Annotated in this window: 47 protein-coding genes and 1 pseudogene (2 of these 48 cut by a window edge); 27 read left to right on the top strand and 21 right to left on the bottom strand. The window is 68.1% G+C overall.

The window, feature by feature from the left end; all coding sequences use genetic code 11:
• A protein-coding gene (locus ACO2RJ_RS19965) for a DsbA family protein (RefSeq protein ID WP_423269933.1) crosses the window boundary here: on the bottom strand, positions 1-185 show its beginning. It extends 454 nt beyond the left edge of the window; the window shows 185 of its 639 coding nt (coding positions 1-185); its start codon is at positions 183-185; its stop codon lies beyond the left edge, outside the window.
• Positions 186-303: 118 nt separating this feature from the next.
• On the opposite strand from ACO2RJ_RS19965, the gene ACO2RJ_RS19960 reads away from it, so the two are divergent.
• From ACO2RJ_RS19960 to ACO2RJ_RS19950, 3 genes are all read left to right on the top strand, one after another.
• A complete protein-coding gene (locus ACO2RJ_RS19960) occupies positions 304-966 on the top strand; it encodes a response regulator (protein WP_423269932.1) in 663 nt (220 codons plus the stop codon).
• On the top strand, positions 963-2,330 hold the full coding sequence (locus ACO2RJ_RS19955) for an ATP-binding protein (RefSeq protein WP_423269931.1): 1,368 nt from the start codon (positions 963-965) through the stop codon (positions 2,328-2,330). Before ACO2RJ_RS19960 ends, ACO2RJ_RS19955 begins: the two co-directional genes overlap by 4 nt.
• Before the next feature lie 208 nt (positions 2,331-2,538).
• Entirely contained in the window at positions 2,539-2,766 is a 228-nt protein-coding gene (locus tag ACO2RJ_RS19950; RefSeq protein ID WP_423269930.1) for a YgaP-like transmembrane domain, read from the top strand.
• Between the two features lie 24 nt (positions 2,767-2,790).
• Here ACO2RJ_RS19950 and ACO2RJ_RS19945 read toward each other — a convergent pair whose 3' ends face one another.
• A complete protein-coding gene (locus ACO2RJ_RS19945) occupies positions 2,791-3,135 on the bottom strand; it encodes a transposase (RefSeq protein WP_423269929.1) in 345 nt (114 codons plus the stop codon).
• A gap of 332 nt (positions 3,136-3,467) precedes the next feature.
• Between ACO2RJ_RS19945 and ACO2RJ_RS19940 the strand changes: the two genes are divergently transcribed.
• Genes ACO2RJ_RS19940 through ACO2RJ_RS19915 form a run of 6 tightly spaced genes read left to right on the top strand, consistent with a single transcriptional unit; the run spans position 3,468 to position 9,786 of the window.
• The gene (locus tag ACO2RJ_RS19940) at positions 3,468-4,706 is read left to right on the top strand and encodes a transporter substrate-binding protein (RefSeq protein WP_423269928.1); all 1,239 of its coding nucleotides are present in this window, start codon (positions 3,468-3,470) and stop codon (positions 4,704-4,706) included.
• 14 nt (positions 4,707-4,720) lie between these two features.
• Positions 4,721-6,322 (top strand): urea ABC transporter permease subunit UrtB, encoded by a 1,602-nt coding sequence (urtB, locus tag ACO2RJ_RS19935; protein ID WP_423269927.1) that lies wholly within the window; start codon positions 4,721-4,723, stop codon positions 6,320-6,322.
• Positions 6,319-7,419 (top strand): urea ABC transporter permease subunit UrtC, encoded by a 1,101-nt coding sequence (gene urtC, locus ACO2RJ_RS19930; protein WP_423269926.1) that lies wholly within the window; start codon positions 6,319-6,321, stop codon positions 7,417-7,419. Before urtB ends, urtC begins: the two co-directional genes overlap by 4 nt.
• Complete coding sequence (locus ACO2RJ_RS19925) at positions 7,416-8,126, top strand: ABC transporter ATP-binding protein (RefSeq protein WP_423269925.1); 711 nt, start codon at positions 7,416-7,418, stop codon at positions 8,124-8,126. Before urtC ends, ACO2RJ_RS19925 begins: the two co-directional genes overlap by 4 nt.
• A 5-nt stretch (positions 8,127-8,131) precedes the next feature.
• Entirely contained in the window at positions 8,132-8,824 is a 693-nt protein-coding gene (gene urtE / locus ACO2RJ_RS19920; RefSeq protein WP_423269924.1) for an urea ABC transporter ATP-binding subunit UrtE, read from the top strand.
• 23 nt (positions 8,825-8,847) lie between these two features.
• Complete coding sequence (locus ACO2RJ_RS19915) at positions 8,848-9,786, top strand: acetamidase/formamidase family protein (RefSeq protein ID WP_423269923.1); 939 nt, start codon at positions 8,848-8,850, stop codon at positions 9,784-9,786.
• A gap of 95 nt (positions 9,787-9,881) precedes the next feature.
• On the opposite strand, the gene ACO2RJ_RS19910 is transcribed toward ACO2RJ_RS19915, so the two are convergent.
• The gene (locus ACO2RJ_RS19910) at positions 9,882-10,028 is read right to left on the bottom strand and encodes a hypothetical protein (RefSeq protein WP_423269922.1); all 147 of its coding nucleotides are present in this window, start codon (positions 10,026-10,028) and stop codon (positions 9,882-9,884) included.
• Positions 10,029-11,032: 1,004 nt separating this feature from the next.
• Here ACO2RJ_RS19910 and ACO2RJ_RS19905 point away from each other — a divergent pair.
• The 8 genes from ACO2RJ_RS19905 to ACO2RJ_RS19870 all read left to right on the top strand — a co-directional run bounded on the left by ACO2RJ_RS19905 (position 11,033) and on the right by ACO2RJ_RS19870 (position 22,167).
• Positions 11,033-13,138, top strand: coding sequence for a hydantoinase/oxoprolinase family protein (locus tag ACO2RJ_RS19905; RefSeq protein WP_423269921.1), 2,106 nt, complete (start codon positions 11,033-11,035; stop codon positions 13,136-13,138).
• A 10-nt stretch (positions 13,139-13,148) separates the two neighbouring features.
• A complete protein-coding gene (locus ACO2RJ_RS19900) occupies positions 13,149-15,371 on the top strand; it encodes a hydantoinase B/oxoprolinase family protein (protein ID WP_423269920.1) in 2,223 nt (740 codons plus the stop codon).
• A 241-nt stretch (positions 15,372-15,612) separates the two neighbouring features.
• Positions 15,613-16,689 (top strand): TMAO reductase system periplasmic protein TorT, encoded by a 1,077-nt coding sequence (gene torT, locus ACO2RJ_RS19895; RefSeq protein ID WP_423269919.1) that lies wholly within the window; start codon positions 15,613-15,615, stop codon positions 16,687-16,689.
• A 155-nt stretch (positions 16,690-16,844) separates the two neighbouring features.
• Positions 16,845-18,377, top strand: a complete 1,533-nt coding sequence (locus ACO2RJ_RS19890; RefSeq protein ID WP_423269918.1) for a sugar ABC transporter ATP-binding protein — start codon at positions 16,845-16,847, stop codon at positions 18,375-18,377.
• 49 nt (positions 18,378-18,426) lie between these two features.
• Complete coding sequence (locus ACO2RJ_RS19885) at positions 18,427-19,449, top strand: ABC transporter permease (RefSeq protein WP_423269917.1); 1,023 nt, start codon at positions 18,427-18,429, stop codon at positions 19,447-19,449.
• A 136-nt stretch (positions 19,450-19,585) separates the two neighbouring features.
• The gene (locus tag ACO2RJ_RS19880) at positions 19,586-20,776 is read left to right on the top strand and encodes an MFS transporter (RefSeq protein WP_423269916.1); all 1,191 of its coding nucleotides are present in this window, start codon (positions 19,586-19,588) and stop codon (positions 20,774-20,776) included.
• A 158-nt stretch (positions 20,777-20,934) separates the two neighbouring features.
• A complete protein-coding gene (locus tag ACO2RJ_RS19875; protein WP_423269915.1) occupies positions 20,935-21,816 on the top strand; it encodes a transporter in 882 nt (293 codons plus the stop codon).
• Between the two features lie 111 nt (positions 21,817-21,927).
• On the top strand, positions 21,928-22,167 hold the full coding sequence (locus ACO2RJ_RS19870) for a helix-turn-helix transcriptional regulator (protein WP_423269914.1): 240 nt from the start codon (positions 21,928-21,930) through the stop codon (positions 22,165-22,167).
• Between the two features lie 31 nt (positions 22,168-22,198).
• Here the strand turns inward: ACO2RJ_RS19870 and ACO2RJ_RS19865 are convergent, their stop codons facing one another.
• The 3 genes from ACO2RJ_RS19865 to ACO2RJ_RS19855 are packed head-to-tail and all read right to left on the bottom strand — an operon-like array spanning position 22,199 to position 26,066.
• Positions 22,199-23,467, bottom strand: coding sequence for an ABC transporter substrate-binding protein (locus tag ACO2RJ_RS19865; RefSeq protein WP_423269913.1), 1,269 nt, complete (start codon positions 23,465-23,467; stop codon positions 22,199-22,201).
• On the bottom strand, positions 23,464-25,350 hold the full coding sequence (locus ACO2RJ_RS19860) for an ATP-binding protein (RefSeq protein ID WP_423269912.1): 1,887 nt from the start codon (positions 25,348-25,350) through the stop codon (positions 23,464-23,466). The genes ACO2RJ_RS19865 and ACO2RJ_RS19860 overlap by 4 nt, the downstream gene beginning before the upstream one ends.
• Before the next feature lie 56 nt (positions 25,351-25,406).
• Positions 25,407-26,066, bottom strand: a complete 660-nt coding sequence (locus tag ACO2RJ_RS19855) for a response regulator (protein ID WP_423269911.1) — start codon at positions 26,064-26,066, stop codon at positions 25,407-25,409.
• A 405-nt stretch (positions 26,067-26,471) separates the two neighbouring features.
• Between ACO2RJ_RS19855 and dsbD the strand changes: the two genes are divergently transcribed.
• The gene (dsbD, locus tag ACO2RJ_RS19850) at positions 26,472-28,292 is read left to right on the top strand and encodes a protein-disulfide reductase DsbD (RefSeq protein ID WP_423269910.1); all 1,821 of its coding nucleotides are present in this window, start codon (positions 26,472-26,474) and stop codon (positions 28,290-28,292) included.
• 280 nt (positions 28,293-28,572) lie between these two features.
• Here the strand turns inward: dsbD and gcvA are convergent, their stop codons facing one another.
• Complete coding sequence (gcvA, locus tag ACO2RJ_RS19845) at positions 28,573-29,460, bottom strand: transcriptional regulator GcvA (RefSeq protein WP_423269909.1); 888 nt, start codon at positions 29,458-29,460, stop codon at positions 28,573-28,575.
• A gap of 99 nt (positions 29,461-29,559) precedes the next feature.
• Here gcvA and ACO2RJ_RS19840 point away from each other — a divergent pair, with 99 nt between their 5' ends.
• A complete protein-coding gene (locus ACO2RJ_RS19840; protein ID WP_423269908.1) occupies positions 29,560-30,741 on the top strand; it encodes an MFS transporter in 1,182 nt (393 codons plus the stop codon).
• 35 nt (positions 30,742-30,776) lie between these two features.
• Positions 30,777-31,538 (top strand): SDR family oxidoreductase, encoded by a 762-nt coding sequence (locus ACO2RJ_RS19835; RefSeq protein WP_423269907.1) that lies wholly within the window; start codon positions 30,777-30,779, stop codon positions 31,536-31,538.
• A gap of 156 nt (positions 31,539-31,694) precedes the next feature.
• Here ACO2RJ_RS19835 and ACO2RJ_RS19830 read toward each other — a convergent pair whose 3' ends face one another.
• The gene (locus ACO2RJ_RS19830) at positions 31,695-32,588 is read right to left on the bottom strand and encodes a helix-turn-helix domain-containing protein (RefSeq protein WP_423269906.1); all 894 of its coding nucleotides are present in this window, start codon (positions 32,586-32,588) and stop codon (positions 31,695-31,697) included.
• Positions 32,585-33,343: an SDR family NAD(P)-dependent oxidoreductase gene (locus ACO2RJ_RS19825; protein WP_423269905.1), complete on the bottom strand. Its 759-nt coding sequence runs from the start codon at positions 33,341-33,343 to the stop codon at positions 32,585-32,587. Before ACO2RJ_RS19825 ends, ACO2RJ_RS19830 begins: the two co-directional genes overlap by 4 nt.
• A gap of 332 nt (positions 33,344-33,675) precedes the next feature.
• Here ACO2RJ_RS19825 and ACO2RJ_RS19820 point away from each other — a divergent pair.
• Positions 33,676-34,058, top strand: a pseudogene (locus ACO2RJ_RS19820) (ester cyclase).
• Positions 34,059-34,275: 217 nt separating this feature from the next.
• On the opposite strand, the gene ACO2RJ_RS19815 reads toward ACO2RJ_RS19820, so the two are convergent.
• Entirely contained in the window at positions 34,276-35,019 is a 744-nt protein-coding gene (locus ACO2RJ_RS19815; protein WP_423269904.1) for an SDR family NAD(P)-dependent oxidoreductase, read from the bottom strand.
• 129 nt (positions 35,020-35,148) lie between these two features.
• Here ACO2RJ_RS19815 and ACO2RJ_RS19810 point away from each other — a divergent pair, with 129 nt between their 5' ends.
• Entirely contained in the window at positions 35,149-35,739 is a 591-nt protein-coding gene (locus ACO2RJ_RS19810; RefSeq protein WP_423269903.1) for a TetR/AcrR family transcriptional regulator, read from the top strand.
• 85 nt (positions 35,740-35,824) lie between these two features.
• Here the strand turns inward: ACO2RJ_RS19810 and ACO2RJ_RS19805 are convergent, their stop codons facing one another.
• Entirely contained in the window at positions 35,825-36,727 is a 903-nt protein-coding gene (locus ACO2RJ_RS19805; protein ID WP_423269902.1) for an SDR family oxidoreductase, read from the bottom strand.
• An 81-nt stretch (positions 36,728-36,808) separates the two neighbouring features.
• Here ACO2RJ_RS19805 and ACO2RJ_RS19800 point away from each other — a divergent pair, with 81 nt between their 5' ends.
• On the top strand, positions 36,809-37,657 hold the full coding sequence (locus ACO2RJ_RS19800) for a helix-turn-helix transcriptional regulator (protein ID WP_423269901.1): 849 nt from the start codon (positions 36,809-36,811) through the stop codon (positions 37,655-37,657).
• Positions 37,658-37,980: 323 nt separating this feature from the next.
• Entirely contained in the window at positions 37,981-40,164 is a 2,184-nt protein-coding gene (locus ACO2RJ_RS19795) for a sensor domain-containing diguanylate cyclase (protein ID WP_423269900.1), read from the top strand.
• Between the two features lie 76 nt (positions 40,165-40,240).
• Here the strand turns inward: ACO2RJ_RS19795 and ACO2RJ_RS19790 are convergent, their stop codons facing one another.
• The 5 genes from ACO2RJ_RS19790 to ACO2RJ_RS19770 form a co-directional block, all read right to left on the bottom strand.
• On the bottom strand, positions 40,241-41,551 hold the full coding sequence (locus ACO2RJ_RS19790; protein ID WP_423269899.1) for an amidohydrolase family protein: 1,311 nt from the start codon (positions 41,549-41,551) through the stop codon (positions 40,241-40,243).
• A gap of 128 nt (positions 41,552-41,679) precedes the next feature.
• Positions 41,680-43,095 carry a purine-cytosine permease family protein gene (locus ACO2RJ_RS19785; protein WP_423269898.1) on the bottom strand — a complete coding sequence of 472 codons (1,416 nt, stop codon included), beginning with the start codon at positions 43,093-43,095 and terminating at the stop codon, positions 41,680-41,682.
• A 91-nt stretch (positions 43,096-43,186) separates the two neighbouring features.
• Positions 43,187-44,662, bottom strand: a complete 1,476-nt coding sequence (locus ACO2RJ_RS19780; protein ID WP_423269897.1) for an aldehyde dehydrogenase family protein — start codon at positions 44,660-44,662, stop codon at positions 43,187-43,189.
• Positions 44,659-46,272 carry a GMC family oxidoreductase gene (locus ACO2RJ_RS19775; protein WP_423269896.1) on the bottom strand — a complete coding sequence of 538 codons (1,614 nt, stop codon included), beginning with the start codon at positions 46,270-46,272 and terminating at the stop codon, positions 44,659-44,661. Before ACO2RJ_RS19775 ends, ACO2RJ_RS19780 begins: the two co-directional genes overlap by 4 nt.
• Before the next feature lie 232 nt (positions 46,273-46,504).
• Positions 46,505-47,260, bottom strand: coding sequence for an SDR family oxidoreductase (locus ACO2RJ_RS19770; protein WP_423269895.1), 756 nt, complete (start codon positions 47,258-47,260; stop codon positions 46,505-46,507).
• 133 nt (positions 47,261-47,393) lie between these two features.
• Here ACO2RJ_RS19770 and ACO2RJ_RS19765 point away from each other — a divergent pair, with 133 nt between their 5' ends.
• Positions 47,394-48,284: an AraC family transcriptional regulator N-terminal domain-containing protein gene (locus tag ACO2RJ_RS19765; protein ID WP_423269894.1), complete on the top strand. Its 891-nt coding sequence runs from the start codon at positions 47,394-47,396 to the stop codon at positions 48,282-48,284.
• Positions 48,285-48,314: 30 nt separating this feature from the next.
• Here ACO2RJ_RS19765 and ACO2RJ_RS19760 read toward each other — a convergent pair whose 3' ends face one another.
• The 3 genes from ACO2RJ_RS19760 to ACO2RJ_RS19750 all read right to left on the bottom strand — a co-directional run bounded on the left by ACO2RJ_RS19760 (position 48,315) and on the right by ACO2RJ_RS19750 (position 52,270).
• Positions 48,315-49,706, bottom strand: a complete 1,392-nt coding sequence (locus ACO2RJ_RS19760) for an FAD-dependent oxidoreductase (protein WP_423269893.1) — start codon at positions 49,704-49,706, stop codon at positions 48,315-48,317.
• Positions 49,707-49,741: 35 nt separating this feature from the next.
• On the bottom strand, positions 49,742-50,050 hold the full coding sequence (locus ACO2RJ_RS19755) for a 4Fe-4S dicluster domain-containing protein (protein ID WP_423269892.1): 309 nt from the start codon (positions 50,048-50,050) through the stop codon (positions 49,742-49,744).
• An 84-nt stretch (positions 50,051-50,134) separates the two neighbouring features.
• On the bottom strand, positions 50,135-52,270 hold the full coding sequence (locus tag ACO2RJ_RS19750; RefSeq protein WP_423269891.1) for a molybdopterin-containing oxidoreductase family protein: 2,136 nt from the start codon (positions 52,268-52,270) through the stop codon (positions 50,135-50,137).
• Between the two features lie 399 nt (positions 52,271-52,669).
• Between ACO2RJ_RS19750 and ACO2RJ_RS19745 the strand changes: the two genes are divergently transcribed.
• Positions 52,670-53,287, top strand: coding sequence for a TetR/AcrR family transcriptional regulator (locus tag ACO2RJ_RS19745; protein ID WP_423269890.1), 618 nt, complete (start codon positions 52,670-52,672; stop codon positions 53,285-53,287).
• A 27-nt stretch (positions 53,288-53,314) separates the two neighbouring features.
• On the opposite strand, the gene ACO2RJ_RS19740 is transcribed toward ACO2RJ_RS19745, so the two are convergent.
• Positions 53,315-54,154, bottom strand: coding sequence for an aldo/keto reductase (locus ACO2RJ_RS19740; RefSeq protein ID WP_423269889.1), 840 nt, complete (start codon positions 54,152-54,154; stop codon positions 53,315-53,317).
• A gap of 223 nt (positions 54,155-54,377) precedes the next feature.
• Here ACO2RJ_RS19740 and cytX point away from each other — a divergent pair, with 223 nt between their 5' ends.
• The gene (gene cytX / locus ACO2RJ_RS19735) at positions 54,378-55,670 is read left to right on the top strand and encodes a putative hydroxymethylpyrimidine transporter CytX (RefSeq protein ID WP_423269888.1); all 1,293 of its coding nucleotides are present in this window, start codon (positions 54,378-54,380) and stop codon (positions 55,668-55,670) included.
• Between the two features lie 26 nt (positions 55,671-55,696).
• Here the strand turns inward: cytX and ACO2RJ_RS19730 are convergent, their stop codons facing one another.
• Positions 55,697-56,663 carry the 3' portion of a putative bifunctional diguanylate cyclase/phosphodiesterase gene (locus ACO2RJ_RS19730; RefSeq protein ID WP_423269887.1) on the bottom strand. It continues 860 nt past the right edge of the window, so only the last 967 of its 1,827 coding nucleotides appear in the window; its start codon lies beyond the right edge, outside the window; the stop codon is at positions 55,697-55,699.

The raw sequence follows: 56,663 nt of genomic DNA, 5'->3' as shown, positions 1-56,663 counted from the left end.
TAGTCGAGATAGGCGACGATCGTGACGTCGCCCTTCGGATTGCCGGCCTTCGGAGCCGCCGGATCGTTGACGATCATCTCGCGGCTCATATCCGCCTCGTCGGCGAAAGCGATTGACGGCGGGATGGCCGGGAACGCGAGAACGAGCGCGAATGCAAGGCCCCTGAGGGCGGACGTGTACGGCATGAAGATCGATCTCCGGCGGTTGCTCTGAACGCCGGCGATCATCCCGCGCAGCCTTAAGCCAGCCTTAAGCGCCGGGTCGCACGGAACCCGCCGACATGAATCAAGGGGAGCGATCGCGATGAGAGTGCTGGTCGTCGAGGACGATCCCGTGCTGCTCGACGGCCTCAAGGTCGGTCTCGGCCTTGCTGGCGCGACATGCGACGTCGTCTCGACCTGCGGCGACGCCGAGGCAGCGCTCGCGACCAGCGCATTCGACGCCGTGGTGCTCGATCGGATGCTGCCGGACGGATCCGGCCTCGACGTGCTGAAGCGGCTGAGGGGGAAGGGCGATCGCACGCCGGTCCTGCTGCTCACCGCGCTCGACGAGACGTCCGATCGGATCGACGGGCTCGACGCCGGCGCAGACGACTACCTCGGCAAGCCGTTCGATCTCGAAGAACTCGCCGCCCGCATCCGGGCGATCGCACGACGCGGCGCGGGCCGAGCGACCGCGACGCTGGCCTGGCGCGACGTGACGCTCGATCCGGCGGCCATGACGGCGGCGCGGGCAGGCGAACCGTTGTCGCTGTCCCGTCGGGAGTTCGCGGTGCTTTCGGCTCTCGTCGAGCGGCGCGGAGCGATCGCGTCGCGCGCCGAGATCGAAGACCGACTGTATGGCTGGCAGGAAGAGATCGAGAGCAACGCGGTCGAGGTGCATATCCATCATCTCAGAGCGAAGCTTGGCCGCGAAGCGATCGAAACGGTCCGCGGCCTCGGCTACCGGATGCGAGGCGGATCGTGAGATCGCTGCGCCTTCGTCTGTTCGCCACGCTGATCGTCGCGACCGGCGCGCTCTGGCTGATCGCCGCCGCCTGGATCTTCGTAGGCGCCCGTCAGGAGGTCGAGCATGTGCTCGACACCCGCCTGCAGGAAGCCGCCCGCATGGTCGCCTCGCTCGTCGCGAGCGGAGACATGACAACGAAACCGGACGCAGGCGCGCCCGCGGCGCTTCCGGCTCTGGGCGGCTACGAGCGCCAATTGTCCTGCCAGATCTGGTCCTTCGACGACCGCCTGGTCGCGCGGTCGAGCGGCGCGCCCGATGAGAAGCTGACGGATGGCGGAGCCGGCTTTTCCGAGCGCGTCGTCAATGGCGAGCCATGGCGCGTCTTCGCCGTCCAAGATGAGGCCAAAGGCGTTCGCGTCCTCGTCGGCGACCGGCTCGGGCTGAGGGAAAAGCTGGTCACGGACCTCATCAAGGGGCTGCTCTGGCCGGCGGCGCTGATCCTGCCGCTGCTCGGGCTGCTGATCTGGGTGAGCGTCGGACGGGGGCTGAAGCCGCTCGGCCGCATCGCGCGCGAGCTCGGCCGGCGCGACGCCGAGGATATGAGCCCGGTCGACGCCGGCGCCGTCCCTTCGGAAATCAAACCCTTGACGACCGCGCTGAACGGCCTGTTCGACAAGGTCGAGCGGGCGCGCCGTCACGAGCGCGACGTCACGGCGTTCGCGGCCCACGAACTCCGCACGCCGCTCGCCGGCCTCAAGACGCAGGCCCAGATCGCGGCGGCGTCGAATGAGCCCGCGATCCGCGACAAGGCGCTGAAGCAGATCCTTTCAGCCGTCGACCGCACAAGCCGTCTGGTCACTCAGCTTCTTGCGCTCGCCCGGCTGGACGCCGGCGCGACGCAGCTTGCGCCCGAACCGGTCGTCGTCGGCGCTGCGATCCACGACGCGCTCGAGCTCTCGAGGGCGGCCGGCGAGGCGCGCGTCGAGATTTCGACCGAGGCCTCCTCGGCGACGCTGCGTTGTCCCCGGGAGCCTCTCATTCTCCTGTTGCGGAACCTCCTCGAAAACGCTCTCGAGCACACGCCGTCGGACGGCGTCGTCCGTTGCCGTCTTGACGCCGACGGCGCGGCGCTCGAGCTTTCGGATGAGGGGCCGGGCGCGGATGAGGGAGAACTCCCCCGCCTCACGCGACGCTTTTTTCGCGGGTCCGCCAAAGTCGCGACCGGCGAAGGCGCCGGCCTTGGCCTCGCCATTGCGGCCGCAGCCGCCGAGCGGTGCGGCGCGCAGCTCGTTTTCGAGAACCGGCGAGACCGATCGGGTCTCGTCGTGCGCATCGCCTTCGCGAGCAGCAGCCTGACGATCCCGGCCGCAACGGCCGCCTGAGCCGTCTGGCCTTTGGCTCCCGGCTCGCCGCCCTCCTCGCATGCGGCTCGGCGTACTGAACCGTCCGGCGGCGAACCACGTCGACGAGAATGTCGGTCTGTTCGGCGCCTCAGGCGGAGATCGACTATCCGCTCTTGATCTCGCTCAAGGCGTCAGCGAACGGATCGGTCAAGCTTCACTGTCGCCGATGGGCGCAGGGAGATCTGAAATGTCGGAGTTTCGAAAGGGAAACGTCGGCGGCGTCGATCGCGCGCTCCGCGCGCTCGTCGCGGTCGCGCTGGCCGCATTCGCCTACGTCCAGCTGGCCGGTCCTTACGCCTATGCGGCTTATGCGGTCGCCGCGGTCTTGGCTGCGACCGCGTTGATCGGCTCATGTCCCATGTACACGCTGCTCGGCGTCAGCACGTGCCGGTCGAAGATCGGCAGACCGACCTAACGGCTCCGTCGAGCGAAAAAGGACCTACACGAGCCTGACGGTCGCAAAGCGTCCGACGCTGACGCCGCACATCTCCCGCTGGCCGGCGTTCCGCGCCGGGCGGCGCCGGTGGGTCGCCGGAAGGCGGGCTCCGCCCGCCGGCCGTGCGGAAAGCTCGGCCAGAACCCGGCGCAGCTCGCTGTTTTCCTGACGGAGCGCCCTGAGGTGACGTACGCCCGAGGGCGTGAGGCCTTCGAATTGGCGCTTCCACCGATAAAACGTGCGGACCGAGACATGGGCGTCGACGCACACGGTCTCCATCGAGGCCCCCCTGGCGACCTCTTCCAACAAAACGGCGATCTCTTCGTCAGTCAGTCGGCGCGCAGGCATCGTGCGAACCTCTCGCTGTCCCAAGCCCACTCTTCGGGCATGCCTAAACTGAGTGCAGGCTGAGCGACCGCCCCCGGCTTGGCAATCGTGCCGAACGCCGCAGCGTCGCGGCCCTCCGGGGGCCCGGAAGGCGCAATATTCAAGGGTTCTTCCGTCTGCCGCCCGCAGCGCGAAGCCCGCGACCTCCGCAGCGCATTGTCAATAATGACATGACCCGAGAGCGAGGCCTGACGGCGCCCAAACGAGACGCTTGGCGCGCGCTTATTTGACCTTGCCCGGTTGCGGGGCGGGACGTCAGCTTCGAGGACGAAATCCTCCGAAGGTCTATGGCGATGCGCAGGTTCGACCGCAGAAGCTTCTTGAAGACCACGGCCGCCGCCGCCGCCGTTCCCCTTGCGGCCCCGCCTCTGATCCGGTCCGCTCGCGCGGCCGGCGCCGTGAAGCTCGGCTGCCTGTTCTCCTCCTCCGGCACGATGGCGAACCTCGAGGGTCGCTTGAACTTCGTGGCCAAAATGGCGGCCGAGGAGATCAACGCCGCCGGCGGCGTCAACGGGTCGACCATCGAGGTGGTGACCTCCGACCCCGCCTCCGATTGGCCGCTCTACGCGCAGGTCGGCCGCCAGATGCTCTCCGAGACCAAGGTCGCGGCGCTGTTCGGCTGCTGGACCTCGGTCTCCCGCAAATCCGTGCTTCCGGTGGTCGAACAGAACGGCGGGCTGCTGTTCTATCCGCTCCATTTCGAGGGCGACGAAAACTCCAAGAACGTCGTCTACGTGAATTCGCCCCCCGCGAGCTCCGTGCTGCCGGCGGTGGATTACCTGATGGGCCCGGACGGCGTGGACGCGAAGCGCTTCTTCATGATCGGCTCGGACTACGTCTGGCCGCGCACCATCAACAAGCAGCTCAAGGGATACTGGAAGAGCAAGGGCCTCGACGAGAGCGCGTGGAAGGAGGAGTACGTACCGTTCTCCTTCTCGAACTTCCAGACTCTGGTGAACCAGGTGCGCGCCTTCGCCGACGCGCCGGGCGGAAAGTGCGTCGTGGTGCTGACGGTCGTCGGCTCCTCGATCCCGGACTTCATGCGCGAATTCGCGAACCAGGGGATCTCTTCATCCGACGTCCCCGTTCTCGGCCTCGACATGGTGGAGGCCGACCTCGAAGGCCTCGACACCTCCAAGCTCGTCGGCCACCTCAACTGCTGGGCCTATCTTCAGGAGGCCAAGGGCGAGGCGAACAAGAAATTCCTGGCGTCCTGGGCCGACTACGTGGGCAAGGAGAAGGTCCCCTTCCGCCCCGACGTCGCGATCGATCCGATGGTCTCGACCTACGACGCGGTCCACCTCTGGGCGATGGCGGCGAAAAAGGCGGGCTCCTTCGACGTGCCCGAGGTGCAGAAGGCGTTCGGCGGGATCAGCTTCGACTGCCCTTCAGGCTACAAGATCGCGATGACGACCGAGAACAACTATGTCTCGCGCGGCGTGTTCATCGGCTCGGTCAACGAGAAGCAGGGCTTCGACGTGCTCTGGCAATCCCCGGACACGCCGAAGCCCGTCCCGATGAGCCAGTACTGACGCTCAGGGCGACATTGGCGCGCGCATGCCTCGCCGGTCTGTTCGCGGCCGTCCTGGCGGGCGTGCCGGCGGCCGCGTTCGACCGTGCGGCGATCGCGGGCGAGGCTTGCGCCGGCGCGACCGGCATGACTGAGGCGGCGAACGCCCTCGTCGTCGGGCTGCCGGCGGCCTCGAGGGAGGACGCCGCCTGGGCGGCTACGCTCACGGGCGCGGCGATCGACCGAGCCCTCAAATGCGGCGCGGGCGGCGCCGCGATCGAGACCCCGCGGGGCTCGGTGAACGCCGCGACGCTCCAGCCGGGCGCGTCCGGGGACGGCGCCGCGCCGGTGCTCAGCCTCAAGAACCGCCCGCTTTTCGAGACGGCCCGCGCGGCCGCGACGCTCCTCTCCGGAGCGACGGCGGGCGAGCGCGGCGCGGCGCTTGGCGTGCTGGAGCGCCGCGCCGGCGCTCTGCCGCCCGAACTCTTCGAACGCGCCGCGGAGACCGAGACCGACGCCGGGCTGAAGGAGCGGATCGCCGCCGTCCGCCAGGCGGCGCTGCTCAACTCGCCCGACATCGCGAAACGCGTCGCCGCCGTCGAGCGCATCGCAGCGACCGCCGACCGGCGCTCGCTGACGCAGATCGCCGGCCTCAAAGCCGATCCGGCCTACGGCAAGGATCGGGGCTTCAAGGCCGCGGTGGACGCGGGCGTCGCCTCGATCGAGCGGCGGCTCGCCCTCTCGAACGCGCTCAACACGCTCTACAACGGGCTGTCCTTCGCCTCGATCCTGTTCATGGCCTCGGCAGGGCTTGCGATCATCTTCGGCCTGATGGGGGTCATCAACCTCGCCCAGGGCGAGTTCATCATGATCGGCGCCTACGTCACCTACGCCGTGCAGGAGGCGTTGCGGGCGGCGGCGCCCGGCCTGCTCGACGCATATCTGATCGTCGCGATCCCGATCGTCTTCCTCACGACCGCCGGCGTCGGGGTCGTGCTCGAGGCGACGCTGGTCAGGCGTCTCTACACCCGCCCGCTGATGACGCTGCTCGCCACCTGGGCCGTCAGCCTGCTGATCGTGAACCTGGTGCGCGTCGGCGTCGGGACGCAGAATCTGCAATTCGTGACCCCGTCCTGGATGTCGGGCGGCCGGCTGCTGACGGGCGACTTCATCGTCACCTGGAACCGCCTGTTCGCGATCGTCTTCTCAGGCTTCACGCTCGCGCTGACATGGCTCGTGCTGAAGCGCACGCCGCTTGGGCTGAACATCCGCGCCGTCACGCAGAACCGCGCCATGGCGGGCTGCGTCGGCATCGCGACGCGGCAGGTCGACATGATGGCGTTCGGGCTGGGCTCCGGCCTCGCCGGCCTCGCCGGCCTCGCGCTCTGCCCAATTTACAGCGTGAACCCGCAGATGGGATCGAACTTCATCGTCGACAGCTTCATGGTCGTGGTGCTCGGCGGCGTCGGCACGCTCGCCGGCACGGTGATCGCCTCGCTCGGCGTCGGCCAGATCAACGTGCTGATCGAACCGCTCTACGGCGCGGTCGCCGCCAAGGTCATCGTGCTTCTGATGATCATCGCCTTCCTGCAGTGGCGTCCCGAGGGTCTCTACGCCGTGAAGGGCCGCCGCAGATGAGGGCCGAGGATTCGCTCCTTCGCCGGGCGCTGGCGGACCGCCTCTTCGTGGCCGTGGCGGCGGCCGTCGCGCTGGCGGCGCTTCTCGTCGCCGCCTGGCCGGGGCTCTCGGGCTACCGGGTCAACGCCGTCGGCCAACTCGCCTGCTTCGCGCTGCTTGCGCTCTCGCTCGACCTGATCTGGGGCTACGCCGGCATCCTCAGCCTTGGCCACGGCCTGTTCTTCGCGATCGGCGGCTACGTCGCCGGCATGCACCTGCTCGAGCATTCGGTCGCGACCACGGGCGTCACGCCCGACATCGTGCAGTTCATGGGCTGGAAGGCGCTGCCGGCCTGGTGGGCGCCGCTCGGGAGCTTTCCCGTCGCGCTGGCCGCCGCGTTCGGCGTCTCCCTGGCCGTCGCCTTTCTGTTCGGCTGGGCGTCGTTCCGCTCGCGGGTGAGCGGGGTCTATTTCGCGATCATCACCCAGGCCCTCGTCTACGTCGCCATGCTGCTGATGTTCCGCAACGACACCGGCTTCGGCGGCAACAACGGCATGACGGGATTCCAGACGATCTTCGGGGTCCCCTTCCAGGCGCCGGGCGTCGCGAAGGCGCTCGCGGTCGTCGCGCTCGTGACGCTCGCCGCCGCGTTGGTCGGCTCCCGCCTGCTGATGATCGGCCGGTTCGGACGCCTTCTGGTCGCGACGCGCGACGACGAGGTGCGGCTCCGCTCGCTCGGCTACGAGACGCTGCGGCTGAAGCTCGGCGTCTGGTGCCTGTCCGCGGCGCTCGCCGCGCTCGCGGGCCTGCTCTACGTGCCGCAGGTCGGCATCATCAATCCGCGGGTGCTGTCGCCGGAGCTCTCGCTCGAGATCGCGGTCTGGTGCGCGATCGGCGGGCGCGGCCGCCTTGTCGGCGCGGTGATCGGCGCCGTGCTCGTCAACGCGATCAAGTTCACTCTGTCCGCCAGCATGCCGGAGCTCTGGCCCTTCGTGCTGGCGGGGCTCGTCATCCTCGTCGCGCTCATCTTCCCGAACGGCCTGCTCGACCTCGGCACGCAGCGGCCGGCCCTGATCTCCCGCGCCGACGCGCTCCGCACGCGAGGCGCTACGCCATGACGGTCGCGGTGCTGGTCGAGGGGCTGACCGTCGAGTTCGGGCGCTTCCGCGCGATCGACGACCTGTCGCTTGCGATCGATTATGGCGAGGTGCGCGCCGTGATCGGCCCCAACGGGGCCGGCAAGACCACCCTGCTCGACGTCATCTCGGGCGTCAGCCGGGCCAAGTCCGGCCGCGTGCTGTTCGACGAAAAGATCGAGCTGACGCGCGCGAGCGAAGCCGCGATCGCGCGCTCGGGCGTACGCCGCAAGTTTCAGAAGCCCAGCGTCTTCGAGGCGTTGACGGTGCGCGACAATGTCGAGATCGGCCTGGGGCGGGCGCCGGACGCCGCCGACCGGGCGCGCGTCGCCGCGACGCTCGAGACGGTCGGCCTCGCGGCCGAGGCGGGCCGCCTCGCCGGCGAACTCGCCCACGGCCAGAAGCAGTGGCTCGAGATCGCGATGGTGGTGGTCTCGGAGCCGAAGGTCCTAATGCTCGACGAGCCCGTCGCGGGCCTCACCGACGAGGAGACCGAGCGCACCGTCGCGCTTGTGCGCGCGCTGAGGACGCCGGAGCGCGCCATCGTCGTCGTCGAGCACGACATGGATTTCGTCGAGACGATCGCCGACCGCGTCACCGTGCTGCATGAGGGGCGGACGCTGTTCGAGGGTTCGATGGCCCGCGCCCGCGCCGACGAGCGCGTCGTCGCCGTCTATCTCGGCCGGTGATCCCGATGAAGCTCGCCGTCCGGGATCTCGACCAGCACTACGGAAGCGCCCAGGCGCTGCGGCAGGTCGCCTTCGAGGTCCCGCCCGGCCAGTGCCTCGCCGTCCTCGGCCGCAACGGCGCGGGCAAGTCGACCCTGCTCAAATGTCTCGCCGGCGTGCTGCCGGTCACGCGCGGCTCGATCGAGCTGGACGGCGTCGACATGGCGCGCGCGCCGAACCACCGCCGCTCCCGCGCCGGCCTCGCTTACGTGCCGCAGGGCCGCGAGATCTTCGCTGAGCTTACCGTGCGCGAGAACCTCGTGGCCGCCGCCCGGCCGCACGGCCCGTCGGACGAGGCCGCCTTCGAGGAGGTCTACGGCCTTTTCCCCGTGCTGCGCGACATGGCCGGCCGGCGCGGCGGCGCGTTGTCGGGCGGCCAGCAGCAGCAGCTCGCCATCGCCCGCGCCCTGGTCACCAAGCCTTCGCTGCTGGTTCTCGACGAGCCGACGGAGGGGGTGCAGCCCTCGATCGTCCAGCTCATCGAGACCGTGCTGACCGGCCTCAAGGGCCGGCTCTCGATCCTGCTGGTCGAGCAGTATCTCGATTTCGCGACCGCGGTCGCGGACCGCTTCGTCGTTCTGTCGCGCGGCCAGGTCGTCGATCGGGGCGAGCGCGCCGAAATGAGCCGCGAGCGGCTTTCCAAATTCATGTCCGTCTGAGCAACCCGAAAACGAGCACGCCCATGGCCCGTCACCACACGATCCCGTCCACGCCCGAAAATATGGTCTGGGGCTATCTCGACTCCGCGCTGAAGCCCGTCGCGCGGATCGCCTCGGGCGACACGGTCACGCTGACCTCCTTCCCGGCCGGCGGCAAGGAATGCCTGCCGCCCGACCGCTCGCGCGTGCCGGCCGACTACATGGCGGCGCTCGACACGCTGCAGCAGGTCGGAGGCCCGCACTTCATCACCGGGCCGATCTATGTCGAGGGCGCCGAGCCCGGCGACACGCTGCAGGTCGACATCCTGGAGGCCAAGGCCACCATGGATTGGGGCTTCGTCGCGATCCTGCCTTTGCTCGGCACGCTGCCGGACGAGTTCACCGACTACGAGACGATCCATCCGAACATCGACGCCGGCAAGAACGTCTGCACGATGCCTTGGGGCGTCGACATCGAGCTCGATCCGTTCTTCGGCATCATGGGCGTGGCGCCGCCGCCGGCCTGGGGCCGTTGCGGCTCGCCGGTGCCGCGCGCCTTCGGCGGCAATATGGACAACAAGGAGCTGAAGCCCGGCGTGACGCTCTACCTGCCGGTCTTCAACGAGGGCGCCCTGTTCTTCGCGGGCGACGGCCACGGCGTGCAGGGCGACGGAGAGGTCTGCATCACCGCGCTCGAGATGGGCATCGAGGGGAGTTTCCGCCTGACCGTCCGCAAGGACATGGCGATCGACTTCCCCTTCGCCGAGAGCGAGACGCACCTGATGTCGATCGGCCTCGACGAGGATCTCGACGACGCGGCCAAGCAGGCCGTCCGCGAAATGGTGAGGCATGTCTGCCTGCGCTCGAACCTCACCCGCAACGAGGCCTACATGCTGTGCTCGCTCGCCGGAGATCTGCGCGTCACGCAGCTGGTCGACGGCAACAAGGGCATCCACATGATGCTGGCGAAATCCCGCGTGTGACGGATCGATCGGGCGCCGCCAGGGGCCCCTTCCGCCCGCCGCTTTCTCGACTGCGGGAAACGCTCGCAGTCCTCGAGGACGTCGGGGACGGCCTTTCAGGCGCAGCGCCGTTCAGAGGCAAAGCGCTTCAGGTTGTCGGCGGCGTTGTAGACTACTTGATCGAGCGGCAGGTCCATGCCGACCGCGACGATCGAGTCCGGCTTCTCGACGCGAACGCCCGGCAGCTTCTTGTTCTTGATCACGTTGACCTTGAGCTGGACGTCGCGCGCGTTTCGTCGGCGAGCACCGTGAACTCGGTGTCGCCCTGGCGCCCTACGACGCCGGCAGCTTCATGCTGCGCCTTGGTGCAAGCCTTGAGAGCGGCGGGATAGACGCGTAGTCAGCGTCGTCACAGCCTGCCCGCGTAAGCTAAACGTCTGTTTAGACCTAATCAGAAACCTCTCCCTGCCGGCTGTCGCCTGATAGCGGTTCGACCTCCGCGTTTCCGATCAACGCGGCGGCCCTAACCGGCCCACCGCTTGCGACGGCCACATTCGAACGGGTGCGCGGCCGCGCCGACCGAGAATCGCTGCAGATCCCCACCGCCCGCTGTTTCCAAGGCCCACCTTAGGTTGCAGTTCTTCGTCCGACGCCGCTTTGCGGGAGGCCCGGCCCGCTACAAGTCGCGGCCGTTTAGTATTTTGATTAGGTTATTTGGTGGCGGCGGCCTGCATCGATTATAATCACTAAGCCGACGCGAGTTTGCGCAGCATAATCGCAAGGCGCCCGGAGGTGGGCCGGGTCGAGAAAATTAGGCGGATCGCGCAGGTGGCGCCGGCCTCACGATGCAATCTCAAAATTCCGGCCTCATGGACCGTCGACGGGAACGCCGAGGCGGCCCCGACCACCCGATGATCCCTCATTTCTCAACATTCGTCACAAGGCGAGGCTTTCCGGTCGTCTGGGTCAAGGCATAGACAAACAATTGTAACTTTCGTGCAGTCGAGGCCATTCACCGCCTTGTTTGCAATGACTCTGACACGAAAAGCGGCAGCATAAAATACAAGCGCCGCCGTCGAAGGTTCGTTGTTGGAAAAAAAGTTTCCCGAGAGTACGCTTTTCCAATCGAAAACACGGCGAGGCCGCAAGGTTTATTCGTCGAGCACGTCTTCTTCAACTTCGACTGCGATGAGCGGGCGAGGATCGGGATCGCCTTGTCTTGGCGAATGTCGAGCCGAAGTCGCCTTTGCGTAGGGGGACTACACGAATGCTGCAGTTCTATGCTTCGTCCGACATCGGCGGAACGTTCACCGACACGACCGTGCTGGACGGCGCGGGAACGCTGACCCGCTACAAATCCAGCACGGTTCCGAGCGACCCGGTGAAGGGCGTGCTCGCCACGTTCGAGCTGGCGGCCGCCGAGCGCGGCATGAGCCTCGAGGACTTCCTCGGCAAGATGAGGCTGTTCTCGCACGGCACCACGATCGCGACGAATTCGGTCCTGACGCGCAACGGCGCCAAGGTCGGCGTGATCCACACGCAGGGCTTCGGCGACACCCTCTTCATCATGAAGGCCTACAAGTCGACCGGCCTCGACGAGGCCGCGCGCAAGAACTTCCGAAAGCTCATCAAGCCGAAGCCGTTCCTTGACCGGAACATGATCCGTGAGGTTCCCGAGCGGGTCGACTACAAGGGCGACGCGATTCTCAAGCTCGACGAGGTCGCCGCGCGGGCGGCGGTCAGGAGCTTGCTCGACGCCGGCGCGGAAGCGATCGCGGTGTCGCTGCTCTGGTCGTTCAAGTTCCCCGACCACGAGCGCCGCATCAAGGAGATCATCCTCGAGGAAGCGCCCGAGACGTTCGTGACGCTGTCGAGCGACATCCTTCCGCGTCTCGGCGAATACGCCCGCTCCCAGACCGCCGTGCTGAACGCCTTCCTGGGCCCCAAGGTCAAAAAGGCGATGACCTCGCTCGACGCCGCGATGCGTCAGGCCGGTCTGCCGCATGAGCCGCTGCTGATGCGCTCGAACGGCGGCGTGATGGCGGCCGGCAAGGCGGCGGACGAGGCGGTCGGCATCCTGCTGTCCGGCCCCGTCGGCGGCGTCGTCGGCGCCCAGCTGGTCGGTCAGATGGTCGGTTCAGGCAACGTGATCTCGACCGACATGGGCGGGACCAGCTTCGACGTCGGCCTGATCGTCGACGGCCGGCCGCTGATCCAGCGCGAGACCTTCATGGAGCGCCAGCCGCTCGCGGTGCCCTCCGTCACGGTCGACACGATCGGCGCCGGCGGCGGCAGCATCGCCTTCGTCGAGAACGGCCGGCTGCGCGTCGGCCCGGAGAGCGCAGGCGCGGTGCCAGGCCCGGTCTGCTACGGCGCCGGCGGCACGGAGCCGACCGTCACCGACGCCGACGTCGTGCTCGGCGTGGTGAACCCCGACAACTTCCTGGGCGGCCGCATGAAGCTGCGCGCCGATCTCGCCCGCGCCGCGATCGAGGAGAAGATCGCAAAGCCCCTCGGCATCAGCGTCGAGGAGGCGGCCTCCGGCATCAAGCGCATCGTCGACAGCCACATGGCCGACCTCGTGCGCCAGGCCACCGTCCACCGCGGCTACGACCCCCGCGACTTCGTGCTGGTCGCCTTCGGCGGCGCCGGTCCGACGCACTCCTACAGCTACGGCGCCGATCTCGGGGTGAAGAGCGTGATCGTGCCGCGCACGGCCTCGGTGCTCTCGGCGCACGGCATCCTGATCTCCGACCTCGTGGTCACCAAGGAGACCTCGCAGTCGATCATCTCGCCGCCGGGCTCGGAGGAGTTCTCCAAATTCATGAAGGCGGAGGACATCAACGCGATCTTCCAGGGGCTCCAGGACGAGGCGATGGTCGAGCTTTCGGCGCAGGGCGTGCCGGTCGAGACCGTCAAGTTCGAACGCTATGTCGACATGCGGTTCCGTCCCCAGATCTTCGACCTCTCGGTCGATCTGCAGACGTTTCCGCTGACCGCGCCGGACGTCGACGCGCTGGTCGATCACTTCATCGACTCCTACGAAGCGCGGTTCGGCACCGGCTCCAGCTTCCGGTCGGCCGGCATCGATATGTCCGCCTTCCGTCTGGTCGCGGTCTCGAAGCTCGATCGCATCGAGCAGAGCGGCGAGGTCGCCGTCGGGGACGCCATCATGGTCCCGACCGGCGTAAGGCCGCTCTACGAGGCCGGCGAGTGGCACGACGCGGCGATCTACGACGAGCGCGCGGTCAAGGCCGGCGCCCTCATCCCGGGGCCCGCGATCGTCGAGCTCGACGACACCACGATGGTCGTCGGCCCCAACCAACAGGCGACCGTCGATCGCTTCCTGAACATCATCATCAAGACGAGCTGAGGAGGCATCCATGGATGTGACCGTCAAGGCCAATCACCCGCCCTTCAACCTCAAGACCAGCAACAACCGCAAAGAGCCGGGTCCGTCCGACCCGATCGACCCGATCACCTTCGAGGTTCTCCGCCACCGCCTCTGGTCGATCAACGAGGAGGGCTCCAGCACGCTGATGCACGCCTCGGGCTCGCCCGTCGTGCACGGCTCGGACTTCAACTTCTCGATCTATACGGCGAACGGCGACATCGCGGTCTGCGGGACATTCTACATGATCCCGATGTTCACGATGACCGTGCAGATCCAGCTCGTGCTGGAGAAGTTCAAGGGCGACATCCATCCCGGCGACGTCTTCATCACCAATGATCCGTTCGTCTGCGGCGTGCATCAGAACGACTGTCTGTTCGTGGCGCCGTTCTTCTTCAAGGGCGAGCTGGTCGGCTGGACTGGCGCGCAGGCGCACGTCATCGACATCGGCGGCGCGGCGCCCGGCGGCTGGGTTCCCGACGCGACGAGCTGCTACGAGGAAGGCCTCCGCATCCCGCTGCAGCGCATGGTCGACAAGGGCGTGCTGAACCAGGGCATGTGGGACGTCATCCTCTACAATTCCCGCATCCCGTTCTTCCTCGGCTCCGACTTCAGCGCCTTCCTGTCGGCGCACCGCGTCGCGCAGGCCCGGCTGATGGAGCTCTGCGAGCAGTACGGCGCCGGCGCCTTCACCGCCGCCGCGCACCAGCTGATCAACGACACCGAAGCCAAGACGCGGGCGATGCTGAAGGAGCTGCCGGACGGGGTGTTCACCCATGTCAGCTACTTCGATCACGATGGCCACGCCAACAATCTCTACAAGATCTCCTGCGTGATGACGAAGGAGGCGGATACGCTGACCTTCGACTTCAGCGACACCGACCCGACCATCATCGGCATGGGCAACTCAACGATGACGGGCACGCTCGGCGCCGTCGGCACCGTGATGATGGGCTCCTTCGGTCAGGAGATCGGCTGGAACGCCGGCCTGATGGCGCCGGTCACCATCATCCACGGCAAGAAGACCGTGCTGAGCGCGGAGCTTCCGGCCCCGATCTCGGCGGGCTCGGTCGCGGCCAACTTCATCGCCGCCGCCTGCGCCTCGGTGTGCGTCGGCAACATGATGGCCTTCAACCCCGAGTTCGACGATTACCTCTGCGGGCCGCCCGACGGCTCGTGGCTGCTGACGATGTTCGGCGGCGTGAACCAGTACGAAGAGCCGTTCGCGATCATGTTCATGGACTCGCTCGGCTGGGGCGGTCCCGCCCACAGCTGGCGCGACGGCGTGGATTCGGGCGGCTCGCTCGTCATCGGCTCCGGCGGCTTCAACGACGTCGAGCTGCATGAGAAGACGTCCCCGATCATCTATCTCTGGCGACGTGAAGTGCCGGACTCCGGCGGCGCCGGCCGCTACCGCGGCGGCAACGGCATCGAATACGCCACAACCGGCTACGACGTGCCCGAGGTCCAAGGCAGCTTCTGCAGCCATGGCGTGTCGCTGCCCGACCTCGTCGGCATCCAGGGCGGCTATCCCGGCAATGTGTGCGGATACACGATCGCGCGCGGAAGCACCTGGCTCGAGGACATGAAAGCCGGCAAGGCCGCGCTCGACATGGTCAGCATCGGCGGCAAGCTCGAGGACCTTCCAGCCAAGAGCACCTTCATCATGAAGGCGGGCGACGTCGTGAACAACGTCGTGCAGAACCCGGGCGGCTACGGCGACCCGCTGACCCGCCCCTACGACATGATCGAGCGGGACGTGCGTGACGGCCGCTGCAAGACCGATGTCGCGAAGGCGGTCTATGGCGCAGTCTTCAACGCCGAAGCGACGATCGACGTCGCCGCCTCGGACGCGCTTCGGACGGAAATCCGCGCGTTCCGCAAGGCGACCGCCACGAAGGGCCGCGACCAGTTCGCCGCCCCGAAGAAGGCCGAGACCGGCGACCTCCAGCTCAAGTGGGGCGAGTCGATCGGCGTGACCAAGGCGGGCGCCGTCTGCTGCCTGCACTGCTCGACCGAGATCGGCGCGCTCAAGACCAACTGGCGGGAATCCGTGCCGCTTCGCAACCCGACGAGCGAGGAGCTCGGGCCGCTGCTCAAGCTCGACGAACGCTTCGTCTACGACCAGTTCATCTGTTCGGAGTGCGGAACCTCGCTCGCCGTCGACGTCCGCCGGGTCGGCGACGGTTTGACGGTGGACTTCGCCCTCGACTGACCGGCTAACCGGCGATCGCAGACATCAGGAGCCGCCCGGAAGCTCGGGCGGCTCCCCGAACCAGGCGACGGGGGCGATCTCACGCTCCCCGAGGGAGGACGCGCGTCTTCCGTATTCGTAAGTAAACGTCGCGACGATCGACATACAGCGTTCGCACAAAGACATCGACTGGCCCCGATAGGGCCGACATCTCGGTGATCTGCTCCATCCACGTGCCGCCAATCACTATCGGGAGACTATCGTGATCGCCTCCAGAACGTCCCGCCGCGCCGCCCTCGCCGCAGCGCTCACCCTCTCAGCCACCGGCGCGATCGCCGCCGACTGGTTCCCGCTCAAGGTCGACGTCTGGGATCCGCCCTTCGACATGTCGAAGCCGCCGAAGCAGGTCGAGTACACGCCTTTGATCAAGGCGGCCGCGCCGCACAAGATCTGCGTGGCGTTCCCGCATCTCAAGGACGCCTATTGGCTCGGCGTCGACTACGGCGTCATCGACGAAGCCCGGCGCATGGGCGTGAAAGTGCAACTGCTCGAAGCGGGCGGCTACACCGAGCTCAACAAGCAGATCTCGCAGATTGAGGACTGCACCTCGGGCGGCGCCAAGGCGATCATCATCGGCGGCATCTCGTCGGACGGTCTCAACAACGTCGTCGCCGACCTCAAGAAGAAGGGCATTCCGGTCGTCGACGTGATCAACGGCATCTCGTCGCCGGACATCGGCGCCAAGTCGCTGGTCTCGTTCTCCGACATGGGCGCGACCGCAGGCAAATATCTCGCCGAGAAGCACCCGGCCGGCGGCAAGCCGGCGAAGGTCGCCTGGCTTCCGGGTCCGGCCGGCGCGGGCTGGGTCGAGACCGCCAACACCGGCTTCCTCGCAGCGGTCAAGGGAACCGCCGTCGAGATCGTCGACGTCAAGTACGGCGACACGGGCAAGGAAGTTCAGGCCAAGCTCGTCGAAGACGTGATCCAGGCGCACCCGGATCTCGACTACATCGCGGGCACCGCGGTGACGGCCGAAGCCGCCGTGCCGATCCTGCGGGCGAAGAGCCTGAACGAGCAGATCAAGCTCATCGCGTTCTACTATACGCCCGGCGTGGACCAGTACATCCGGCGCGGCCAGATCATCGCGGCGCCGACCGACTCGCCGGTCATCCAGGGCCGCATCGCGCTCGACGAGGCCGTCCGGCTGGTCGAAGGCAACATCGTTCACAGGCATGTCGGCCCGATCATCCAGGTCGTCACCAAGGACAATGTCGCCGAGATCGACATGAGCACCACGCTCGCTCCGACCAGCTTCAGGCCGACCTTCTCGGTCGACTGAACTCGGGAGGCGTCGGGGCGGCGCGGTTGCGCTTCCCCCGGTTCGGACGAGCCGCCCCGACGCCGCATGCCCCTTCAAGCGCCGGAGACGGGCGACCGGCTCTCCGCAGTCCGATCCAGCATTGTTCGTCTCGCGACCTCAGGGACCTCAAGACCATGACGGATGCGCCCCCCCGCAGAACGCCCGGCGAACCGCCGCTGCTCGAGCTTCTGCGCGTCAGCAAGCAGTATCCGGGCGTGCTCGCGCTCGACGCAATGAACTTCAATCTGCGCCCGGGCGAAGTGCACGTGCTGTTCGGCGAGAACGGGGCCGGCAAGTCGACGATGATCTCGATCATCTCCGGCGCGATCCAGCCCACCTCCGGGGACGTGCTGATGCGCGGCGAGCTCATGCGCTTCGCCTCGGTCCACGAGGCGCGCTCGCGCGGCGTCACCACGGTGTTCCAGGAATTTTCGGTCGTGCCCTCGATGACGGTCGAGGAGAACCTGTTCCTCGGCTCCGAGACGCGCCGCGGCGGGTTCCTCGCCAAGAGGAAAATGCGGGAGGAGGCCCGCGCCATCCTCGCCCGCCTCGGCTTCGAGCTGAACCCCAAGGCGATCGTGTCCCGGCTCACGCGGGCCGAGCAACAGATGGTCGAGATCGCCCGGGCCTTCCGCTCCGACCTCTCGGTGCTGATCCTTGACGAGCCCACCGCAAGCCTGACCGACCGCGAGGCCGACCGGCTGTTCGCGCTGGTGGACCAGGTCAAGGCCCAGGGCGTCGGCATCATCTACATCACCCACCGGATGCGCGAGATCGAGCGTCTCGCCGACCGCATCACGGTGCTGCGCGACGGCAAGTTCGTCACCACCGTCGACGCCAAGGACGTGACGCAGGACGAACTCGTCCGGCTCATGACCGGCCGCGTCGTCGGCGGCATCTTCCCGGACATCAAGGCGAACCCCGGCCGCACCGTGTTGTCGATACGCGGCCTGACGACCGCGTCGGGTTCGGTCAAGTCAGCCGACATCGACGTCCGGGCGGGGGAGCTGGTCGGTCTCGCCGGGCTCGTCGGGTCGGGCAAATCCGAGATCATGCGGGCCGCCTTCGGGCTCGAGCGCGCGATCGCCGGGAGCGTGACGCTCGAAGGCAAGGACGTCACCAACCAGAGCCCGCGCCGTCTCCTGCGCGCCGGCTTCTCCTACATGCCGCCGGACCGCCGCGTCGAAGGGCTCGCGATGATGCGGTCCTGCACCGAGAACATGACCTTCGCGTCGCTCGACATTAAGCCGATCGCCAAAGGCTTCTTCATCAACCGGGTGAAGGAGGACGCCGAGGCCAGGCGCCTCGCCGACAAGCTGGAGCTTCACCCCAGGCGCCCCGACCGGGCCGTCCAGGCGTTCTCGGGCGGCAACCAGCAAAAGGTGCTGCTGGCGCGCAGCCTGACCCGGCCGATCAGCCTGTACGTCTTCGACGAGCCGACCGTCGGCGTCGACGTCGGCACTCGCGCCGCGATCTACCGCTTCATCGGCGGCCTGTGTGAAGCAGGCGCCGCCGTCGTCGTCGTTTCGTCCGACCTCCCCGAGATCCTCAATCTCGCCCACCGCGCCTACGTCTTCTACGACGGGCGCGTCCAGGACGAGCTGTCAAAAGCCAGGATCTCGGAAGCCAGCATCCTCCCTCTCTTCTTTGGCAAGCACGCCGCCTGACCGCCCGCGGGGCGGACTCTTGTCCTGCCGCCGATCCGAGGACCATCCGATGTCGATCACCGTCGCCACCTCTCCGTTGAAGCCCTCCGGACAGTCGCTGAAGCGTCTGTTCGTCCAGGTCGGCGTTCTGCCGATCCTGCTGGTGCTGGCCCTCATCGTCTTCAGCCTGATGTCGGACAACTTCCTGACCGTCCGAAACCTCACCAACGTCGTGCGCCAGTCGGTTTTCCTCGCGATCGTGTCGCTGGGCCAGATGATGGTGCTCCTGACCGGCGGGTTCGACCTGTCGGTCGGAACCGTCCTCGCGCTGACCTCAGTCACGACCGCGCTCTCGATGTCGGCCTTCGCCGTCGCGATGCCCGACATGCTGCCCCTTGCGATCGTGCTCGGCTGCTGCGTCGGCGTGACCTGCGGCTCCCTGCTCGGGCTGCTGAACGGCGTCGGAGTCGCCTTCTTCGGCGTCTCGCCGTTCATCATGACGCTCGGCGTCTCGTCGATCGGCTTCGGCGTCGCGCTCTACCTCACCGGCGGGACGCCGGTCTACGGCATGCCGCCCGACTTCGGCGAGATCATCGGCTTCGGCTCGTTCCTCCAGATCCCGTTCCCGATCTGGGTCGCCGCGGCGCTGATCTTCGGATCCTACGTGCTGGTCAACTGGACGCGGACGGGGCGCTCGTTCTACGCGGTCGGCGGCAACATCCGGGCGGCGCTGCTCTCGGGCATCAACACGCGCGCCTCGCTGCTCACCGTCTATGTCATCTCGGCGTTCCTCACCGGCATCGCCGGCGTGCTGATGACCGCCCGGCTCGACAGCGGCGAGGCCAATGTCGGCAGCTCCATGCCGCTCGAATCCATCGCCGCCTGCGTCATAGCGGGGGTCAGCCTGCGCGGCGGGATCGGCCGGGTCGAGAACGTCATCCTCGGCGCGCTGTTCATCAACCTCGTCCAGAACGGCATGAACCTCGCGCGGATCGACTCCTATCTGCAGACCGTCGTGATCGGAATGATCCTGATCGCAGCCGTGATCTCGGACCAGATCCGCCTGCGCTACGTGGCCGACCTCCGGGACTGACGGTCCGCCCCCGGGCGCGCGCGCCGCGCCATTCCACCCCACCAAGCTTCGAGCCGGACCCCAAGGGCCCGGCGCGGGACGACTCGGCCCTGCGAGCCCCCAAAGCCGCCTCCAGACCGCGAAAGGCGACGCTTCCATGCCCTCGACCTCCCGGACCGCGTTCGCCGCAGCCATCACGACGATGCTGGCGATGGGGATCATCTATCTCTGGGGCATCTTCGCCGTCCCGCTCGAAGCGGAGCTCGGCGTGGCCGGCCCGAAGCTCAGCCTCGTGCCCAGCACGGCGCTGGTCTGTTTCACGATCGGCGCGCTGATCTATGACAGGCTGCTGCGAAGCGTTCCGCTCGGCGCCTATGTGCTGCTGACCTTCGGGCTCGCCGGCGGCGGTCATCTGCTGTTCGGGCTTGCGCCTTCGTTCGCGACGCTGTTCGTCGGCTATGGCGTGCTGTTTCCGATCGGGGCGGGCCTCGGCTACGGTCTCTCGCTGGCGCTCGCCTCCCGCGCTCCGGACGCCCGGCGTAGCGTCTTCATAAGCCTGACGGTCTCGGCCTTCGCGTTGAGCGGAGTGATCCTCGCCGGACTGCTCCCGCTGGCCTTTGCGGGGCGGAGCGCGTCCGTCTCCTTCGCCATGATCGGAGCAGGGCTGCTCGCCGTGGGCGGCGCGGTGCTGGCGCTCACCGCGAACACGCCGTCCTTCGCGACGAAGGCGGGCCCGGGTCGCGCGACGGACCGGGGGCCCTGGCTGTCGCCGCTGTTCTTCAAGCTCGCGCTCGCCTTCTTCGTCTTCAACTACGCCGGTCTCATGATGGTCGCGCATGCGGTGAAGCTGCTCGCGTCGACGGGCGCGTCGACGGGGCTCGCCGCGACGGCGCCGATAGCGCTCAACCTGAGCTACGTCGCGGGCTCTCTGCTCGGCGGCCGGCTGGCCGAGGCCACGCCCGCCCGCCGCATCCTCCCGGCGATCCACGCGATCTGCGCGGCGGGCCTGCTCGCTCTGCTGACCGCGTCCGGCGCGGGGGCGTCGTTGGCGGGCGTGGCGGCGATCGGCCTGGTGTTCGGCGCCGCCGCATCGGTGCTGCCCGTACTGGTCGGCCGCTACTGGGGACCGGACCGCATCAGCCAGGTCTATGGCGCGATGATGTTCGCCTACGGGCTCGCCGGCCTGCTCGCCCCATGGGTCGCCGCCGTCCTGTTCGACGGGTCCGGCGACTACACGCTCGCCCTGCTCAGCGCGCTCGCGGCCTGCGCGGTCGGGGGGGCGGTGTCGCTCACGATCGCGCCCGTCGGCGCCCGGCGTCAGGTCTCCCGCCGCGCAGCGACGACCTGAGGCGGAAGGAGAGCCGTTCAAGCATTTCAATAACAAAAGACCGCCATGTCGCAAGCAACGCAGCCTGCTTCATGAAAGCGCAAAGAACTTCGTCGGGGACAACTAGCGGTCCGAGCCCGGCCCGCGACATCGCACATGCGAAATCAGGGGACAATGAGATGACTAAGATGACAAGCTTGGCGCGGGGCAAGCTGCGCAGGTTCACCGCGGGCATGCTGGCCGCCGGAGGCGCTTCGCTCGCAGGAGCGGCCGCGCCGACCGACGCGATGGCGGCGGGCTCGACGACCCCAGGGTTCACGTCGGGTCTCGCGATCTACGCGAAATTCCCGGAAGGTCTCTACTACATCAACCAGACGGATTCGAGCTTCCGCGACGTCGGCGGCGTCGACGCGCGCGTCAACGCGAACATTCTGTTCTTCTATTACCAGAGCCCGCTCGAAGTGGCTGGCGGGGCCATCTCGTTCGTCGTGGCGCCGACGCTGGTCGACGTCTCAATCGAGGGAGCGCAGCACGATTTCGGCCTCTACAACACCTATCTCGCCGCCCAGATCAGCTGGCCGATCACCGACGGTCTTCGCTTCGGCTACCGTATCGGCGGTTACGTGCCGCAGGACGACTCGACGTCGCTCGACTACGGCACCATCGAGCAGCGCGCCGGCTTCACCTACCTCAAGGACGGGTGGCAGGCGACCGCCAACTTCATGTACGGCAACCCGGTCGGCGATCACTCCAGCCTCGCTCCCGATTACTTCGTCGGCGACTTCTCGATCACCAAAGCGATCGGCAAATGGGGACTCGGCCCCGTCGCGCATATGTCGAGGGACCTGACGAGCCCCGGATCGAGCTACCGGAAGCAGAGCCAGTTCGCGCTCGGCGGACTGGTCTCTTACGACTTCGGCGGCGCGACTTTGCAGGTGAAGCTGACCAAGGACGTCGCCCAGAAGAATTACGGCGGCAAGGAGACCGCCTTTTGGACCAACCTGATCGTCCCGCTCTGGACTCCGGAAGCGGCGGTCGCGCCGCTGGTCGCGAAGTACTGAGCAAGACCGCGGACGGTCGGCGGCGAGGTTCACGCCTCGCCGCCGTCAGGCGCCGATCATGAAGAAGGCGCCGCCCCCGGCCGGCCTTCGAGACCCCAGGAGCCGTCGCCTATGCTGAGCGGAAGATGGTGCCGGGCGAGCCGCGCCGTTCTCGGCTGGACGCAGGACGATCTCGCGGCCCGGGCGCGCGTCTCGAAGGGCACGATCGTCGCCTTCGAGAAGGAAGACCGCTTCCCGACCGTCTGCACCATCAGGCAGGTCCAGCAAACCTTCGAGGACAGCGGCATCGCCTATCAGGTGGTGGGCGCCGTCGTCGTCGGCATGCAGATCCGGATCCGGACCTGGGCCTGAAGGGTGCGAGCGCATCGTCCTGCCGCTGTTCTCACGGCGGCGGCAGGATGTCCGGCGCCGCCGGCGCGGTCTCCGCGGCGCGTGAGGCGCGATGCCAGGGCGGCAGTTGGAAGCGGCCGGTGTTGTACGGAACCGGAGCGATCACGACTTGCTCCTTGCGGTAATCCTGCACCTGGTAGAACAGATGCGGCATGCCGCGAGAGGGATCCCGCGTCGCGTCTGGGTAGGGGACCGCCGCCTGCCACTGCGGATGATAATGGATCGTGCCGAGCACGCTTCGGTAGGTGAGCGCCTTTAGCCGCTGCGCGACCTTGCGGTTCTGCGTGAACTCGTAAGGAGCCCCGGTGCCGCCCGCGACGCCTGCCGCAAGCGCGTAATGATGCATGGCGCTGTAGGAGAGGGCGCCGACCTCCGGCGTCGCGGTCGCGCCGAAGCGCTCGCGGTAGCGCTTGCTGTAGGCGCGGCCGTCGTCGTCGTGCACCAGCCCCACCACCGTGCCGATGATGACGCCCTCGGCGTCCTCGCCGGCCACCTCCGTGAAGGTCTGATGCATGCCGCCATACTGTAGGTACACGAGGCAGTTCATCGGCTTCTTCATAAACTGCCGCTGAAAATGCGCGATGTCGCTTGCGTAGAAATGCGTGTTGGCGAGGATCGCCGGCCGCGTCTCGCGGGCGCGGTCGAGCGCCGACTGCCAGTCGGTCGTCGGCGTCCTCACGATCTCCGGTCCGAACACCACCGACCAGCCGAAATCGGCCGCCGAGGACCGCATCGCGTTCGCCGTGACGATGCTGTAGGGCCGCGATCCTGAGATGATCGCAAGCCGGTTCGACTCCGGTCGCCACTGCCCGGAGTCCCTCAGCCATGAGATGAACTTTATGAAGCCCTGCCCGTACCAGTATTCCGCCGGGTCGCTCATGAAGCAGCCGAAGTAGCGGTCGGGATCGCCCATAACCGTATCGTGGTGCTGCAGCAGCGTGTTGTGGTGCACGTAAATGATGCCGGCGTCGGCGATCGCCTCGTATTCCGCGTTCTGCGCGCCGATGTTGTAGCCGTTGACGATGGCGTGGACGCCGCGTCGGCTGATGAGCTCGCGTGCGGCGGCGGTGACCATTTCAGCGCTCTGGTCGCCGGTGTCGACGAAAAAGGGCCGTACCGGACGGCCGAGGATGCCGCCGAGCGCGTTGATCTCCTCGATCGCGAACTGCAGGCCGTTGCGGAATTCGCGACCATCCGCGGAGGATGCGCCGGTCAGCGGGACCATGCTGCCGATCGGGATGAACTCAGCGTCCTGCGTCATGCTTCGTCCATCTTGATCGGCTCACGCCGCTGCTCGAAAAGAAGATGATGCATCGCCGAGCGCAGCCGGGCGGGATTGATCGGCTTGATCAGCACCGGCAAGCCTTCCGCCCGGATGCGCGCGATCAGCGTCGGATCGGTGTCCGCGGTCGCGACGATGCCGGGCAGGTCCTGCCCGAAGATGCGGCGCAGGTCGGCCATCACCTCCGTTCCCGCGCGGCCGTTCGGCAGGCGGTAGTCGACCAGCACCAGGTCCGGGCGCGGCTCCGCTCCATCGGCGAACCGCGACAGAGCCGTCTCGCCGTCGCTCGATTCCGTGACCTTGACGCCCCAGCGGTCGAGCATCAGGCACACCGTGCGCCGCAACAGTTCGTTGTCCTCGATCACCAGCACCTTCACGTCGAGGAATTCGCCGCCGATGCGCTCGGAGATCTCGGGTTCGCCGAGATCGCTCTGCCACACATTGCCGACGGGGACGGAAACCGAGAACATCGAGCCTCGGCCGACCGTCGAGCGGACGTCGATGTCGTGCTCCAGCAGCTCGGCCAGCCGGTAGGCGATGTTGAGCCCAAGGCCGAGGCCCCGCTGGCGGTGGCTGGGCTGGTTCGCGACCTGGTGGAATTCCTCGAAGATCAGCGCCAACTGATCGTCGGCGATCCCGCAGCCGGTGTCCCAGACCTGAATCTCGAGGTTTGATCCGCGGCGGCGCGCTCCGACGAGGATGGCGCCGGTTTCGGTGAAGCGGATGGCGTTCGCGATGAAGTTGCTGAGGATGCGCTCCAGCAACACGCGGTCGGACGTGATCGTCACGTGGCTTGGCGCGACGCGGAGCGTGAGCCCCTTCGCTTCCGCCTGGGGGCCGAATTCGATCTTCAGCCGCTCCAGCACCTGGGCGGTCTGGAAATGCACGATCCGGGTCGCGATGCGGCCGGCGTCGAGCTGACCGATCTGGAGCAGCGAGCCGAGGATTTCGTCCATTATGCCGACGGTGACGTCCATCGAATGGAGGAGGTCGCGCCGCTTCGCCTCCTCGACGACGTCGAAGCTGCTGTAGATAAGGATTTTCAGCGTCGCAAGCGGCTGGCGGAGGTCGTGATTGGCCGCGCGCAGGAAGCGACTTTTCTTCATGTTGGCGGTCTCGGCGACTTCTTTCGCCAACCTGAGCGCGCGCTCGCCGCCCTTCTGTGAGGAAATGTCCTGAATGCGCAGGATCGCCCCTTCGGCGAAATGCACCGGCGTGACCTCAAGCCAGCGCCCGTCGACGAGCGCATGCTCGCGCGCCCGGTCGTTGCGCACATCCTCGAGCGTGCTCTCAATCCAGCTCCGCCGGCTTCCGTCGATGACGATCTCACCAGACCGGGCGACGGCCGTGATCAGCGTCCTTACCGACATGCCGGGCCTGACAAGCGTGGCGAGAGCAGAATGCAGGCCGCCGAAGGCGCGGTTCACCAGGACCAGCCTGTCGTCGATGTCCCAGCAGGTCAGGCCGACATCCAGATGCTCGGCGATGCGATGGCGCCAGATGTCGAGAGCATTGTCCTGCCTCGCCCAGAGCTCGCCCGAGATGTCCCGTACCGTTCCGAGGATGCGGGCGACGCGCCCGAATTTGTTGAATTCCGGCTGCGCGGAGTCGCGGACGCGAAGCGACTGGCCCTGTTCGCATCGGCAGACGAGATCCATCTGCGAGGCGTTGCCAGCGAGCAGCTTGGCGAGGTGGGCCTGCGCCTGCGCGGTCTGGCCGCCGGGGGGCGCGCCCGCAAGGAGAGCCCGCAGAGGAACCGGGCAGGCGCCCGAGATCGAACCGACGACCCAATCGACTGTTACGCCGCCGTCAGTGTCTACGGAGAACGCGTAGGCGACGCAGTTAAGCGTCTCGCAAAGCAATGCGACGTCTGTACCGGGACCATTCGCCGACGGCGGGGCGGACAGCCGCTCGGCGATCAAGTCGCGCTTCGCGTGGCGGGTATGGACGGGGGCCTGTAGTCCGCGAGTTCGGAGCGCTCCTTCACTTTCAGCTTGAGGCTCATATTGCGGAGATGCACCCGCACCGTGTTCGGGCTCAGGCCGAGCTCGTCGGCGATTTCGATGTTCGAACGCCCGCGCCCGACAAGTTCGAGCACCTGATCCTCACGGGCTGTCAGGGCGGTCGCCTTCGGCTTCAGCTCCTTCGTGGGCTCCATGGGAAGCGCGCTTCGCATGCGGCCGCCCTGCAAGATATCGCGCGGGAAATAAACATCGCCGTTTAGGACCAGCGTCAACGCACGGAGTAGCTCGGCGCCTTCCGCGCTCTTGGGGATATACCCAATCACGCCTTCGGAGATCGCCCGGAGGACGTGGTCGCGGTCCTCATGCACGGATATGACAGCTATCGGTATGTCAGGGTAATTGGCTCGTAAGGTTCGAAGGCCTTCCAGCTCCGAAAGACCTGGCATTACAAGGTCAATAAACATCAGGTCGATATCTGGATTATCGCGCAGAATATCCAACGCTTCCTGGAAGCTTGCTGCGTCAACAGGCTCAAAGGAACCCTGTAATCTCTCGATGGCGTGTTTGAGAGACGCGCGGATCATCCAGTGATCGTCAGCGATCAATACCTTCATCTTATGCCCGTCGCTGCCTTGACCTTCACGCGTCAGCTCTTTCGCGCTTCCAGCCACGCGACCTAAACGCCGAGTCGCCGAGCGTTATCCCGACCGTTTCGTTCTAAACGATTGCCGGCGTCTAAGCACCATGCTTGGCCGGTTTTCTCCGTCCGGATGAGAAAACGACGTAACAGGCCGCGCCATGGCTTTTGGCCGCGTGAAGCACGGTTTGACGCCCAGGACGAGGCGCGCGTCTGAAGAGATCGTCGCGAAGCCCGCCCGCGACGACGGCCGCCGCCGGGGCGACGCTCGAGCCCAGCGCATGGGGCGCTCGCGAGGCGCGACGCCGAAGAGCCTATCCGGTTTAAGGTCCCCATAAGCTTCGAGATCGACACGCGGCGCTCGTCATTCGAGGAGCCCGAAATGCGTTTCGAACGTCTCGTCGCATTCGTCACGTTTGCAGTTTGCGTGTTCGCTTCGCCCTTGGTCCTGGCGCAGTCGCCGGAGCCCGCGCCGGCCGAAGAGGCGATGGCGCTGAAAGCGAGCCGCGCCGCGGATGGGGCGATCGACCTTGCCTGGATCATCGCGCCGGGCGTCTATCTGTACCGCGACAAGATAGCGGCGGCGTCAGGCGGACGGCCTGTCCCCGTCGGCACGCCGCCTGCGAAGCGTAAGGACGATCCGACCTTCGGCTCCGTCGAGATCTATGACGCGACCTTCTCCGCGAAGGTCGAAGCCCGGCACGTCGATCCGTCCGCGCCGCTCGACGTCAGCTACCAGGGCTGCGCGGCGCGCGGCGTCTGCTACCCGCCGATCACCAAGCATATAAACCTCGCCGACATTCCCGAGACAGGAGCCGAGACCTCCGCTGACTTCGGACGGGCTGACGCCGCCGTCGGTCATCAGGACCGCGTCGCGGACAAGACTTCGGCGTCGCCCACAGTCCCGTCGTCTTCGACCACTCTCGCGCCCGATCTCGAGGGCGACATCGCGATCGTGCTGGCGACGTTCTTCGGACTTGGCCTGCTGCTCGCGCTCACGCCCTGCGTCTATCCGATGATCCCGATCCTCGTCGGCGTCCTCGCGCGTTCGGGCGAGGCGCTCTCGCCACGAAGGGGGCTCGCGCTCTCGCTTTCCTACGTGCTGGCGATGGCGACCGCTTACGGCGCTCTGGGCGTCGTCGCCGCATGGTCAGGACAGAACCTCCAGACCGCGCTGCAGACGCCCGTCGCGCTCACCCTGGCGAGCATCGTCTTCGTCGTGCTCGCGCTGTCGATGTTCGGCCTGGTCCAGCTGCAGGCGCCGTCAGCGATCGCGTCGCGGGTCGCTCCGCTCACATCGCGTGCGCGGGGCTCGGCCTTCGGGGCGGCGGCGCTTGGCTTCGTCTCGGCGCTGATCGTCGGCCCCTGCGTGACGCCGCCGCTCGCCGCAGCGCTCGTCTATGTCGCCCAGACCGGCGATGTCGTGCGCGGGTCTGCGGCGCTTTTCGCTTTAGGGCTCGGCATGGGAGCGCCGCTGGTCGCCGTCGGCGTCTTCGGGGCCAGGATCCTACCGAAATCCGGACGATGGCTGGAGGGGATCAAGCACGGCTTCGGCGTGGTCTTTCTGGGGATCGCGATCTTGCTCATTGGACGGGTCGCGCCGCCCGCCGCCACTCTGGCGCTCTGGGCGCTGTTCGCCATCGGCGTCGGCGTGTTTCTCGGCGCGCTCGACGCATCGGGACGAGACGGCTCCGTATGGCGGCGACTTTCGAAGGCGGCGGGCGTCGCCGCGATTTTCTATGGCGCGGCGCTTGTCGCCGGCGCCGCGTCCGGCGCCGACGACGCGCTGCGCCCTCTGTCGCGCCTGGCGATGGCCCCGGCGCCGTCCGAAGCGCGCACGCCGGAGGCGACCGTCGACAGCGCCGCGGGGCTGGCGGCCGCCCTGCGGGCCGCGCGCGCGTCCGGCCGCCCGAGCCTCGTCATGTTCACCGCCAGCTGGTGCGTCGCCTGCGCCGAGAACGAAACCGCGATGAGCGCGAGCGGAACGCTTCAGGAGAGACTGCGAGACTTCTCGGTGATCAAGGTCGACGTCACCGGCAATGACTTGAAGGCCAAGACCGTCATGAAGGACCATAGAGTCTTCGGCCCGCCTACGATCCTGTTTTACGACCGCAGGGGCGCGGAGCTTTCCAATCTGCGCTCGAGCGGCGCGGTCAACCTCCCGCAGTTCGAAGAAAAACTGAGGCAGACCCAAGCGACCTAGCCGGGCCGGCACGTCCGGCCAGGCTTCGGAAAGCCACACCCTGCGCCGGCGAAGGCGGCGCAGGCCCTTCTGCGGCTGGTCGACGCGGACGAGCCGCCGGTCCGTCTCTTCCTCGGCGAGGACGGACGCCGCTGGGCCTCGTCGAAGGAAAGCTCGGATGGCCGCGGAGATCGCCGCCTGGAAAGTCCTCTCCCTCTCCACCAGCTTCGCCCGCTGAACGAGGCGGGGCCCGCGCCGGGCGGAGCTGCGGTCGAGCGTCGATCGTCGCCCGGCGTCCGTTTCACGGACTCTGCGCAACTTTCCTGAGCCAGCCGCAAAACGAGCGAACCGCGGGGTCGTCGGCCTGGGCGTCCGGCACATAGGCGTAGTAGCTCCGCGCGGGAAGCGCGGGGCCCTCGAAGGGGTAGACCAGACGACCGGCCTTCACGTCGTCGGCCACGAGCGCCGTCGGCCCCATGGCGACGCCGACGCCGTCGAGCGCCGCCTGCAGCGTCAGGTAGAAGTGCTCGAGCGTCACGGTGCTCGCCGGCGTCAGGTCGGGGACGCGCGCCGCCACGAGCCATTGCGACCACACGCCCGGCAACGTCGCCGCGTGCAGGAGGGTGTGTCGACCAAGGTCCCGCGGCGTCGCGAGAGGCAGGCTCTCCAGCAGCGCGGGACTGCAGACCGGAATGCGCGTCTCGCCGAGGAACCGCTCCGCGACGTGACCCGGAACCGGATCGGGACCGCCGCGGATCGCGATGTCGTAGACGTCTCTGACGTCCTTGAGCGGCGCGTTCGACGTCGTCAGCCGGACCTCGATCCCCGGATGAGCCCGGTGGAAGGAGGACAGCCGCGGGATCAGCCAACGCAGCGTGAAGGTCGCGATGGCGTTCACCTGGAGCACGCGACTCTCCCGCCGCTCGAACTGGCGGGCCGTGGCGGCCGCGATCCGGTCGAACGCCGCGCCGATCTCGGCGACATAGGCGACGCCGCCATCCGTCAGCGTGACCCGCCGGTTGCCGCGGTCGAACAGCGGCTGCCCGAACCATTCCTCGAGCGCGCGAACCTGTCTGCTGATCGCGCCGTGGGTGAGATGAAGCTCGCTCGCCGCACGCGTGAAGCTTTGATGCCGACCGGCGGCTTCGAACACGCGCAGAGCGTTCAGGGGCGGCAGGCGGCGGCTCATTCGCGTCAGCTTTCCTCACAGGTCGCGTCAGGATAAGTCGTTTGTGACGCGGCGTACGAAAGCGCAACCTGTGATGAAACCTCATCGTCAAAAGCGCTCATGTCCGTTCCGCTTCCGCCACGCCGCCGGCTCGCCGAGCCGAAGGGCGCCAACCGCACGCTTGCGGTCGCCGGTCTCGTTCACGCCCTGCATGACGGCTACACGGACCTGATCTACGTGCTCCTGCCGATCTGGCAGTCCGAATTCGGCTTGAGCTACAGCCTGCTCGCGCTTCTTCGCGGCCTTTACGCGGGATCGATGGCGGCGCTGCAGGTTCCGTCCGGGCGTCTCGCCGAGCGGGTCGGCGCGCGAACGCTGCTCGCCTGCGGCACCCTCCTCGCCGCGCTCGGCTACGCCTTCGCCGGGCTGTCAGGCGGAGCCTTGGGACTGTGCGCGAGCCTGGCCTTGTCGGGCGCCGGATCGAGCGTCCAACACCCGATCGCCTCGGCCGCCGTATCCCGCGCCTTCGGCGACAGAGCGCGCGGCCCGATCGGGACCTACAATTTCTCCGGAGATCTGGGCAAGGCGGCGCTGCCGGGCCTGACGTCGTTGCTCGTCACCCTCATGCCCTGGCGGCACGCGCTTTGGCTGATCGCGGCGATCGGCCTCGCCGCCGCCGCCGCGGTGGCTCTCATGCCCCGTGTTCGCAGGGGCGAAGCGAAGTCCATTGAACGCCCGATCCCCGAAGCGGGCAGGGGCGGCTTTCCGATGCTTTGCGCCATTGGCGCGCTCGATACGGCGGCGCGGATGGGCTTCCTGACGTTTCTGCCGTTCATGCTGCAATCGAGAGGAGCGACCCTGCCGACCGTCGGGGCGGCGTTCGCCGCCGTGTTCGTCGGCGGCGCGTTCGGCAAGTTCGCCTGCGGCTGGCTCGGGGCGCGCCTCGGCGTCGTGCGAACCGTGCTTCTGACCGAGGGCGTCACCGTCGCCCTGATCGTCACGGCGATGGCGCTGCCGCTGGCGCCGGCGCTGATCCTGCTCCCGGCCGTGGGGGTCGCGCTGAACGGGACGTCGTCCGTGCTCTACGGAACGGTCCCTGAACTCGCGCCCGCGGCGCGCGTCGAAAGCGCGTTCGCGGTGTTCTACACCGGGGTGATCGGCGCAGGCGCGCTGGCGCCGGTGCTCTACGGCCTCATCGGCGATTTCGGCGGCTGGGCCTGGGGGATGACCGCCGCCGCCGCGACGGCGCTCCTCACGCTGCCGCTTGTGCTGCTTCTCTCTCCACTTCTGTCGAGGCGGTGAGATCGCCGCCCTGCTCCCACAAGAAGGCTCGCTCAATGGTTGCTTCCGCGCAGGCGCCGCTCATTCTGATAACGGGTGGAGGTCGTGGCGTCGGCGCGGCGACCGCGCGGCTCGCCGCCACGCAAGGCTACGATGTCGCGATCAGCTTCGTCGCCGACGAATCCGCCGCCCTTGCGGTGGCGGCTGACATAGACGCTGTCGGGCGGCGGGCTTTGGCTATGCGCGCAGACAGCGCGGATCCCGAGCAGGTCGTTCGACTCTTCGCCGCGATCGACCGGACCTTCGGCCGGATCGACGCGCTGGTGAACAACGCCGCGATACTCGCGCGGCAGTCCCGGCTGGAGGACCTCGAATTCGAGCGGATGCGGCGCATCTTCGCAGTCAACGCGATCGGGCCCATCCTCTGCGCGCAGCAGGCGGCGAAGCGCATGTCGTATCGTCACGGCGGCCGCGGCGGCTCCGTGATCAACGTCTCGTCGGCCGCGGCCCGGCTCGGCAGTCCGGGCGAATATATCGACTACGCCGCGTCGAAGGGGGCCGTCGAGACGTTCACGACCGGCTTCGCCAAGGAGGTCGCGCGGGATGGAATACGCGTCAACTGCGTTCGCCCTGGGCACATCTACACCGACATGCATGCGAGCGGCGGAGAGCCGGGACGGGTGGATCGCGTCAAGGACTCGATCCCCCTGGGGAGAGGCGGTCAGCCTGAAGAGGTCGCGCGGGCGATCCTGTGGCTGGCGAGCGCCGAGGCGTCCTTCGTCACCGGCGCGTTCCTCGACGTGACCGGCGGCAAATGAGCGACGGGGCGCCGGGGGGCCCTCCCCTCGCTTCCGCCGAAAGCCGACGACGCGACGGTGACCGAACCGAACTCAGATTGCGGAGCGCTCCCCGTCAGCGCATAACATATTGCTTCTAAAGTAGCTTTAACCATCGCGAGAAGCTTCAGGATCCAGTCAGGCGCGATAGGTCGACGGCGTGGTCCCGGTGGCTCGGCGGAAGGCTTGGGCGAAGTGGCTCGGGCTCGTGTAGCCCACCGCCAGGCCGACCTCGATCACCGATCGATCCGTCTCGCGCAGCAGGCGCTGCGCTTCCGCGACGCGCAATCCGACGAAGTAGCGCTGCGGCGAGCAACCTGTCGAGCGGCTGAACATCCGGCTGAAATGGAAGGGGCTCATGCCAGCGATCGAGGCCAGCTCGGCCAGCGAGAACGGCCGGGCGATGCGGTCTCGCATGTGCTGGACGACCGCCCGCAGCCGGAACGCGGGCAGGACGCCCCGGCGGCGCAGGCGGGAGCCGGATTCGGCGAAGGCGCGGAGCACGCACACCGCGAGCGCCTGGCCTATGCCCTGAAGGAGCATCGGCGCGGGGACGCTAGCGCCCATGATCTCCCGGTGGATCACCTCGAGCAGAGCCGAGACGGAGTCGTCGCGAGCTCCCGACGCTTCGCGCAGCGCCGGCCGTTGCGCCCGGCCGAACAGCGCGCCCGCCGCAGCCTCGATCAAGGGCACGCCCAGATGGACGTGCAGCGCCTCGAAAGAGGCGCCAGCCACTCGCCATCGCAGCTCATAGGGTTGGTCCGAGTCCACCACGAACAGGTCGCCCTTGCGGACCTCGACCGCGCGCCACTCGGCGTCCAGGTCGCGCTCCTCGATCCGGGCCTCGCCGGCGGCGATCCAGACCAGCAGCGGTTCGGCGACCGCCGGCACGATGAACGGTCCGTCAACCGCTCGGTGCGCGAAGAGTTCGACCAGCAGGCCGCCTGGGCCCGTGTCAGCCCGCCCCAGAATCTCGCCCGGGACATGGCGGAGCAGCGAACGCGCCTTGAAGGGCCGGAGGTCGGCGCTCATCCCACGGGAACGCTCATTCCGCCATCGGCCATCACCACGGCGCCGACCATGAAGCTCGCTCGCTCGGACGCGAGAAAGGCGACGATCTCAGCGATCTCGCGTGGATCCGCCGCGCGGCCGATCGGCGCCTTGCCGCCGTGCTCGGCCAAGAAGGCGCGACCGTCTTCGCGGAAATGATCGAGGATGTTGGTGACGACGTCGCCGACGCCGATGGCGTTGGCGCGGATGCCGTGTGGGATCGCCTCCAGCGCCTGGGTGCGGGTCAACTGCGCCAGCGCGCCTTTGGAGGCCGCGTAAGCGGAAATGCCGGGAAACGCGAAGAACGAGGCGTAGGACGCGATGTTCACGATCGCTCCCGAGCGACGGCCCATCATCGCCTTCTGGGCCTCGCGGGAATGCAGAAACGCCCCGGTGACGTTGGTCTGCATTTGCCAGTCCCACTCCTCGCGGCTGAGTTCGATGAGCTCCTTGTAAAGGATCCGCCCGGCATTGTTGACCAGGATGTCCAAGGCGCCGAACCGTTCCTCCGCCAGCGTCACCGCGGCCTCTGCGGAACCGTCGACGGTGATGTCGGCGACCAGCGGCGCGACGCCGTCGCAGGCGAGGTCCTGGACGGTCGGATTGACGTCCTCGGCCACGACCTTGGCGCCGCGTTCGCGCAGCAGTTCGACGACGGCGCGGCCGATGCCGCTCGCGGCGCCCGTCACGATCGCGACCTTGCCCGCGACCTCTTTGATGACCGTGTCGTTTGTCATGTCGTTCTCGTCGGAGCCGGGGAAAGATTCGCGGCCGTCGCCGGCTCCTCCGCTAGACGGCCGCGATGGGCCGCCTTGATAAGGGTCCGATCTCCCGCTCGTCGCTCGACGGCTTGCGCCCGCTGTCGCGATCTTGCGCACAAAGGCGCGGTCGGGCAGGCGCGGCCGCGGCGTCACGGCCTCCATCGCATCGACATTCCGGCCGGCTCAACGCCATGTCCCCGCCCGATCCCGCGCCCGCGCCCATGGCGCGACGGTCGGCGGCGTTCCGTCAGTCGCTCGGCCTTCGTAAGCTCCGGCGCTCCTTCACAGGAATCCCCCTCGTGCCCGCCATGCCCCTGTCTGACGTCTACCGCGCCCATATCGACGTGCTGAACCGCCAGGATTGGGCGGAGCTCGGCCGTTATGTCGACGATGACGTCGAGCACAACGGCCGGCCGCTCAAGCTGTCCGGCTACCGCGACATGCTCGTGAAAAGCTTCGAGGACATCCCCGATCTTCGCTCGACATTCAGCTCCTGGTCTGCGACGGGGCGGCTGTGGCGGCCCGCCTGCTGTTCGAATGCGCTCCGAAGGCGGAGTTCCTGGGTTTGAGCGTAGACGGGCGCGCGATCTCGTTCGCGGAGAACGTCTTCTACGAGTTCAAGGCGGCGAGGATCGCGCGAGTCTGGTCCATCCTCGACAAAGCCGCCATCGAGGCTCAGCTCTCGAGGTGATCGGCGTCGGCGGCCACCGGCGCCGCGGGCGGACGTTGGCGCGGGGCGGAGGTCGGCGCGCGCACGCCTGACACGCACCGCATGGCTGGAGCGCGCTCAAATACAGGAGCCGGCTATAAATTAAGGTTGCCGATCCTGCAAAGCGAGCGCGGCCGCGCTCCCGCCGGTTCGCAAGCTAGAGTTCCCGTCCGCTCCGCGAGCCTTGCACCGCGCCCGCTCAAACCTGCGCGAGGCCGCCGTCGACGAACAGCTCCGCGCCGTTCACGAAGCTCGAGGCGTCGGAGGCGAGGAAGACCGCGACCTTGCCGGTCTCGTCGGGATCGCCGATGCGTCCGAGCGGGACCTGCGAGGTGAGATAATCGAGCAGCCCCTCCGCCTGGTCCGCGACCCCGCGCAGAGCCGGCGTGTCGATCGGCCCGGGGCTCAGGACGTTGACGCGGATGTTCCGGCCCTTGAGATCGAGGATCCAGCTCCGCACGAAGTTGCGGATCGCAGCCTTCGTCCCGCTGTAGACGCTGAAGGCCTCGGTTCCCATGATCGAGGTCGTGGAGCCTGTGACGATGATCGAGCCCCCCTTCTCCATGAGCGGCAACGCCTTCTGCACCGTGAACAGAACGCCCTTCACGTTGATCGCAAAGGTGCTGTCGAAATGCTCCTCGGTGATCTCGCCGAGCTTGGCGAGGCTGCCCCCGCCCGCATTCGCGACCAGCACGTCGATGCGGCCGTGCCTCTTTCCGACCTCCTCGTAGAGCGCGTCGAGATCGGTGAGGACGGAGACGTCGGCGCGCACCGCCGAGGCCTTGGGGCCGATCTCGGCGACCGCGGCGTCCAGTTCGGCCTGGCGCCGGCCGGTGATGACCACCGACGCGCCTTCCGCGACGAAGCGCTTGGCGATGCCGAGGCCGATGCCTGTGCTGCCTCCGGTCACGACCGCGATCTTGCCTGCGAGAGAATTCGACATGGGATGTCCTTTGCCTGTTCGAGCTCGGGGAGCGGTATATTTCGTACCGATCGTTATTATACCGATCGATACGGTTTGCGGTCGAGGCTGTCAAGCGTATGGTAACGGGCGTTATCGAAAGCAGGATCGATGGGCCGCCACCGCGAATTCGACACGGAGAAGGCGCTTGACGCCGTGGTCGCCGTGTTCTGGGCGAAGGGCTATGAGGGAGCCTCCTATGCCGACCTGACGGCCGCCACGGGCGTCGCGCGGCCGGGCCTCTACGCGGCGTTCGGCAACAAGGAGGACATGTTTCTCAAGGCGCTCGACCGGTATGACGAGCGCTTCATGGGGTTTTTTCCGCAGGCCTTGCTCGAGGCGCGCTCGGTCGAGGTCGCACGGAAAACTCTGCGAGGGGCCGCGGAGGTCCATACCGGCGCCTGCACGCCGGCAGGCTGCCTCGGGATCAACGGCGCGCTGGCATGTTCGGACGAAGCGGAAGCGATCCGCGCGGGACTGGCTCGCCGCCGGCGCGGCGCCGAGACCCTTCTGGCGGCGCGGTTCGTCCGGGCCCGGGAGGAAGGCGACTTGACGGCCGACGCCGATCCTTTCGCCCTCGCGCGGTTCGTGATGACCGTATCGCAGGGCATGTCGGTTCAGGCGAAGGCCGGAGCGACGCGCGAACAGCTTCTCGAGGTCGCTGAAATGGCGCTCGCCGGGTGGCCCTCGGCGACGCGCTAGGACGACCGCGCCGCCTTGCCAACTGCGCCGCCGAAAGCGGATGGCGGGCTCTCTTCCGGGCCGGCGTCCAGGGCGTGGCGCCGACCTATGCCGCCGCCGCCTGCGAATAGTCCATCCGGTTGAGGTCGGCGATCAGGTCCGGCCCCGACGTCCGCCACCCGAGGCGTTCGCGCGTCTTGGCGCTGGAGGCCGGCATGTCCAGGCCGGCGAACAGCGCGAGCCATCCAAAATGCCCCGGCGCTTCCTCCGGCGAGATAGAGACCGCGGGGATGTTCAGTCCCGCGGCCACCGCTTCCGCGATCTCGCGAAACTGGACGCCCTCTTCGGCGACGGCGTGGTGCCGCGCGCCCGCTCGCCCCTTCTCGAGCGCGAGCACGTAAAGCTTGGCGACGTCGAGCACGCAGGCCGCCGGCCAGCGGGCGCCGCCGTCGCCGACATAGGCTGCGACGCCCTTCTCCCGCGAAAGCTCGATGAACGGCGTGATCAGACCCTGCTTCACCGTATCGTGGACCTTGGGAAGCCTGATCACGGAGACGTCGACGCCCGCGGCGAGCATCGCCTCGCCCGCCAACTCGGACGCGACGCGGGGGTTCGGATGGTCCCTGTTGAACACGTCCTCGGTCGCGGGTTCGCCCAGCCGCGGACTGCCCATGCCCGTTCCGGACGTGATGATCAGCCGGCGGTCGGACCCCTTGAGCGCAGAGCCGAGAGCCTCGATGGCGCGCCTGTCCTTCTCGCAGTTCGCCGCGAAATGCGAGAAGTCGTGGTCGAAGGCCGTGTGGATCACGGCGTCCGCCTTGGCCGCCCCGGCGCGAAGGCTGTCCGTATCCTCGAGCGTTCCGCGGTGGGCCTCCGCGCCCGCCGCCGCCAGCGACCGCGCGCCGGCGTCGGATCGCGTCAGACCGAGCACGCGATGCCCGGCGGCGAGCAGTTCGGGAACAATGCGCGACCCGATGAAGCCGGTCGCGCCTGTCAGGAAGATTCGCATGGAACGGGTCTCCGGTGTTGTCCGGAGCGGACCCTCGGCGCATTCTCTGTCCTGTTAAAGTAGTGACGTTATCCCGGTATAATGACTGACAGGCTAGTGATGTCGATCGACGCCAGCAACGCTCTCGGCGCCTTCCTGCGTGATCGCCGCGTCAAGCTCGACCCCGTCGCGTTCGGGTTCAAGGTCGGTCGTCGCCGCACGCCCGGACTGCGGCGGGAAGAGGTGGCGCAGCGCTCGAACATCAGCCCCACCTGGTACACCTGGCTCGAGCAGGGCCGCGGAGGCGCCCCGTCCGCGGACGTCCTCGATCGCATCGCGACCGGACTGATGCTGACCGAGCCTGAGCGCGAGCACCTCTTCATCCTCGGCCTCGGACGTCCGCCCGAGGCCCGCTACCGGCGCGCCGACGAGGTGACGCCTCGACTGCAGCGCGTTCTCGACGCGATGCCGAACAGTCCAGCCATCATCAAGACCGCGACCTGGGACGTCGTGGCCTGGAACAAGGCGGCGGCGGTCGTGCTGACCGACTACTCCAAGCTTGCTCGGGAGCAGCGCAACATCCTACGCATCATGTTCTCGAACGCGCGCGTGCGGGCGGCGCAGGAGGATTGGCGAAGCGTCGCCCGGTTCGTGGTCGCGGCCTTCCGGGCGGACGCCGCCCGCGCCGGCGCCGGCGCGGAGATCGCGCACCTCGTCGACGAGCTGTCGCGGATCAGCCCCGAATTCGAGGCGCTTTGGCGGGATAACGACGTCGCCGGCCAGAGCGAGGGTTTGAAGCGCATCCGGCATCCGGAACTCGGGCTGATCGAGCTGGAATTCTCCAACTTCGCGGTCGATGGCCGACCGGAGCTCGGGTTGCTCGTCTACAATCCCGCCAGCGCCGAAACGGCGGAGCGGATAAAGGCGCTCGTCGCCGCTTCGACGCCGTGATGGCGGCGACGTCTATCGCGGCGCGGCGAGCAGGACCTCGTCGCAGGCGTCGCGGGAGGCGATCGAACCGCTTCGCCGTCGGGGGGACCGCCGGCGCGCCGATGTTGCTTGGGCGTGACGACCCCGGCGACCGCCCGCAAGTCATCGGGCGTCCGCCTCGAGTTCGGCGACGGCGAACGGCGACGGTCCTGCGATAACGTTGCCGCAAGGATGGGCGCCGCAGGGTGCCGAATCCACCAGGGGGTTCCCCGCAGACGGCGCCGGGGCGTCAAAAGTGAAAAGACGTCATGATCCAAGGCCCTTGGGAAGATCCAAGATACGCGATGGCGACCTTTCTGAACGACCAGCTCGACTTCATCTTCTTTTTCTACGGGTTGGCCTTCCTGCTCCTGGGCGCCACCTGCTGGGCGATCGCCAGACGGCGCACGGATGAGCGCTCGTGGACCATGCTCGCGACGTTCGGGCTGATCCATGGCGTGACCGAGTGGCTCGATCTCAGCGCGCTGATCCTCGGCGACACGCCGGTCTATTCGGCTGTCCGCATCAGCGTGATGACCGCGTCGTTCGTGTTCCTCGCCGGGTTCGGCAGGATGCAGATGGCGGATCGCAGCTGGGTTCCCGGCCGGTGGATCTATCTGCCGATCCTTGGCCTCATCGCCTTGATCGCGCACTTTGTCGGCCTGACCGAGGCCGGCATCGCGTCGCGCTACACGCTGGGCTTCTTCGGGGCTCTCGGCGCGGGCCTCGCGCTCCTGAGCCGGGCGCGCCGCCTCTCGGCATCGGCCCAATCCTACGCCCGCGTCGCCGCGCTGGGCCTCGCCCTCTACGCCGTCGCGGCGGGGCTCATCGTGCCGGCGGCCCCGTTCTGGCCGGCGAACGTCGTCAATTACGCCGCCTTCACGGGACTGACGGGCGTTCCGATCCAGTTCGTCCGCGGCCTGCTCGCCTGCTGGATCGCGCTCGCGGTGTGGGCCATCTGGGGACAGCAGCTCGCGTCCGAAGTCTCCTCGCAAAGCTTTTCGGCCTATCTGCGCAAGCAGTTCCTCTGGACCGCCGGGATGATGTTCCTGATCCTGCTTTGCGGCTGGGCGCTGACGGAGCGGCTGGGCGAAATCTACCGCCACAATGTGGAGATCGAAGCCGCCGGCGACATCGATCTGCTCGCGAGCCGCTTCGCCGGCGAACTCCACACCGCCGACGCGCTGGCGAGGACCATGGCCGGGAGCCCCTCGACCGGCGAGGCGCTGGAGCGGCGAGAGGGTCCCGCGCTGGCCCGGGCGCGCGCCTTGCTGGACCTGCACGTGGAGGCCGGCGGCGCTGAGGGCGGCTACCTCCTCGACGCGAACGGCGCCGTCGTCGCGGCCGCCGGCGAACTCGCCCTCCGGCCGCCGGCGGACCTGCTCGCAGCGGCGCGCGAGGCCGGCGCGGGCGGTTCGGCCGGCTTCATCTTCGATCCGGCCACGCGCGCGACCGTCTACCACACCAGTCGCGCGGTCGCCGGCGCGGACGGCCGCCCGGTCGGCGCGGCGGCGCTGGTCGTGTCGGTCGAGGCCTTCGCGAAGGACCTCGAGGGCCTCAACCGGCCCTATTATTTCGTCGATCCGCAGGGCGTGGTGGTCATGTCCAACCTGAGCGACTCCCTCTACCGGACCCTTTGGCCGCTCAACCCGGAAGCGCAGGCCGGGCTAAGCGGCCGCTATGGGACCCTCGACGCCCGTCCGATCGCGCGCAGCGAGATCAGGGATTCGGTCTGGACCGAGATCGACGGCGCGCGCGAATACGTCCGCAGACGGTTCATCGCCGGCGCCGACTGGTCGCTCATCATCCTCAAGCCCACGCGCGAGATTTTCGCGACGCGTTTCGTGGGCATCGTCATCACGCTGCTGGTGACCGTCGTCGCGCTCATGTACCTGCTCGGGAGGGAGCGCTGGATGCACGAGGACGCCCAGCGCAGGGCGCAGTCGGAGCTTCAGGATCTCGCCCGCGACCTCAACATCAAGGCGACCACCGACCCCCTGACGGGGCTCTACAACCGCTTGAGGCTGAACGACATCCTGCCCCACGAGATGGCGCGAGCCGACCGCGCCGGGAGCGCGCTGTCGGTCGTCATGTACGACATCGACCACTTCAAGGCGATCAATGACAGCTTCGGCCACGCGACAGGCGACAAGGTGCTCGCCGCCCTGTCCAGGACCGTGGAGGGATCGCTGCGCGCGACCGACCACCTCGTCCGCTGGGGCGGAGAAGAATTTCTCCTCATCCTGCCCGACACCGACGCGGAAGCCGCGCGGCATGTCGCCGAAAAGCTCCGGGAGACGATCGCGGACATGCGCGTCGGGGACATCGGGGTGACGAGCAGCTTCGGGATCGCCGGATATGCGCCCGAAGAGCCGATGGCCGATCTGATCGGGCGCGCCGACAAGGCGCTCTATCGGGCGAAAGCGAACGGCCGCAACCAGGTCGCCGTCGCCTCGCCGCCCCGCAGCCGCCGCGGCGCGCAAGCCTAGGGACCGCGCCGACGTCGCCGCGCTAACATGATCACGGGCGAGGCCATGCCCCGGGCGACCGAGGCGCGCGCGCCCGTCAGAGCGGCGCGCGCTCGTCCCGGAGGGCCGGAGCGTAGGACGCGGGATCGAGCGAGCGGGGGCGACCCTGGAGGTCGAGGGTCGTGATCCGCTGCGGCGTCTCGGCGATCACGCGGCCTCTGCGGACGACGAACAGCCGCGCCGCCTTGAGGCGGATCGCCTCGATGGGATCGCGCGCCTGGAGCACGACGAAATCGGCGTTCGCGCCGACCTCGAGGCCGTAGCCCTCAAGCCCCATGATCCTTGCGGGGATCGCGGTGACCGCGTCGAAGGCGGAGCGCATCGCGTCGCGCCCGGTCATCTGGGCGACGTGGATCGCCATATGGGCGACGTCGAGCATGTCGCCGGAGCCGAGCGCGTACCAGGGGTCCATGACGCAGTCATGCCCGAAGGCGCACGGGATTCCGGCCTCGGCGAGCTCGGGCGCGCGCGTCATGCCGCGCCGCTTCGGATAGGTGTCGTGCCGTCCCTGGATGACGATGTTGATCAGAGGGTTCGCGATCACGGACATGCCGGATTCGGCGATCAGCGGGATCAGCTTCGAGACGTAGTAGTTGTCCATGGAGTGCATGGAGGTGAGATGCGAGCCCGTCACGCGGCCCTGAAGGCCGAGCCGCTGCGTTTCGAAGGCGAGCGTCTCCACGTGGCGTGAGAGCGGATCGTCGGTCTCGTCGCAATGCAGATCGACCCGCAGCCCGCGCGCGGCCGCGAGCTCGCAGAGCGCGCGGACGGAGGCCGCGCCCTGCTCCATCGTGCGCTCGAAATGCGGGATGCCGCCGACGACCTCGACCCCGCGGTCGAGAGCGCGGACAAGGTTCGCCGCGGCGTTGGGCGAGCGGTAATAGCCGTCCTGCGGGAAGGCCACGAGCTGCAGGTCGAGATAGGGGGAGACCCGGCGCTTGACCTCGAGCAGCGCGTCGACCGCGAGCAGCCGGTCGTCGCAGACGTCGACATGCGACCGGATCGCGAGCAGCCCCTGGGAGACCGCAAGGTCGCAATAGCGCAGGGCGCGCTCGACGATCGCCTCGAACGTCAGATGAGGCTTGAGCTCGCCCCAGAGCGCTATTCCTTCGAGGAGCGTGCCGGACTGGTTGAGACGCGGCAGCCCGAGCGAAAGCGTCGCGTCCATGTGGAAATGCGCGTCGACGAAAGGCGGCGCGACGAGACGTCCGGCTGCGTGGATGACGCGCGCGGCCTCGCCGCCGATGTCGCGCTCGATCGCGACGATGCGGCCGTCGCGCACGGCGATGTCGAGGCCGGCGCGCCCGTCGGGAAGCGCCGCGTCGCGAACGAGGAGATCATGCGGCATCGGAACGGCTCATGCGGACGGGGAGACGTGTGCGCGGAACGCGGCGTAGCAGACGTCGCCCGCGGATTCGATCCCTGACGAAAATGAGCCGAGAGCGCCGCGCGGCGCTCCCGGCCCAAGGTTCGGCTTCAGCGCGCCTGGCGGATCGCGGCGGCACCGACGACCGCGGGCTTTCGGCTGAGCGCCAGATAGACGCCGCCGGCCACGAGCGTGCCCGCGAGCCAGCTGAGATCGGCGCCGCCGAGCAGGTTCCGCGAGATCGGCCCCTGGAAGACGGGCAAAAGCCCGTTCTGGCACGACCATCCGGCCACAAGCCCGACCAGGAAGGCGATGATCCCGGGCCAGTTGATGTCGCCATAGGCGCTGGTCTCGGGAGACCGGTAGAGCTCCGCCACGTCCACCCGGCCCTTCCGCTTGACGTAGAAATCCGCCAGCGCGACGCCCGCGAACGGGCTCAGCCACATGATCAGACCGATCATCCAGTGGTCGAAGGCCTGGGCGAAGGACGGCGCGAAGACGAAGTAGAACGTCACGGCGTAGCCCGCGGCGCCGACCAGCAGGGCGAGCACGATGCGGGGCATCCGGATCCCCATGCTGAGCGCGGCGAGCGTGGCCGAATAGACGTTCAGGATGTTGGTCGCGATCGGCCCGTGGAGGACGAGGGCGAGCACGAGCACGGCCATCGGCCCGCCGAACACCGCGCTCACCATCTTGGCGGGGTCGGCGTCCTGCGTGACGCTCGCGATCGTCGCGCCGAGGACGCCGAGCCAGACGACCGGCACGTACATGCCCGCGAAGCTGTACCAGAACACCGAGGCGGACGACGTGCTGCTCGACACGAAACGCGAATAGTCCGAGGCCCAGGTCACCCAGGAGATGCCCCAGCCGATCCCGATCGCGGCCGTCAGCAGGGTCAGCATGGCGAAGCGCTCGGCGGGCGGCAGCGGGCTGGTCAGGTCCCAGTTGACGACCCCGGGCTGCGTCCACGCCGCGACGCTGATCAGCACCATGATCGCGACGGTCGCGGGCACGGTGTATTTCTCGAAGGTCCGGATCGCATAGAACCCGTAGGTGCCGATCCCGATCTGCAGCGCCATGATGATCGTGATGACGATGAGGTTCGGCAGCGCCGTGTCGGGAACGCCGAACTGGCCGAGGATGCCCATCGAGATCTTCACGGGGAAGTAGGTGTTCACCCCGATCCAGCCGAGCGTCATCAGGAAGACGAGCGCGGCCGGCAGATAGGCCCCTCGCCGGCCGAAGGCGGCGCGGCTCAGCACCATCTGGTTCACGCCGGTCTTGTGGCCCATGACGGTGAACGACGCGAAGAGCGCGCAGCCCACGAGATTGCCGAGAACGATGACGGCGATCGTGTCCCAGATGCCGAGCTTCAGGATGATGCCGAGGGCGCCGAGCGCCCAATTGATGGGCGCGATGTTGGCGCCCGCCCAGATCCACATCTGCTGCGGTCCGGTCGAGTCCCGGTCCGCCTCCGGGATCGGCTCGATCGCGTGATCGTCCAGTCGCAGTTCCGTTTTGGCCATGTCGGGTCCCCCGCCGTCTCCAAAGACGCGCCCACGCGCGTCATGCCGAAATCCCTCAGCCGACGCGGACGCCGGCCGGCGCCGTCTTCCCTCAGAAGGGGAATTCCCGCTTGCCGAGCTGGATGGTGATCCACTTCTGCTCGGTCAGCTCCTCCCAGGAGGAGCGGCCGCCCTCGCGCCCGAAGCCGCTGTTCTTCACGCCGCCGAAGGGCACGTGCGGCTCGTCGGTGATGGTGCAGTCGTTGACGTGGACCATGCCGGACTCGAGCCGCATCGAGAGGTCCATCGCTTTCTGCAGATCGTTCGTGATGACCGCGGCGGAGAGGCCGTATTCGGTGTCGTTCGCGATCGCGAGCGCCTCTTCGGAATCCGCGACGCGGATCAGCGAGACCACGGGGCCGAAGCTCTCCTCGTGATAGATGCGCATGTCCGGCGTCACGCCGGTCAGGACTGTCGGCTGGAAGTAGCGGCCCTCGTGCCCGCCGCCGAGCTCGATCACGGCGCCCTTGCCACTGGCGTCTTCGAGCTGCCCGTCGATGAACGCGACCTGGCTGTCGCGGATGAGCGGGCCGATCACGCTCGTCGCCTCGCGCGGATGGCCGACGGGAATGGTCTTCGCCTTGGCGACGAAGCGCTCCTTGAAGGCGTCGAAGATCGGCGCCTCGACCATGATCTTCGAATTCGCCATGCAGACCTGGCCCTGATGCAGGAAGACGCCGAAGGCCGCCGCGTCGACGGCGTAGTCGAGATCGGCGTCCTTCAGCACGATCAGCGGGCTCTTGCCGCCCATCTCCAGCGTGAACCTCTTGAGGTGCTTCGCCGCCTCGACCGCAAGTTTCCGGCCCGTGCGGGTCGAGCCCGTGAAGGTGACGAGCTTCACGCGCGGATCCGCCATGATGAGATCGCCGACTTCGGCCGGAACGCCGGGGACCACGTTCAGCACGCCGGCCGGAAGGCCCGCTTCGTCGAACAGGTCGGCGATCAGCGCGCCGGAGATCGGCGTCTCCTCGGACGGCTTCAGCACGAAGGTGTTGCCGGCCGCGAGCGCGAAGGCGATCTTCTTCATCGACAGCAGGAACGGCGAATTGAACGGCGCGATGCCGGCGACGACGCCGAGCGGTCGGCGCACCGACATGGAGATCTGGCCGGGCTGCGTCACCGGCATGGTCTCGCCCATGACGTGGCGGACGTCGCCGGCCGCGCTCACCAGGCAGTCGGTGACGTAGGAGATCTCCCACAGCGCCTTGTTGAAGACCGAGCCGCATTCGTCGATCAGCATGTCGCGGATCTCGGGCGTGCGGCGCTCGATCACCTCGGCGGTCTTGAGCAGGATCTTCTCGCGCTCGCTCGCGAGCGAGGAGCCCCAGGCCCCGAACGCCTTGTGCGCGGCGTCGATCGCCCGAACAACCTCGTCGCGCCCCGCCTGCTGGGTGCGCGCGAAGATCGCGCCGTCCGCCGGATTGACGCTGTCGGCGACGATGTTGCGCGAGGAGCGCATCCACTCGCCGGCGATGAACAGCTTGTATGTGCGGACGCCGTCGAGCTCGTCGTAGGAGGCGGGGTTCATGCTGCGGCTCCGTGGGGTTGCCGGGACGCGAGATCGGCCGTGGATGCGAGGTCGCGCGCGATGAGATCGGCCGCGCGTTCGCCGATCAGGACGCAGGGCGCCATGGTGTTGCCGCCGGAAACGGCCGGCATGATCGACCCGTCGGCGACCCTGAGGCCTTCGACGCCGTAGACCTTGAGCGCGCCGTCCACGACCGACATCGCGTCACGCCCCATCTTGGCGGTGCAGGTCTGGTGGAAGTAGGTGCCGGCGGCGTTGCGCAGGAAGGCAAGTCTGTCCGGCGCCGACAGAGGGCCCGGCATCAGCTCGCGCTTCACATACGGCCTCAGCGCCTCGGAATGACCGATCTCGCGGCAGATCTCGATGCAGCGGAGCAGCGCGCGGACGTCCGCCTCCTCGCTCAGGAAATTGGCGTGGACGCGCACCGGATCCTCCGGCCGCCCGCCGGTGAGCGCGACGCGGCCGCGGCTCTTCGGCCGGATCAGCCCAGGCGCGAGCGTGAAGCAGAGGGACGGATCGACCGGCAAGTCGTAGGCCGGCCGCGTGATCTCGGAGCCGAACGCGCATTCCTCCAGGATCGGCTGGAGGTCAGGCGACGGCAGCGAAGCCTCGGACTTGCAGAAGATGGTGAACTCCGCCGAGTTGTTCCGCGGAGCGGCCGGCTCGCGATTTTCGAAGACGCAGCCGGCGACGAGGATATGGTCCTGAAAGTTTCGCCCGACGCCCCGGAGATGCTGGACGACGGGCAAACCGAAAGCCCGAAGCGTGGCGGCGTCGCCGATCCCGGACAGCATCAGCGTCTTCGGCGTGTTGATGGCGCCGAGCGAGAGCACGACTTCGTGGCGCGCCCGGACGTGGCGGACGGCGCCGTGCGTCTCGAATTCGACGGCGGTCGCGCGGCCGTTCTCGATCACGACGCGCCTGACCGACACGCCTGTCAGCACGGTCAGGTTCGGCTGGCCGAGCTTCGGCCGGAGGTAGGCCGTCGCGGTCGACACGCGCGCGCCGTTCGGGTCCACAGTGACGTTCGCGATAGCGCAGCAGCCGTCGCCGGCCATCGCCTCCGCGTTGTGGTCGGCGACCGCGGGCGCGCCGAAGGCCGAGGTCGCGGCGAGCAGCCCGTCGACCACCGGTACCGGGTCCGTGGGCAGCGTGACGCGCATCGGGCCGCCGCGCCCGCGCAGCGGCGAAGGCGGGCCGTCCCAATCCTCGATGCGCCGGTAGAGGTCGACCGCGGCGTCGTAGCCCCAGCCGGGGTCGCCGGTCTCCGCCTCCCAGAGGTCGAAATCGGCCTTGTGGCCGCGCGCCCAGACCAGGCCGTTGACGGCGGAGCCGCCGCCGAGCACGCGGCCCATCGGCAGGGGCGCCCGCCGGCCGTTGAGGCCAGGACAGGGCTCCGACGCGAAGCCCCAGTCCCGTTCGGAGCCGATGTTGCGCATCCAGATCGTGGGATCGCGGACCTCGGGAACGTCGCCCGTCCCGCCCGCCTCGAGAAGAAGCACGCGCAGGTCCGGATCGGCGGCCAAGCGGCCAGCGACGACGCAACCGGCCGAGCCGCCGCCGCACACGATGACGTCGTAGTCTTCCTGAACGCGCTCAGGGATGCACATTCCGAACCTTCAGGCGGAGGGCGAATAGGCAGTATGCTTCGCATTCCGCGCTTCAAGTTTCGTGCCAGAGCCCCGCGCTCTCGCCTGAGGCCGCCCGCCTGGGCCGGAGACGCCGCGAAGCGGCGGCGGGCGCCGCTTGTGCGGGCGCCTGGCCCTGGGCGACGCCGTTTCCCGCTGCTTTCCTCAGCGCGCCGCCTCCGCCAGCGCCGTGGATCGGACTCAGGCTGCGCTGTCAGATGATCTGGCCGCCCGACACCTCGATCCGCTGCGCGTTGACCCAGCGATTGGCCGGCGTCAGCAGGCTTGCGATCATCGGCCCGATGTCGTCCGGCACGCCGACGCGGCCGAGCGCCGTCATGTCCGCGAAGGTCTTGTTGAGCGAAGCGTCGTCCCGCACGGCTCCGCCGCCGAAGTCCGTCTCGATCGCGCCCGGCGCCACCGTGTTGACCGCGATTCCCCGCGCGCCGAACTCTTTCGCCATGTAGAGCGTCAGCGTTTCGACGGCGCCCTTGACCGCAGCGTAGGCCCCGTAGCCTGGATAGGACATGCGGGTCAGTCCCGAGGACAGGTTCACGATGCGGCCGCCGTCAGCCAGCAGCGGCAGCAGCGCCTGGACCAGGAAGAACACGCCCTTGAAGTGAACGTCGACCAGCCGGTCGAACTGGGCCTCGCTGGTGTCGGCGATCAAGGCGTAGTCGCCATGTCCGGCATTGTTGACGAGATGGTCGAAGGTCTCGCGGCCGAAAGCGTCGCGCAGCGCCGCGCGAAGGCGCTCGGCGAAAGGCCCGAACGCAGCGACGTCGCCGGAGTCGAGCTGGAAGGCGAGAGCCTTGCGGCCCATGGCCTCGATCTCCGCGACGACGGCCTGAGCCTCGTCCGCGCGGCTGTGATAGGTGATGACGACGTCGCCGCCGCCGCGCGCGATGCTGAGCGCGGTGTTGCGGCCGAGGCCCCGGCTTGCGCCGGTGACGAGGGAGATGGTGGTCATGGCTTCGCTCCGTGTTGATGTCGGCGCGAATATCGGCCGCCGGAGCCGCCCGGTGTTTCCCGAAGCTCGGCGGTCTTTGCCTAATGCTCCGAAAGACAGTGCATCCTCGGCCAAGTCGGCGTAGCTTTCATCCATGACAAGCTTGCTCGAAGCCGTTCGGCGCCATTTCGACGGGCATGCGGAGGCGGCGGGCGTATTCGCCACGCCGATCCCGACCCTGACCCTGGTGCGCGCGACGGCGCCGAGCGAACTCGTCCATCAGATCCCGAGACCGCTGGTCGCGCTCGTCCTTCAGGGGTCGAAGCATGTCGCCATGGGCGCGACGGCGTTCGACTTCTCGGCGGGAGAGTCTCTTCTGATCACCGCTGACGTGCCGACGCTGAGCCGAGTCACCCGGGCGAGCCTCTCCGCGCCCTATCTGTCGCTCGTGCTCGAACTGGATCCTGCGGTCATCGCCGATCTCACCGCCGAGATGCCGGATGCAAGCGAGGATGACCACGCGCCGGTGCGGACCCATCCCACGGACGCCGAGGTCGCGGACACGGCGCTGCGCGTGATGCGGCTGTTCGACCGTCCGTCCTCCGTGCCGGTGCTCGCAACCCAGCTCGTCCGCGAGATGCATTACTGGCTGCTGGCGGGGCGGCACGGTTCCGCGATCCGCCGCCTCGGCTGGCCGGAGGGTCATGTGCGGCGCGTCGCGCGCGCCGTCGCTCTGCTGCGCGCGGAGTTCGCGCGGCCGCTGCGCGTCGAGCGGCTCGCGGCGGCGGCCGGCATGAGCCCATCGTCCTTCCACGAGCACTTCCGCAACGTGACCTCGCTGTCGCCGCTGCAGTTCCAGAAGCAGCTTCGACTGATCGAGGCGCGACGGCTCATGCTGTCGGAGGACGCCACCGCCAGCAGCGCCGCTTATGCGGTGGGCTATGAGAGCGTGTCGCAGTTCACGCGAGAGTATGGCCGGCTGTTCGGGGCGCCGCCCGTCCGCAGCGCAAGGGCCGCAAAGGCCCAAGTCCAGGCGGTCGCCTGATCGTCGAGCGCTACGCCCCTCCCGGCCTGATCAGCCGTGGGCCGCCGTCGGGACGTGTTCGGCCTCGGCGGCGTCGAGCATGGCGGCGAGCGAGGTGAGCTTCTCGCGGGGCTTGCCCGCCGGCTCCCCGGCGGCGCGCTCGAGCGCGTCGATCCGACCCCACCGCGGAAAGTCGACGACCCGGACCCTGCGGTCGGCGAGCAGAGAGCGCAGCGCGCGGCGGCCGGTCTTGCCGCTCCGCGCGCCGTCGAGGTCGGCGAGCAGGCGCTCGACCGTAGCCAGGCTGCACGCGCGGTTGACGCCGATAATCCCCGACGGTCCGCGCTTGATCCAGCCGACGACATACACGCCCGCGACCGGACGGCCGTCGGCGTCGACCACGCGGCCCTCGCGGTTCGGAATGATCCCCGAGCGCTCGTCGAACGGCAGGCCTTCCGTCGCGACGCCCCGATAGCCGACGCTGCGGAAGACGAGGCCGGCGTCGATCGCGACGACCTCGCCCGTAGGCTCCGGGGCCTGCGCGAACGGCTCGCCGACGAGCCGGCTGCGGTCGAACGCGACGCGCCGCACCTCGGCCGGCCCTTCGATCGCGCGCGGGGCGAGATTGAAATGGATGTGGATGGCGCGGTCATGCGCCCTCGGCTTGCCGGCGAACGCCCGCAGCAGCTTTATGTTCTGCGCCGAGGCGGCGCCGCGAGGGTCGGCGAGCTCGGCTTCGCAGGAAGCGCCGAGAGTAAGGCCCGTCGGGTCCACCACGACGTCGGCGGAGCCGAGCGTACCCAGCTCCCGCAGCTCCTTCGCCGCGCATTTCGCCTGAACGGGTCCGCGCCGGCCGACGAGATGGATGTCGCGAACCCGGCTCTCGGCGAGCGCCTCGAGCGCGTGGGCGCAGATGTCGGTGCCGCGCAATTCGTCGACTGACTTCGCCAGGATGCGGCACACGTCGATCGCCACATTGCCCTGGCCAACCACCACGGCGGTCTCGGCCGACAGGTCGAAGGCGTGGTCCCGATAGTCCGGATGGCCGTTGTACCAGGCCACGAACTCGGTCGCCGACCAGCTTCCCCGTAAATCCTCGCCGGGGACGCCGAGCCTGCGGTCGGCCGAAGAGCCGTTCGCGACCACCACCGCGTCGTACAGATCCCGCAGCTCCGCGATCGTGACGTCGCGGCCCATCGCGACGTTCCCGAAGAAGGCCAGGCGCGGATGCGAGGCGATCGCCTCGAAGGTCGCGCAGACCTGCTTGAGCTTCGGATGGTCGGGAGCGACGCCGTAGCGCACGAGGCCGAACGGCGTCGGGAGCTTCTCGATCAGGTCGACCTCGATCGCGCCTTCGGCGGCGAGCAGGGCCTCGGCCGCATAGAAGCCGCTCGGCCCGCTACCCACGACCGCGACCTTCGGGCCGCCGTTGGCGCCGTTCACGTCAGGGCTCCGCCGCGCGTCCGCACCGGGGCGCGCTACTGGAAGCCGAGCTCGCCCCGACGGGACTCGGCCGTCGGCAACGGAGCCTGCTTTGCGCGAATGACGGGCAGTTCCGCCGCCTTCTCGGCGTTGACCGCCGCCCAGTCCGCCTCGTCCTCGTCCAGGTCGAAATCCTCCTTGATCGCGTGGACCGGACAAATCGGAATGCACGCCCCGCAGTCGATGCAGGCTTCCGGATCGATGTAGAGCCGATCGCCGTCGCCATGGAAGCAGGCGACGGGACAGACGGTCACGCAATCCGTGAAGCGACAGGACACGCAGTTCTCGGTCACGACATGCGGCATGCGAAATCTCGACTGCTGCGGAGGATGTGGGGCGGAGACCGCGATCCGCGGCGCTGGGACGCGCGCGCCGCGGACCATGGCGGCTCAGGCCGCGGCGTGCGCCACCTCGACGAGATTGTCGGAGTAGCTGCCGGCCTTGCCGAAGGTGCAGTGTTGGTCGGAGCTGATCGAGTTCACCGACGTGCCCGAACTCGTATGCGTCGGCCAATGGCCGAGATTGGCCATCACCAGGCCCGGCATCAGCGTGTCGACGATTTCCGCCGGTCCCTCGAAGAAGCCGCGTTCGTTGAACACGCGGACCAGCGACCCGGTGACGATCGCGCGCGCCGCGGCGTCCTCGGGATGCATGAACACGCGCTGCTCGCCCTGGCGCTTTTGCTTCTGCGCCTCGTTCGCGTATTGCGAGTTGAGAAAAGCGTGCGGCTTCGGCGACACGATCGAGAGCGGAAACCGCTTTGCAAGCTCCGGGTTCGACTCGCGGGACTCGAAGGGCGGGACGTAGTCCGGAACGGGATCGATCGGTTCGCCGGGCTGCATGTCCTCATACATCGAGCGCCAGACCGGCACGACGAAGTTTTCGGTCACGCTCGACTTGAACTCGCACTTGCCGGACGGCGTCTTGAAATTGCCCTCCGCATGCGGCGCGCGTTCGGACGGCAGGCCGACATTGAGCCGCGCCCAGCCCTTGGCCTTGAGCAGGTCGAGGGTGATGCCCTGAAGCGCCGGCGCGCTCCAGTCGTAGAAGTCGAGCAGCATCTCGTCGTCGGTGCGGTCCCAGTAGTCGTCGTTGAAGCCCATGGTCTTCGCCAGACGCCGAAACATGTCGACGTTCGGCACGCACTCGCCGGCAGGCTTGATCGCCGGTTGGTTGAGCATGATGTAGAGGTGACCCCAGGTCACCATGATGTCGTACTGCTCCGCCTGCATCGCGGCGGGAAGGATGATGTCGGCGTATTTCGCCGTGTCCGTGATGAACAGCTCGCTCACCACCGTGAACAGGTCTTCGCGCTCCAGCCCCTTCGTGATTTTCGCCTGGGCCGGCGCCTGGCTGACCGGGTTGGAGTTGTAGACGAAGAGCGACTTGATCGGGGGATCGAGGGCGAGCTCTCCGGTCAGCGCGGCGCCGAGGTCGAGCTCGTTCACCACGCGCGTGCCCGGACGGATCCAGTCCGGCCGGCAGATCCGGTCGAAGTTGGTCGGGAACTCCCAGATCGGCATCTCCATCGCGCCGCCGCCGACATGCCGCCAGGCGCCGATGAGCGCAGGCAGGCAGGTGATGGCCCGGATCGCCTGACCGCCGCCGCGGCTGCGCTCGATCGCGACGCCCTCGCGGATCGCCGCCGGGGGCGTCGTGGCGTATTCGCGGGCGAGCGTGACGATGTCTTCGACCGGGATGCCGGTGATCTCGGACACCCGCTCCGGCGGATACAGCGCGGCGCGCTCCTTCAGCTCCTCGTAGCCGACCGTGTACTTCTCGACATAGTCGTGATCGACGAGATCTTCAGCGATGATCACGTTGATCAGGCCGAGCGCGAGCGCGCCGTCGGTGCCGGGCCGGATGCGGACGTGCCAGTCGGCGGCCTTTGCGGTGCGGGTCGCGACCGGGTCGATGACGACGATCTTCGCGCCGTTCTGCTGCGCCTTCACCAGGAACGGCCAGCCGTGGATGTTCGTGCTGGTCATGTTCATGCCCCACACGATGATGTACTTCGCGTGGACGAAGCTCTCGACGTCGAGGCCGCCCGAGGGCCCCACCGTCATGACCCAGGCGGTCGAAGAGCCGGACTCGCAATAGGTCTTCTCCGCGACCGTCGAGCCCAGGCGGTTGAAGAACGCGTCGCCCGCGGTCAGCCCGTTCAGCGTGCCCTGATGGCCGAGATAGGCGTGCGGCATGATCGCCTGCGCGCCATGCTCCGCGATGATCGCGTCCCAGCGCTCCTTGATGGTCGCGAGCGCCTCCTCCCATGAGATCGGCGCGAACTGGCGGCTGCCCTTCGGCCCGACGCGTTTCAGAGGCGTCGTCACCCGCTCCGGATTGTAATGATGGGCCGCAAAGTCCTTGAGCTTCACGCAGAGCCGCCCCTGCGTCATCGGGTGATCCTTGTCGCCGGTCACCTCGACCAGCTTGCCGCCCTTGACGTGATATTCGAACGCGCAGGTGTCGGGGCAGTCATGCGGGCACGCGCCTCGCACGACCATCGTGTCGATCTCAGCATTCATGAGTTAGCTCCCGTCAGGTCTGACGCGGCGAGCTTCCGGCGTCCCAGCGGACGCCGCCTCGCCTTCTGGAAGCGTACCAAACTGCGCGCGGCCCGCAATAGTACGGGCGTCCTAATATGGTCGTTCTGTGGGCAAAGGGGAAGGCAGGAGGCGGAAATGCTGGGCTTTCGCCTAATGCCGCGGCGCCGGCAGCGGGCGAGCCCTCCCTCTCCGGGGCCTCCGTCCTGACGCAAGAACCGCGCCTAACGCCAAATTGCTCCGCTTGAATCGGCGCGCTATCGTGACACGACGTTGACCTCCACCCTCCGACGCAATCGCCCCCAGGATCCATGCGCGTATGCCCCTGATCGCCGGCCAAGATCAGCGGGACGCGGACCCCGGCCGCCCGGGCGGCGCGCCATGAGTCATGTCGCGCTCTCGGACCGAGCCTCCACCGCAAAGGGCGGCGAACGGGTCGCCATCATCCTGAAGGCCGCCAAGGATATCTTGGTCACCGAGGGCTTTCAGGGCCTGTCCTACCGCAACATCGCGAAAGCGGCGGGGATCGCCGTCGGAAATTTGAATTATTACTATCCGTCGAAAGACGATCTCCTGGTCGACCTCGCCAATTTCATTTTCGACAGGTGGGGCGAGCGCTTTGAAAAGCGCGTTCCTGCGAAGATCAAGGACGATCGCGCGGTCTTCATGTTCTCGATCGACTTCATGATCCGCGAGAACAAGCGCGACAAGACGATCTGCCTGCTCATGGAGATGTGGGCCATGGCGAACCACAGCCCGTCCGTCGCCAAGATGCTGGACGCCTTCTACGGCAAGATGAGAGCGTGGATCGAGGAGATGATCCGGCGCGTCTCTCCCGAGGTCGAGGCGAAGGAGCTCGCCTTGCGGGCGGCGCTGATCACCGCCCAGATCGAGGGGCTTATGATCCTGATCGGACCCAAACGGGTCGCGCATCCCGAGCTCGCCGGCGTCGAGGCGGCAGCGCTCAAGCAGATCGAAGCGCTCGCCTTCCCCGCCTGAGCCCTGGGAGCGAACGTCGCGCTCCGGTCAGATCATCGGCAGGCCCCGCGGCTTCGGGCCGAGCGGGAAGGCGCGGTCGATCCGCGCAATCTGGTCATTCGACAGCGTGAGGTCGCCGGCCGCGGCGTTGTCGAGCGCGTGCGCCGCTTGCGACGCCTTCGGGATCGTCACGACGGCCGGCCGGCGCGTCAGAAAGGCGAGCGCGACCTGCCGGGGGGTCGCCCCGCGTTCCTCCGCGACGTCCGCCAGCACGCGGCCGCCCGACGATCCGGCGCCCGCGAAGCCGCCGCTGCCGAACGGGCTGTAGGCGACGACCGTGACGCCATGCGCTTCGCACCAGGGCGTGACCGCGTGTTCGATCGCCCGCTCGCCGAGATGATAGAGCACCTGATTGCAGGCGATCCGCCCCTCCCCGGCGATGGCGAGCGCGTCTTCGAGATCGTCGACGTCGAAGTTGCTGACGCCCCAGCTTCGGATCTTGCCCTGACCGACCAGCGTCTCGAAAGCTGCGATCGTCTCGTCGAGCGGGACAGAGCCCCGCCAGTGCAGAAGGTAGCAATCGAGCCGGTCGGTCTTCAGCCGCGCAAGGCTGCGCTCGCAGGCGGCGATCGTCTGCGCCCGGGAGGCGTTGGAGGGCAGAACCTTCGAGACGAGAAAGACCTCGTCCCGGCGCCCTTCGATCGCTTCCGCGACCAGAGGCTCGGCCTCGCCATACATCTCCGCCGTGTCGACATGGGTCAGCCCGGCGTCGACGCCTTTGCGCAGCGCATCGATCGCGGACCGCCGCTGGTCGTCGTCGAGCCGCCAGGTGCCCTGGCCGATCACGGGGACGGACGCGCTGGCCGTTCCGAAGGGTCGCATCCGCATGGTCATCCTCCTAGCCCGGCCGCAGCCGGCCCGCCGCGTGAAGAACAAACCGGCCGGCCTCGATTCGTTCCGCATGGTCAGACCGGGAACGCGCCCGCCGGACCGAATCTTACCAAATCGGAACCGGCGGCGGCCCGGGATCAGCATAAAGCCGGGCGCCCCGCCGCGGATGTGCTATCGCGGCCTTCTCTCCGGCATGTTCATACGAACCGGGCGCGGCGCCATGAGCTCTCTTCCTGCGACCTACGATCCCCTGACGCCCGTGCCGCTTGACCAGCGGCCCTTCGCGACGCGAGACGCCTTCGCGCTGTGGTTCTCGCTCGGCGTCGGCCTGCTGGTCCTGCAGGCGGGCGCGCTGCTGGTCCCGGCGCTCAGCCTTGGCGCGGCGCTGGCCGCGATCGTCTGCGGCACGGCGCTCGGCGTGCTGCTGTTCGCCGCCGCGGGCGTCGTCGGCGCCGACACCGGGCTTGCAGCGATGTCCTCCCTGCGGCCCTCGCTCGGCCTGCGGGGGGCCTCGATCCCGGCGATCCTCAACGTGATCCAGCTGGTCGGCTGGGGATCGTTCGAGATCATCGTCATGGGCGAGGCCGCGGACACTCTCGCGAAGGGCGCGATCGGCGTGGAGGCTCCGCTGCTCTGGATCGTCCTCTTCGGCGTCCTTGCGACCGCCGTCGCCGCAACCGGCCCCGTCTCCTTCGTCCGCCGCTTCCTGCGGCGATGGGGGCTCGCGTTGATCGTCCTCGCCTCCGCCTGGCTTACCTACGCGCTGCTCGCCCAGCAGGACCTGCGCGGCCTGTTCGCTCGGCCCGGAACGGGCGGGATGGGCTTCGGCGCCGCGGTCGACATCGTGGCGGCGATGCCGCTGTCCTGGCTGCCGGTCGTCGCGGACTACACGCGCTTCGGCCGGTCGTCCGGGGCGATGTTCCGCGGGAGCGCGCTCGGCTATTTCGTCGCCAATGTCTGGTTCTACGGAATCGGGGCGACCTACGCGCTGGTTTCGGGCGGCGAAGGGTCGATCGTCGCGACGCTCGCGCTCGCCGGCGGCGGGCTCGCGCTGTTCGTGATCCTGCTCGACGAGACCGACAACGCCTTCGCCGCGGTCCACTCGGCCGCGGTTTCAAGCGGGACGATGGTCCGGGCGCCGGTGCCGCGACTCGCGCTCGGGATCGGCGCGCTCTGCACGGTTCTCGCGCTGACCGTTCCGATCGCGCAATACGAAGGCTTCCTGCTGCTTATCGGATCGGTGTTCGCGCCGCTGTTCGGCGTCGCCCTCGCTGACCACTTCCTGGTTCGGAAGCGGCGGGTCGACGTCTCCGAGATCGACAGGGTCGGCGGCGCCTACTGGTTTACGGGCGGCTGGCGGCTTGCCGGCGTCGCGTCATGGCTGCTCGGGATCGCCGTCTATCACGGCGTAAGCCACGCCCTGCCTGATCTCGGCGCGACGCTTCCGGCATTCCTATCTGCAGCCGGCGCGTTCCTGCTTCTCGACGCCGCTTCCGCGCGCCGGAGAGGCTGACGGGGACGACCGTCCGTCCGACAACGTTACGCGGCGCTCTTCGCGCTCAACTTCGGAGCGCCGTCTGGCTTCTGCGCGCGCTCCCGGAGAATCCGCGTGACGGCCTCCAGATCACCGGGCCGGGCGTAATAATAGCCTTGACCCAGCCGGCACCCGAGCGCGCGCAACTGCTGCGCCTGCTGCTCGGTCTCCACGCCCTCCGCGACCACCGTCATGCCGAGCTTCTCGGCGATCTCGATCAAGCCGCCCACGATCGCGGCGCTCGGCGCGCCGGGGAAGAGGGCGGCGACGAAAGACCTGTCGATCTTGATGACGTCGACCGGAAACGTCAGCAGATGGGTGAGCGAGGCGTAGCCCGTGCCGAAATCGTCGAGGGCGACCAGCAGGCCGCGCGCGCGCAGCGCCTTGATGGCTTCGGCGACCATCAGGTCGCTCTCGCCCATATAGACCATCTCGGTGACTTCGAGGATGACGTGCTTCAGAGGCACGCCGTGCCGCTCGAAGATGGACGCGAGCCGCTCATCAAGGTCGCCGGCCTGGAAGTCGCCGGTCGTGACGTTGACGCCGACATGCTGGAACGGAATGCCCTCGTCGAGCCACGACCGAACGTCGGGCGCGATCATCGTCAGCATCCGCTCGGTCAGGCGGGACGCGGTGTCGCCGTCCGCCAGCGCCAGCTGGAAATCTTCCGAGTCGATGCGGACGCCCTCGGGCGACATGATCCAGCAGAGCGCCTCGACGCCTACGACGTCGGCAGTGTCGAGCCTGACGACGGGCTGGTAACGCGCATGCACGCGGCCGGCGTCGAGCGCATCCCGGACCTTGCGGACGGCGTGATAGCTCCGCGTCATCGCGGCGCCGAGGCCCGCGCTGAAGCGCACGAAGCCGCCTCGGAATTTCTCCTTGGCGTGGTGGAGCGCGAAGTCCGCGCTCTGCCGGAGGGACTGAGGGGTGACGTTGTCGGCGCCGACCGCCGCGCCGCCGACCGTCACG

The sequence above is a fragment of the Hansschlegelia sp. KR7-227 genome, assembly GCF_049446035.1.
In the GTDB taxonomy this organism is placed as follows: domain Bacteria; phylum Pseudomonadota; class Alphaproteobacteria; order Rhizobiales; family Methylopilaceae; genus Methylopila.
The sequence above is the reverse complement of the archived record's forward strand: the minus strand, read 5'-3'. Positions and strand labels throughout refer to the sequence as shown.

What these genes read in the sequence shown, in the direction of transcription:
- ACO2RJ_RS19960 (WP_423269932.1), top strand. Translation starts at nt 304, where the DNA reads ATGAGAGTGCTGGTCGTCGAGGACGATCCCGTGCTGCTCGACGGCCTC.
- ACO2RJ_RS19950 (WP_423269930.1), top strand. Translation starts at nt 2,539, where the DNA reads ATGTCGGAGTTTCGAAAGGGAAACGTCGGCGGCGTCGATCGCGCGCTC.
- ACO2RJ_RS19945 (WP_423269929.1), bottom strand. Translation starts at nt 3,135, where the DNA reads ATGCCTGCGCGCCGACTGACTGACGAAGAGATCGCCGTTTTGTTGGAA.
- ACO2RJ_RS19940 (WP_423269928.1), top strand. Translation starts at nt 3,468, where the DNA reads ATGCGCAGGTTCGACCGCAGAAGCTTCTTGAAGACCACGGCCGCCGCC.
- urtC (WP_423269926.1), top strand. Translation starts at nt 6,319, where the DNA reads ATGAGGGCCGAGGATTCGCTCCTTCGCCGGGCGCTGGCGGACCGCCTC.
- ACO2RJ_RS19925 (WP_423269925.1), top strand. Translation starts at nt 7,416, where the DNA reads ATGACGGTCGCGGTGCTGGTCGAGGGGCTGACCGTCGAGTTCGGGCGC.
- urtE (WP_423269924.1), top strand. Translation starts at nt 8,132, where the DNA reads ATGAAGCTCGCCGTCCGGGATCTCGACCAGCACTACGGAAGCGCCCAG.
- ACO2RJ_RS19915 (WP_423269923.1), top strand. Translation starts at nt 8,848, where the DNA reads ATGGCCCGTCACCACACGATCCCGTCCACGCCCGAAAATATGGTCTGG.
- ACO2RJ_RS19905 (WP_423269921.1), top strand. Translation starts at nt 11,033, where the DNA reads ATGCTGCAGTTCTATGCTTCGTCCGACATCGGCGGAACGTTCACCGAC.
- ACO2RJ_RS19900 (WP_423269920.1), top strand. Translation starts at nt 13,149, where the DNA reads ATGGATGTGACCGTCAAGGCCAATCACCCGCCCTTCAACCTCAAGACC.
- ACO2RJ_RS19890 (WP_423269918.1), top strand. Translation starts at nt 16,845, where the DNA reads ATGACGGATGCGCCCCCCCGCAGAACGCCCGGCGAACCGCCGCTGCTC.
- ACO2RJ_RS19885 (WP_423269917.1), top strand. Translation starts at nt 18,427, where the DNA reads ATGTCGATCACCGTCGCCACCTCTCCGTTGAAGCCCTCCGGACAGTCG.
- ACO2RJ_RS19880 (WP_423269916.1), top strand. Translation starts at nt 19,586, where the DNA reads ATGCCCTCGACCTCCCGGACCGCGTTCGCCGCAGCCATCACGACGATG.
- ACO2RJ_RS19875 (WP_423269915.1), top strand. Translation starts at nt 20,935, where the DNA reads ATGACTAAGATGACAAGCTTGGCGCGGGGCAAGCTGCGCAGGTTCACC.
- ACO2RJ_RS19870 (WP_423269914.1), top strand. Translation starts at nt 21,928, where the DNA reads ATGCTGAGCGGAAGATGGTGCCGGGCGAGCCGCGCCGTTCTCGGCTGG.
- ACO2RJ_RS19865 (WP_423269913.1), bottom strand. Translation starts at nt 23,467, where the DNA reads ATGACGCAGGACGCTGAGTTCATCCCGATCGGCAGCATGGTCCCGCTG.
- ACO2RJ_RS19855 (WP_423269911.1), bottom strand. Translation starts at nt 26,066, where the DNA reads ATGAAGGTATTGATCGCTGACGATCACTGGATGATCCGCGCGTCTCTC.
- dsbD (WP_423269910.1), top strand. Translation starts at nt 26,472, where the DNA reads ATGCGTTTCGAACGTCTCGTCGCATTCGTCACGTTTGCAGTTTGCGTG.
- gcvA (WP_423269909.1), bottom strand. Translation starts at nt 29,460, where the DNA reads ATGAGCCGCCGCCTGCCGCCCCTGAACGCTCTGCGCGTGTTCGAAGCC.
- ACO2RJ_RS19840 (WP_423269908.1), top strand. Translation starts at nt 29,560, where the DNA reads ATGTCCGTTCCGCTTCCGCCACGCCGCCGGCTCGCCGAGCCGAAGGGC.
- ACO2RJ_RS19835 (WP_423269907.1), top strand. Translation starts at nt 30,777, where the DNA reads ATGGTTGCTTCCGCGCAGGCGCCGCTCATTCTGATAACGGGTGGAGGT.
- ACO2RJ_RS19830 (WP_423269906.1), bottom strand. Translation starts at nt 32,588, where the DNA reads ATGAGCGCCGACCTCCGGCCCTTCAAGGCGCGTTCGCTGCTCCGCCAT.
- ACO2RJ_RS19825 (WP_423269905.1), bottom strand. Translation starts at nt 33,343, where the DNA reads ATGACAAACGACACGGTCATCAAAGAGGTCGCGGGCAAGGTCGCGATC.
- ACO2RJ_RS19815 (WP_423269904.1), bottom strand. Translation starts at nt 35,019, where the DNA reads ATGTCGAATTCTCTCGCAGGCAAGATCGCGGTCGTGACCGGAGGCAGC.
- ACO2RJ_RS19810 (WP_423269903.1), top strand. Translation starts at nt 35,149, where the DNA reads ATGGGCCGCCACCGCGAATTCGACACGGAGAAGGCGCTTGACGCCGTG.
- ACO2RJ_RS19805 (WP_423269902.1), bottom strand. Translation starts at nt 36,727, where the DNA reads ATGCGAATCTTCCTGACAGGCGCGACCGGCTTCATCGGGTCGCGCATT.
- ACO2RJ_RS19800 (WP_423269901.1), top strand. Translation starts at nt 36,809, where the DNA reads ATGACTGACAGGCTAGTGATGTCGATCGACGCCAGCAACGCTCTCGGC.
- ACO2RJ_RS19795 (WP_423269900.1), top strand. Translation starts at nt 37,981, where the DNA reads ATGGCGACCTTTCTGAACGACCAGCTCGACTTCATCTTCTTTTTCTAC.
- ACO2RJ_RS19790 (WP_423269899.1), bottom strand. Translation starts at nt 41,551, where the DNA reads ATGCCGCATGATCTCCTCGTTCGCGACGCGGCGCTTCCCGACGGGCGC.
- ACO2RJ_RS19785 (WP_423269898.1), bottom strand. Translation starts at nt 43,095, where the DNA reads ATGGCCAAAACGGAACTGCGACTGGACGATCACGCGATCGAGCCGATC.
- ACO2RJ_RS19780 (WP_423269897.1), bottom strand. Translation starts at nt 44,662, where the DNA reads ATGAACCCCGCCTCCTACGACGAGCTCGACGGCGTCCGCACATACAAG.
- ACO2RJ_RS19775 (WP_423269896.1), bottom strand. Translation starts at nt 46,272, where the DNA reads ATGTGCATCCCTGAGCGCGTTCAGGAAGACTACGACGTCATCGTGTGC.
- ACO2RJ_RS19770 (WP_423269895.1), bottom strand. Translation starts at nt 47,260, where the DNA reads ATGACCACCATCTCCCTCGTCACCGGCGCAAGCCGGGGCCTCGGCCGC.
- ACO2RJ_RS19765 (WP_423269894.1), top strand. Translation starts at nt 47,394, where the DNA reads ATGACAAGCTTGCTCGAAGCCGTTCGGCGCCATTTCGACGGGCATGCG.
- ACO2RJ_RS19755 (WP_423269892.1), bottom strand. Translation starts at nt 50,050, where the DNA reads ATGCCGCATGTCGTGACCGAGAACTGCGTGTCCTGTCGCTTCACGGAT.
- ACO2RJ_RS19750 (WP_423269891.1), bottom strand. Translation starts at nt 52,270, where the DNA reads ATGAATGCTGAGATCGACACGATGGTCGTGCGAGGCGCGTGCCCGCAT.
- ACO2RJ_RS19745 (WP_423269890.1), top strand. Translation starts at nt 52,670, where the DNA reads ATGAGTCATGTCGCGCTCTCGGACCGAGCCTCCACCGCAAAGGGCGGC.
- ACO2RJ_RS19740 (WP_423269889.1), bottom strand. Translation starts at nt 54,154, where the DNA reads ATGCGGATGCGACCCTTCGGAACGGCCAGCGCGTCCGTCCCCGTGATC.
- cytX (WP_423269888.1), top strand. Translation starts at nt 54,378, where the DNA reads ATGAGCTCTCTTCCTGCGACCTACGATCCCCTGACGCCCGTGCCGCTT.